The sequence below is a fragment of the Mycobacterium sp. SA01 genome, from assembly GCF_041287105.1.
GTDB lineage: Bacteria > Actinomycetota > Actinomycetes > Mycobacteriales > Mycobacteriaceae > Mycobacterium.
The window spans coordinates 1-57,671 of sequence record NZ_JBGGNO010000011.1 but is presented as its reverse complement, the minus strand read 5'-3'; the positions used below and the strand labels follow the sequence as shown (position 1 = coordinate 57,671).

General features: G+C 66.8%; 50 protein-coding genes (1 of these 50 running past the window's edge). 29 read left to right on the top strand and 21 right to left on the bottom strand.

What is annotated here, in order from left to right; genetic code table 11:
• On the top strand, positions 1–1,284 hold the 3' portion of the coding sequence (locus AB4879_RS02860) for an amidohydrolase family protein (RefSeq protein ID WP_102808367.1). The gene continues 477 nt to the left of window position 1, outside the view; 1,284 of the gene's 1,761 nt are visible here — the last part of the coding sequence; its start codon lies beyond the left edge, outside the window; it ends in the stop codon at positions 1,282–1,284.
• Positions 1,285–1,288: 4 nt separating this feature from the next.
• Here AB4879_RS02860 and AB4879_RS02855 read toward each other — a convergent pair whose 3' ends face one another.
• From AB4879_RS02855 to AB4879_RS02845, 3 genes are read right to left on the bottom strand one after another with little or no spacing between them, the layout of a single operon-like run.
• Positions 1,289–2,428: an epoxide hydrolase family protein gene (locus AB4879_RS02855; RefSeq protein WP_370506340.1), complete on the bottom strand. Its 1,140-nt coding sequence runs from the start codon at positions 2,426–2,428 to the stop codon at positions 1,289–1,291.
• 46 nt (positions 2,429–2,474) lie between these two features.
• Positions 2,475–3,842 carry an FAD-binding oxidoreductase gene (locus AB4879_RS02850; protein ID WP_370506339.1) on the bottom strand — a complete coding sequence of 456 codons (1,368 nt, stop codon included), beginning with the start codon at positions 3,840–3,842 and terminating at the stop codon, positions 2,475–2,477.
• Positions 3,833–5,074: an MFS transporter gene (locus AB4879_RS02845; protein ID WP_370506338.1), complete on the bottom strand. Its 1,242-nt coding sequence runs from the start codon at positions 5,072–5,074 to the stop codon at positions 3,833–3,835. Before AB4879_RS02845 ends, AB4879_RS02850 begins: the two co-directional genes overlap by 10 nt.
• 52 nt (positions 5,075–5,126) lie before the next feature.
• Here AB4879_RS02845 and AB4879_RS02840 point away from each other — a divergent pair, with 52 nt between their 5' ends.
• Together AB4879_RS02840 and AB4879_RS02835 are read left to right on the top strand one after the other, a co-directional pair.
• Positions 5,127–5,954, top strand: coding sequence for a uracil-DNA glycosylase (locus AB4879_RS02840; protein WP_370506337.1), 828 nt, complete (start codon positions 5,127–5,129; stop codon positions 5,952–5,954).
• A 149-nt stretch (positions 5,955–6,103) separates the two neighbouring features.
• The gene (locus AB4879_RS02835) at positions 6,104–7,135 is read left to right on the top strand and encodes an LLM class flavin-dependent oxidoreductase (RefSeq protein ID WP_370506336.1); all 1,032 of its coding nucleotides are present in this window, start codon (positions 6,104–6,106) and stop codon (positions 7,133–7,135) included.
• A 233-nt stretch (positions 7,136–7,368) separates the two neighbouring features.
• Here AB4879_RS02835 and AB4879_RS02830 read toward each other — a convergent pair whose 3' ends face one another.
• Both AB4879_RS02830 and AB4879_RS02825 read right to left on the bottom strand, forming a co-directional pair.
• Positions 7,369–7,797 (bottom strand): nitroreductase family deazaflavin-dependent oxidoreductase, encoded by a 429-nt coding sequence (locus tag AB4879_RS02830; protein WP_370506335.1) that lies wholly within the window; start codon positions 7,795–7,797, stop codon positions 7,369–7,371.
• Between the two features lie 7 nt (positions 7,798–7,804).
• The gene (locus tag AB4879_RS02825) at positions 7,805–8,236 is read right to left on the bottom strand and encodes an HIT family protein (protein WP_102808373.1); all 432 of its coding nucleotides are present in this window, start codon (positions 8,234–8,236) and stop codon (positions 7,805–7,807) included.
• Between the two features lie 36 nt (positions 8,237–8,272).
• Between AB4879_RS02825 and AB4879_RS02820 the strand changes: the two genes are divergently transcribed.
• Complete coding sequence (locus tag AB4879_RS02820) at positions 8,273–9,664, top strand: amidase (protein ID WP_370506334.1); 1,392 nt, start codon at positions 8,273–8,275, stop codon at positions 9,662–9,664.
• On the opposite strand, the gene AB4879_RS02815 is transcribed toward AB4879_RS02820, so the two are convergent.
• On the bottom strand, positions 9,661–10,158 hold the full coding sequence (locus tag AB4879_RS02815) for a DNA-deoxyinosine glycosylase (protein WP_370506333.1): 498 nt from the start codon (positions 10,156–10,158) through the stop codon (positions 9,661–9,663). The genes AB4879_RS02820 and AB4879_RS02815 overlap by 4 nt on opposite strands.
• A 26-nt stretch (positions 10,159–10,184) precedes the next feature.
• Between AB4879_RS02815 and AB4879_RS02810 the strand changes: the two genes are divergently transcribed.
• Together AB4879_RS02810 and AB4879_RS02805 are read left to right on the top strand one after the other, a co-directional pair.
• Entirely contained in the window at positions 10,185–11,309 is a 1,125-nt protein-coding gene (locus AB4879_RS02810) for an adenylate/guanylate cyclase domain-containing protein (protein WP_370506332.1), read from the top strand.
• A gap of 196 nt (positions 11,310–11,505) precedes the next feature.
• Positions 11,506–12,078, top strand: coding sequence for a hypothetical protein (locus tag AB4879_RS02805; protein ID WP_102808377.1), 573 nt, complete (start codon positions 11,506–11,508; stop codon positions 12,076–12,078).
• A 15-nt stretch (positions 12,079–12,093) separates the two neighbouring features.
• Here AB4879_RS02805 and AB4879_RS02800 read toward each other — a convergent pair whose 3' ends face one another.
• From AB4879_RS02800 to AB4879_RS02790, 3 genes are all read right to left on the bottom strand, one after another.
• Positions 12,094–13,260: a hypothetical protein gene (locus tag AB4879_RS02800; RefSeq protein WP_370506331.1), complete on the bottom strand. Its 1,167-nt coding sequence runs from the start codon at positions 13,258–13,260 to the stop codon at positions 12,094–12,096.
• Between the two features lie 115 nt (positions 13,261–13,375).
• Complete coding sequence (locus AB4879_RS02795) at positions 13,376–15,283, bottom strand: ABC transporter ATP-binding protein (RefSeq protein ID WP_370506330.1); 1,908 nt, start codon at positions 15,281–15,283, stop codon at positions 13,376–13,378.
• Positions 15,280–17,034, bottom strand: coding sequence for an ABC transporter ATP-binding protein (locus tag AB4879_RS02790; protein WP_370506329.1), 1,755 nt, complete (start codon positions 17,032–17,034; stop codon positions 15,280–15,282). Before AB4879_RS02790 ends, AB4879_RS02795 begins: the two co-directional genes overlap by 4 nt.
• Before the next feature lie 163 nt (positions 17,035–17,197).
• Between AB4879_RS02790 and AB4879_RS02785 the strand changes: the two genes are divergently transcribed.
• Positions 17,198–17,755 (top strand): DUF3558 domain-containing protein, encoded by a 558-nt coding sequence (locus tag AB4879_RS02785; RefSeq protein WP_102808381.1) that lies wholly within the window; start codon positions 17,198–17,200, stop codon positions 17,753–17,755.
• A 50-nt stretch (positions 17,756–17,805) separates the two neighbouring features.
• Positions 17,806–18,300 (top strand): DUF3558 domain-containing protein, encoded by a 495-nt coding sequence (locus tag AB4879_RS02780; protein ID WP_370506439.1) that lies wholly within the window; start codon positions 17,806–17,808, stop codon positions 18,298–18,300.
• Here AB4879_RS02780 and AB4879_RS02775 read toward each other — a convergent pair.
• Entirely contained in the window at positions 18,297–18,773 is a 477-nt protein-coding gene (locus AB4879_RS02775) for a histidine phosphatase family protein (RefSeq protein ID WP_102808383.1), read from the bottom strand. The genes AB4879_RS02780 and AB4879_RS02775 overlap by 4 nt on opposite strands.
• A 154-nt stretch (positions 18,774–18,927) precedes the next feature.
• Here AB4879_RS02775 and AB4879_RS02770 point away from each other — a divergent pair, with 154 nt between their 5' ends.
• The 3 genes from AB4879_RS02770 (at position 18,928) to AB4879_RS02760 (ending at position 24,676) form a co-directional block, all read left to right on the top strand.
• Positions 18,928–20,079, top strand: coding sequence for an exonuclease SbcCD subunit D (locus tag AB4879_RS02770; RefSeq protein WP_370506328.1), 1,152 nt, complete (start codon positions 18,928–18,930; stop codon positions 20,077–20,079).
• Positions 20,076–22,697, top strand: a complete 2,622-nt coding sequence (locus AB4879_RS02765) for an AAA family ATPase (RefSeq protein ID WP_370506327.1) — start codon at positions 20,076–20,078, stop codon at positions 22,695–22,697. The genes AB4879_RS02770 and AB4879_RS02765 overlap by 4 nt, the downstream gene beginning before the upstream one ends.
• A 131-nt stretch (positions 22,698–22,828) precedes the next feature.
• Positions 22,829–24,676 (top strand): AMP-binding protein, encoded by a 1,848-nt coding sequence (locus AB4879_RS02760; protein WP_370506326.1) that lies wholly within the window; start codon positions 22,829–22,831, stop codon positions 24,674–24,676.
• Between the two features lie 3 nt (positions 24,677–24,679).
• On the opposite strand, the gene AB4879_RS02755 is transcribed toward AB4879_RS02760, so the two are convergent.
• The gene (locus tag AB4879_RS02755) at positions 24,680–26,044 is read right to left on the bottom strand and encodes a wax ester/triacylglycerol synthase domain-containing protein (RefSeq protein WP_370506325.1); all 1,365 of its coding nucleotides are present in this window, start codon (positions 26,042–26,044) and stop codon (positions 24,680–24,682) included.
• A gap of 205 nt (positions 26,045–26,249) precedes the next feature.
• Here AB4879_RS02755 and AB4879_RS02750 point away from each other — a divergent pair, with 205 nt between their 5' ends.
• Complete coding sequence (locus AB4879_RS02750; RefSeq protein ID WP_102808387.1) at positions 26,250–27,521, top strand: alpha/beta hydrolase; 1,272 nt, start codon at positions 26,250–26,252, stop codon at positions 27,519–27,521.
• On the opposite strand, the gene AB4879_RS02745 is transcribed toward AB4879_RS02750, so the two are convergent.
• The 4 genes from AB4879_RS02745 to AB4879_RS02730 all read right to left on the bottom strand — a co-directional run bounded on the left by AB4879_RS02745 (position 27,511) and on the right by AB4879_RS02730 (position 32,957).
• Positions 27,511–29,133 carry an ABC transporter family substrate-binding protein gene (locus AB4879_RS02745; RefSeq protein ID WP_370506438.1) on the bottom strand — a complete coding sequence of 541 codons (1,623 nt, stop codon included), beginning with the start codon at positions 29,131–29,133 and terminating at the stop codon, positions 27,511–27,513. The genes AB4879_RS02750 and AB4879_RS02745 overlap by 11 nt on opposite strands.
• Positions 29,134–29,206: 73 nt before the next feature.
• On the bottom strand, positions 29,207–31,057 hold the full coding sequence (locus tag AB4879_RS02740) for a dipeptide ABC transporter ATP-binding protein (protein WP_370506324.1): 1,851 nt from the start codon (positions 31,055–31,057) through the stop codon (positions 29,207–29,209).
• Entirely contained in the window at positions 31,054–31,983 is a 930-nt protein-coding gene (locus tag AB4879_RS02735; RefSeq protein ID WP_370506323.1) for an ABC transporter permease, read from the bottom strand. The genes AB4879_RS02740 and AB4879_RS02735 overlap by 4 nt, the downstream gene beginning before the upstream one ends.
• Entirely contained in the window at positions 31,980–32,957 is a 978-nt protein-coding gene (locus AB4879_RS02730) for an ABC transporter permease (protein ID WP_370506322.1), read from the bottom strand. The genes AB4879_RS02735 and AB4879_RS02730 overlap by 4 nt, the downstream gene beginning before the upstream one ends.
• Positions 32,958–33,127: 170 nt before the next feature.
• Between AB4879_RS02730 and AB4879_RS02725 the strand changes: the two genes are divergently transcribed.
• The 9 genes from AB4879_RS02725 to AB4879_RS02685 all read left to right on the top strand — a co-directional run bounded on the left by AB4879_RS02725 (position 33,128) and on the right by AB4879_RS02685 (position 41,298).
• A complete protein-coding gene (locus AB4879_RS02725) occupies positions 33,128–33,289 on the top strand; it encodes a hypothetical protein (RefSeq protein ID WP_370506321.1) in 162 nt (53 codons plus the stop codon).
• 118 nt (positions 33,290–33,407) lie between these two features.
• Positions 33,408–33,653: a hypothetical protein gene (locus tag AB4879_RS02720; protein ID WP_142391395.1), complete on the top strand. Its 246-nt coding sequence runs from the start codon at positions 33,408–33,410 to the stop codon at positions 33,651–33,653.
• Positions 33,654–33,842: 189 nt separating this feature from the next.
• Positions 33,843–34,772 (top strand): sulfate adenylyltransferase subunit CysD, encoded by a 930-nt coding sequence (gene cysD / locus AB4879_RS02715; RefSeq protein ID WP_370506320.1) that lies wholly within the window; start codon positions 33,843–33,845, stop codon positions 34,770–34,772.
• Positions 34,772–36,622, top strand: a complete 1,851-nt coding sequence (gene cysC / locus AB4879_RS02710) for an adenylyl-sulfate kinase (protein WP_370506319.1) — start codon at positions 34,772–34,774, stop codon at positions 36,620–36,622. Before cysD ends, cysC begins: the two co-directional genes overlap by 1 nt.
• On the top strand, positions 36,619–37,347 hold the full coding sequence (locus AB4879_RS02705) for a 3'(2'),5'-bisphosphate nucleotidase CysQ (RefSeq protein WP_370506318.1): 729 nt from the start codon (positions 36,619–36,621) through the stop codon (positions 37,345–37,347). Before cysC ends, AB4879_RS02705 begins: the two co-directional genes overlap by 4 nt.
• Before the next feature lie 9 nt (positions 37,348–37,356).
• Positions 37,357–37,956 carry an isochorismatase family protein gene (locus AB4879_RS02700; RefSeq protein WP_370506317.1) on the top strand — a complete coding sequence of 200 codons (600 nt, stop codon included), beginning with the start codon at positions 37,357–37,359 and terminating at the stop codon, positions 37,954–37,956.
• 387 nt (positions 37,957–38,343) lie between these two features.
• Positions 38,344–39,462 carry a hypothetical protein gene (locus AB4879_RS02695; protein WP_370506316.1) on the top strand — a complete coding sequence of 373 codons (1,119 nt, stop codon included), beginning with the start codon at positions 38,344–38,346 and terminating at the stop codon, positions 39,460–39,462.
• A 225-nt stretch (positions 39,463–39,687) separates the two neighbouring features.
• Positions 39,688–40,788, top strand: a complete 1,101-nt coding sequence (locus AB4879_RS02690; RefSeq protein WP_370506315.1) for a hypothetical protein — start codon at positions 39,688–39,690, stop codon at positions 40,786–40,788.
• Positions 40,789–40,824: 36 nt separating this feature from the next.
• The gene (locus tag AB4879_RS02685; RefSeq protein WP_370506314.1) at positions 40,825–41,298 is read left to right on the top strand and encodes an RrF2 family transcriptional regulator; all 474 of its coding nucleotides are present in this window, start codon (positions 40,825–40,827) and stop codon (positions 41,296–41,298) included.
• Here AB4879_RS02685 and AB4879_RS02680 read toward each other — a convergent pair.
• Positions 41,295–41,687, bottom strand: coding sequence for a VOC family protein (locus AB4879_RS02680; protein ID WP_370506313.1), 393 nt, complete (start codon positions 41,685–41,687; stop codon positions 41,295–41,297). The two genes, AB4879_RS02685 and AB4879_RS02680, sit on opposite strands and share 4 nt — an antisense overlap.
• Before the next feature lie 92 nt (positions 41,688–41,779).
• On the opposite strand from AB4879_RS02680, the gene AB4879_RS02675 reads away from it, so the two are divergent.
• Complete coding sequence (locus AB4879_RS02675) at positions 41,780–42,904, top strand: TDT family transporter (RefSeq protein ID WP_233209384.1); 1,125 nt, start codon at positions 41,780–41,782, stop codon at positions 42,902–42,904.
• 84 nt (positions 42,905–42,988) lie between these two features.
• On the opposite strand, the gene AB4879_RS02670 is transcribed toward AB4879_RS02675, so the two are convergent.
• Together AB4879_RS02670 and AB4879_RS02665 are read right to left on the bottom strand one after the other, a co-directional pair.
• The gene (locus tag AB4879_RS02670; RefSeq protein WP_036343933.1) at positions 42,989–44,038 is read right to left on the bottom strand and encodes a cupin domain-containing protein; all 1,050 of its coding nucleotides are present in this window, start codon (positions 44,036–44,038) and stop codon (positions 42,989–42,991) included.
• 73 nt (positions 44,039–44,111) lie between these two features.
• On the bottom strand, positions 44,112–44,525 hold the full coding sequence (locus tag AB4879_RS02665) for a VOC family protein (protein ID WP_370506311.1): 414 nt from the start codon (positions 44,523–44,525) through the stop codon (positions 44,112–44,114).
• 97 nt (positions 44,526–44,622) lie between these two features.
• On the opposite strand from AB4879_RS02665, the gene AB4879_RS02660 reads away from it, so the two are divergent.
• The 3 genes from AB4879_RS02660 to AB4879_RS02650 are packed head-to-tail and all read left to right on the top strand — an operon-like array spanning position 44,623 to position 47,426.
• A complete protein-coding gene (locus AB4879_RS02660) occupies positions 44,623–45,525 on the top strand; it encodes an LLM class flavin-dependent oxidoreductase (protein ID WP_370506437.1) in 903 nt (300 codons plus the stop codon).
• Between the two features lie 52 nt (positions 45,526–45,577).
• Positions 45,578–46,747, top strand: a complete 1,170-nt coding sequence (locus tag AB4879_RS02655) for a lactate 2-monooxygenase (protein WP_370506310.1) — start codon at positions 45,578–45,580, stop codon at positions 46,745–46,747.
• Between the two features lie 4 nt (positions 46,748–46,751).
• Positions 46,752–47,426, top strand: a complete 675-nt coding sequence (locus AB4879_RS02650; RefSeq protein ID WP_370506309.1) for a pyridoxamine 5'-phosphate oxidase family protein — start codon at positions 46,752–46,754, stop codon at positions 47,424–47,426.
• Here AB4879_RS02650 and AB4879_RS02645 read toward each other — a convergent pair.
• From AB4879_RS02645 to AB4879_RS02635, 3 genes are all read right to left on the bottom strand, one after another.
• Complete coding sequence (locus tag AB4879_RS02645) at positions 47,374–48,804, bottom strand: MFS transporter (protein ID WP_370506308.1); 1,431 nt, start codon at positions 48,802–48,804, stop codon at positions 47,374–47,376. The genes AB4879_RS02650 and AB4879_RS02645 overlap by 53 nt on opposite strands.
• Before the next feature lie 216 nt (positions 48,805–49,020).
• Positions 49,021–49,248: a hypothetical protein gene (locus AB4879_RS02640; RefSeq protein WP_370506307.1), complete on the bottom strand. Its 228-nt coding sequence runs from the start codon at positions 49,246–49,248 to the stop codon at positions 49,021–49,023.
• Positions 49,249–49,370: 122 nt separating this feature from the next.
• Positions 49,371–50,693: a flavin monoamine oxidase family protein gene (locus AB4879_RS02635; RefSeq protein ID WP_370506306.1), complete on the bottom strand. Its 1,323-nt coding sequence runs from the start codon at positions 50,691–50,693 to the stop codon at positions 49,371–49,373.
• Between the two features lie 102 nt (positions 50,694–50,795).
• Here AB4879_RS02635 and AB4879_RS02630 point away from each other — a divergent pair, with 102 nt between their 5' ends.
• From AB4879_RS02630 to AB4879_RS02615, 4 genes are all read left to right on the top strand, one after another.
• Positions 50,796–51,659 carry an ion transporter gene (locus tag AB4879_RS02630; protein ID WP_370506305.1) on the top strand — a complete coding sequence of 288 codons (864 nt, stop codon included), beginning with the start codon at positions 50,796–50,798 and terminating at the stop codon, positions 51,657–51,659.
• Between the two features lie 146 nt (positions 51,660–51,805).
• Complete coding sequence (locus AB4879_RS02625; RefSeq protein WP_370506304.1) at positions 51,806–52,129, top strand: hemophore-related protein; 324 nt, start codon at positions 51,806–51,808, stop codon at positions 52,127–52,129.
• A gap of 339 nt (positions 52,130–52,468) precedes the next feature.
• Positions 52,469–54,079 (top strand): PfaD family polyunsaturated fatty acid/polyketide biosynthesis protein, encoded by a 1,611-nt coding sequence (locus AB4879_RS02620; protein ID WP_370506303.1) that lies wholly within the window; start codon positions 52,469–52,471, stop codon positions 54,077–54,079.
• A gap of 59 nt (positions 54,080–54,138) precedes the next feature.
• A partial coding sequence (locus AB4879_RS02615; protein WP_370506302.1) for a beta-ketoacyl synthase N-terminal-like domain-containing protein occupies positions 54,139–57,671 on the top strand: 3,533 nt, incomplete at its 3' end.

Below are 57,671 nucleotides of genomic sequence, written 5' to 3'. Positions count from 1 at the left end.
GGCTCGGTGCGGGCCTACGCGATGGGTGAGCGCGGCGCCAAGAACGAGCCCGCGACCCCCGACGACATCGAGGCGATGGGTCGGTTGGTCCGCGAGGCGATCGAAGCCGGAGCGCTCGGGTTCTCGACGTCCCGCACGCTCGGCCACCGCGCCATGGACGGTGAACCCGTGCCGGGCACCTTCGCCGCCGAGGATGAACTGTTCGGCCTGGGCCGGGCGATGGCGGCCGGCGGTCAAGCGGTCTTCGAACTGGCGCCGCAGGGTGTGGCCGGCGAGGACATCATCGCGCCGAAGAAGGAATTGGAATGGATGCAGCGCCTGGGCGCCGAGATCGACCGGCCGATCTCCTTCGGGCTGATCCAGGTGGATGCCGCGCCCGACCTGTGGCGCGAACAGATGGACATTTCGGCGGCCGCACACGCCGCGGGCGCCCGGCTGTATCCGCAGATCGCGGCGCGCCCGTTCGGCATGCTGTTCGGCTTCCCGGGCCACCACGCCTTCACTCATCGCCCGACCTTCCGAAAGCTGAAGGGGGAGTTGGGTCGTGAGGAGCTCGCCCACCGGCTCGCCGACCCGGCGGTGAAGGCCGCGATCCTCGGTGAGGACGACCTCCCGCCCGACCCCAACAAGCTGTTCGACAACATGAACATCCTGGTCCAGTACGCCCTGGGTCGGATCTACCACCTGGGCGACCCGCCGGACTACGAGCCCACCGACGAGCGGACGGTGGAGAAGATCGCCGCTGACCGTGGCGAGGACCCGCTGGCCACCCTGTACGACCTCATGCTGGAGGCCGACGCCACCAACATGTTGATGCTGCCATTCTTCAACTACTCCTATGGAAACTGCGACGCCATCCATGAGATGCTGACCCATCCGGCCGGTGTCGTCGGGTTGTCCGACGGTGGTGCGCACTGCGGAATGATCTGCGACGCTTCCTATCCCACGTTCCTGCTGACCCACTGGGCCCGCGACCGGCATCGTGGTGCGAAGCTGCCGCTGGAACATCTGATCCGCAAGCAGACCCACGACACGGCGCAGCTGTTCGGCCTCAGTGACCGCGGCGTCATTCAGGTCGGCAAGAAGGCGGACCTCAACGTCATCGACATGGACGCTCTGCGGTTGCATCCACCGAAGATGGCCTACGACCTGCCGGCCGGCGGAAATCGTTTGGTGCAAGGCGCGTCCGGCTACGCCGCGACGATCGTCAGCGGCACCGTCACGCGCCGCGACGGGGTCGACACCGGCGCACGTCCGGGCCGGTTGGTCCGCGGGGCCCGCTGAACGGCTAGTTGAACACGTCCAACTCGTCGAGCACATCGGCGTAGGCCAGCACGTCCGCGGCGAACCGTTGCGGCTGCTCGAACGCCGCGAAGTGGCCACCACGGTCCTGGATCGAGTAGTGCACCAGGTGATAGTGCTTGTGCGCCCACACTTTCGGGATCCGCACCAGCTCTGCCGGGTAGACCGCGTAACCCGTCGGGACGTCGACGCGGCCTGACCACGGGCTGAGCGCACCGGTGCCGGCGTGGGCCGCCTCGTAGTACAGTCGCGCGGCCGAGGTCGCGGTACCGGTCAGCCAGTACATCATCAGATTGTCGATGAGCCGGTCGGTGCGGATCGGCATGCCGTCGCGGACGTCGCTCCAGGCGTGGAACTTCTCCAGGATCCAGCCGGCCAGACCCACCGGCGAGTCGTCGAGCCCGTAGCCGAGTGAATGTGGCCGGGTGCCTTGGATTTCCATGTAGGCGGTGCCTTCCGCCATCCGCTCGGCGGAGGCGATGAATGCGGCCAGCTCCTCCTCGGTGACACCGTCCATGGCGTCGGGGCCCTCGGCGGACGCGAAGAGCATGTTGGTGTGGATGGCGACCGCGCGATCCGGGTAGTGCTCACCGAGGTATCGCACCACCAGAGCGCCCCAGTCGCCGCCCTGAGCCACAAAGCGTTGGTAACCCAGTTGCGTCATCACCTCGGCGACCGCCGCCGCGACGACCGAGGTGTCGACGCCGCGTTGGGTTGTCGGGCCGGAGAATCCGTATCCGGGCATCGAGATCACCACAACGTGGTACCGCTCGTGCAGCAGCGGGAGGGCATCGAGGAATTCGATGATCGAACCCGGCCAGCCGTGCACGAGCACCAACGGGATTGCGGTGCTGTTGGGCGATTTGCGGTGCAAGAAGTGGACGCGCTGGCCGGCAGCCGTGGTGACAAAGGAGCCCACCGCGTTGAGCTCCGCTTCGGTTGCACGCCAGTCGTACTCGTCACGCCACCGGTCGACGAACGCCGTCAAGAACGACTGATCGGTGCCGTAATCCCAGCCACTGCCGGGCAGCTCGGCGGGAAACCGGGCGGATTCAAGGCGGCGGCGCAGGTCGTCGAGATCGGCTTGCGGAACGGCGATCTCGAGCCGCGTGGGGGAGTGAGTCATCGCCGTCCACCCTAGCCAGGCGGCCCTTGCCGCGCGGCGGCTTGCGTCAAATGACCGCGCCGGGATTCAAAATTCCGGCCGGATCCAGCGCCGCCTTGATCCGGCGATTGAGTTCCATCGCCTCGGGGCCCAATTGACCTGCCAGCCATGGCTTCTTGAGCCGGCCGACGCCGTGTTCGCCGGTGATCGTGCCACCCAGTGACACCGCCAGGTCCATGATCTCACCGAACGCCTTCTCGGCCCGCTCGGTCATCGCGGCGTCGGTGGGATCGAAGACGATCAGCGGATGGGTGTTGCCGTCGCCGGCGTGGGCGATGACCGAGATCGTCAGGTCGCGGTCGGCTGCGATCTTGGCCACCCCGCCCACCAGTTCGGCGAGCGCGGGCAGCGGTACCCCGACATCCTCCAGGAGAAGCGAACCCTTGGCTTCCACCGCGGGGATGGCGAACCTGCGGGCCGCGACGAACGCCTCACCCTCGGCCGGATCGGAGGTCGAAAAGCATTCTTTGGCACCGGCTTCGGTGAAGACGCGGGCCATGTACTCGGCGTCCTCGGCGCCGGCTGGGCCTCGGTCGTCGGAGGCGGCCACCATCATCGCTGCCGCCGAGCGGTCCAGGCCCATCCGCAGCTTGTCTTCGACGGCGTTGATCGACACCGAGTCCATGAACTCCAGCATCGAGGGCCGGATGCGTCCGGTGATCGTCACCACCGCGCCGGCCGCAGCCTCCACCGAATCGAAGGTCGCCACCACCGTGCACGCCGACGGCTGGGGAGGCAGCAGCCGCAGCGTCACCTCGGTGACCACTCCGAGGGTGCCCTCACTGCCGACGAACAGCTTGGTCAGCGACAGCCCGGCAACATCTTTCAGGCGCGGGCCGCCGAGGCGCACCGCGGTGCCGTCGGCCAGCACCACCTGCATGCCCAACACGTAATCGGTTGTCACGCCGTACTTCACGCAGCACAGACCGCCCGCGTTGGTGGCGATGTTGCCGCCGATGCTGCAGATCTCGTACGAGGACGGGTCGGGCGGATACCACAGGCCGCGCTCCGCGACCGCCTTCTTGACCTCGGCGTTGAGCAGGCCGGGCTGGACGACGGCGGTGCGCGTCACCGGGTCGACGGTGATGTCGCGCATCTTCTCCGTCGACAGCACGATGCCGCCGTCCACGGCGGTCGCGCCACCCGAGAGTCCGGTGCCTGCTCCGCGCGGCACCACCGCGACGCGGTTCGCCGAAGCCCAGCGCAACACCGTCTGCACCTCTTCGGTGCGGGTGGGCCGCACCACGGCCAACGGCATCCCGGCCGCAGGGTCGGCGGCTCGGTCGTGGCGATAGGACGCCAGGATGTCGGGGTCGGTGACGACGACCCCGTCGGGAAGCTCGGCGGCCAGGTCGGCCAGAGCGCTCACGGCCATTGCGCCATCCTAGGCGCGTCGTCGTCCAGCTCCTTGAGGGCGGGCAGCCAGGGACACACGATGCCGATCACCAGGATCGGCACCGCCAGAACCAGGAACGTGACCGTGAGGCCGAACGCGTCGACCAGCGGGCCGGCCAGCGTGAACCCGATCGGGCCCGCGGCGTAGGTCATCGACGTCATCACCCCGACCACCCGTCCGCGCAGCTGTTCTGGGGTGCGGGTCTGCATGATCGAGTTGTAGATGGGCCCGATCGGCCCGTACACCAGACCGACCAGGGCGGCCAAGGACAAGATGACCGGCAGCGGCGGCAGGAATGCGATGACCGCCACGGCGATACCGAACGTCAGCACCGCCGTCAGTACCGTCGCCCGCTTGCTGGCCACCTTCGACAGCACGGTCCAGCTCAGCGCTCCGACCAGCCCGCCGATCGACAACGCCATCAGCACCCAGCCCAGCTGGGCCGGCTCATTGCGGTCGGTGAAGTACTTGGGGAACAGCACGCTTTCCATCGGCAGGTACAGCCCGGTGACGGCGAGGTCGACCAAGCCCAAGGTGCGAAGAACCCGGTTGCGCCAGACGAACTTCAACCCTTCGACAACCCCGGAAACCACGCTCTCCGGCAGCTTTTCGCGCGCCGGACGTCCGGTGCCCTCGAGCCGCAGCACCGCCATCGCCAGGATCGCCAACCCGAACAGCGCGGCGGTCACCCACATCGCGTTGACACCGCCGAGCGTTGCGATGAGCAGGCCGCCGACACCCGGGCCGGTGATGTAGGCCAGGTTGAACACGGCCTCATAGACGCTGTTGGTGTGATCGAGGGTCCAGCCCGCGCGGACCGCCGCCTCGGGCAGCATCGACTGCCGTGCGGTCATACCGGCCGGATCGAAGAACGCGCCGAGGGCGGCCAGTGCGGCCAGAACGAGGGTGGTGAGCACGTCGGTGCCGAACCCGATCGCCAAGACCGGGATCGCGGCCACCGCGATGGCCGACAGCGCGTCGGAGAGCATCGCCACCCGGCGTCGGCCGACGAAGTCGACGGCGGCGCCGGCGATGAGGGTGGCGAACAGCAGCGGCAGGGTCGCCGCGCCCGCGACGATCGAGGCGTCCACCGCACTGCCGGTGCGCTGGAGCACCAGCCACGGGAAGGCGACCATGGAGATGCCGTTGGCGCCCGCGGCCAGGAAGGTCGAGGACAGGATCAGCAGCGCGGGGACGCGCGTGATGGTCACCGGCAGAGCTTAAGTTCTCGCGCGCCGCGCAGGACCCGGGCACAGTGGACCGGTGACCCTCCTTCCACATCCGCGGACCCGGGTGCTGTTCTCCTCGCCCGTCCCGCCGGGTACGGGCTGGCCGGGGGACCCCGCCGTGCCAGAGACCCCGGTGGCTTCCGACGCCGCGCAGGTGGTGGCTCTGGCGGCGGGGGCCCGCGACATCGGAGAAGTCGATGCCCAGGTCAGCGTGTGCCGGGCATGTCCCAGGCTGGTCGCCTGGCGCGAAGAGGTGGCGGTCACCAAACGTCGCTCGTTCGCGGGTGAGCCGTATTGGGGCAGGCCGATCACCGGGTGGGGTTCGGCGCAGCCGAAGATCCTGGTGCTGGGCCTGGCCCCGGCCGCGCAAGGAGGCAACCGGACGGGGCGGGTCTTCACCGGAGATCGCTCGGGGGATCAGCTGTTCGCCGCGTTGCACCGGACCGGCCTGGTGAACCAGCCGACCAGTGTGGACGCGGCAGACGGTTTGTCCACCAACGACATTCGGGTGGTCGCCGCCGTCCGGTGCGCGCCGCCGGCCAACAAACCGGAGCCCGTCGAGCGGTCGACGTGTGAGCCGTGGCTGACCGCCGAGTGGCGGCTGATCGCGCCGTCGGTTCGGGTGATCGTCACCCTGGGCGGGTTCGGTTGGCAGGCCGCGCTGCGGTTGCTCGCCGACGACCTGCCTGCGCACGGCAAACCCAAGTTCGGCCACGGGGTGGTCGTTGAGTTGCCGTCAGGCCGGCAGCTGTTGGGCTGCTATCACCCGAGCCAGCAGAACATGTTCACCGGGCGGCTCACGCCGGCGATGCTCGACGACGTGTTCACCGACGCTGCCGCACGGGCGGGCCTGCGGCGGTGACCCAATTCCCGGGTCGCTTCGCTCCTGCCCTCCGGTGTCAATTCCCGGGTCGCTTCGCTCCTGCCCTCCGGTGACCCAATTCCCGGGTCGCTTCGCTCCTGCCCTCCGGGGAGGGGAAGCATGCGCGCACTCGTATCGTTGAGGTGACTATGCGGCTTTCTGTCCTCGACCTCGTTCCGGTACGTACCGACCAGACCAGCGCCGACGCGCTGGCGGCCACCGTACGGCTGGCTCAGACCGCCGACCGCTTGGGATTCACCCGGTATTGGGTGGCTGAACACCACAACATGCCCGCGGTCGCGGCGACCAGCCCGCCGGTGATCCTCGCCTACCTGGCTGCCCAGACCACCCAGCTGCGCCTGGGTTCGGGCGGGGTGATGCTGCCCAACCATGCGCCGCTGGCGGTTGCAGAGCAGTTCGCGTTGTTGGAGGCTGCCGCTCCGGGGCGTATCGATCTCGGCATCGGCCGTGCGCCCGGCTCCGACCCGGTGACGTCGTACATGTTGCGGGGCACTCGCGATGATTCTGATATCGAGAACTTCCCGCAGTACCTCGACGACGTCGCGGCGCTGATGAGCGCGCACGGAGTGCGGATCCCGATCCGCAACCAGGACTACATCCTCAAAGCCACGCCGGCGGCGGTCGAGGAGCCGCGGCTGTGGCTGCTCGGCTCGTCGTTGTACTCGGCGCACCTGGCCGCCGCCAAAGGCCTGCCGTATGTGTTCGCGCATCACTTCGCCGGGCAGGGCACCGTCGAGGCGCTGGCCACCTACCGGTCGGAATTCCGGCCCAGTGCGGTGGCCGCCGAGCCGGTGACGTTCATGACGGTCAACGCGGTGGTCGCGCCGACGCGTTCGGAGGCCGAGGCGTTGCTGCTACCCAACCTGCAGATGATGGCCCGGCTGCGCACCGGTCAGCCGCTCGGGCCGCTCGACCTGGTCGAGGACGCGGCGGCGCTGACCATGCACCCGCAGGCCGAGGCGATCATCGCGTCCGGGCGCAGCAAGGCCGTGGTCGGTTCACCGTCCGAGGCGGCCGACCAGGTTCGTGCGGTGGCCGCAGAGTTCGACGTCGACGAGGTGATGGTCAACCCCGTCGCATCCGCACATCGCGGGACCGACCCGGCGACCGCCCCGGACCGGGAGACCACCTTGGAGCTGCTGGCGAAAGAGCTGTTCTAGGGCAGACCCACTCGCGGACTCAGGAACGATGTGCAGGGTTGCTGTCCGCCTCTGAGCGACAAATCTGGAGTCTGAAATGTTGTCGGTCATCGAGATCGACGTTAGCGTGACACCTACTCGGACTTCCCAGCGCCAGCGTCGATTTCGGCGTGACCGGCCGAATGATTGTCGCTCGGAGGCGGACAGCAACCCTATGTCTTGCGGGCGGGGACGCGTGTGGCGAGGACAAGCGCTCAGGGTGTCAGGCGCACGACCGGGATGGGCCGCGTGGTGCCACGCTGATACGAGCTGTAGCGGCCGCCGTTGTTCGAGTCGCAGATATGCCACAACCGTCCGTAGTCCGGGTCGTCCGGCATCACGATGTGTGCCGTCACCGCCAAACGCTTTCTGCCCAGGTTGATTTCGATCTTCGGATGTGCGCGCAGGTTGTGATACCAGGCCGGGTTGCGGTCCGCTCCGCCGTTGGACGCGACGATCAGATAGTCGTCCCCATCGCGGAAGTAGGCGAGCAGATTCGACCGGGGCTGGCCGGTCTTCGCCCCGATCGTGTGCAGCATCAGGGAGGACGGAGCCCCGGGCATCCGGTGCCCGATCCAGCCGTTGGTGCGCCGGTACACCCAGTCGTGCACCTTCACGAACGTCATCAGTGCGGAATCGGGCATGGCTCTCTCATCCGGTTGTGTCGAGCTGGGACAGGGCGGCGCGCAGGATTCGTCCGGTGCCCTCGCGGTCGGGGTCGCGGCGCAGCAGCATCCCCTTGGCGAACGACAGCTTGTCGCCGTCACGCCGTGGGATCACATGCAGGTGAATGTGAAACACCGTCTGCATGGCCGACTTGCCGTCGTTGATGGCAATGTTGTTGCCGGTCGCGCCCAGATCAGACGCACGAGTCGCCTGCGCGATCCGCTGCCCGACGGCGAGCATCCCGGCCAGCGTCTCGGCCGGGGTGTCGGTGAGATCGACCGTGTGCCGCTTGGGCACCACCAGGGTGTGGCCCCGGGTGAACGGGCGGATGTCCAGGATGCCGAGGAAATCGTCGTCCTCGTGAATGCGGATGGCGGGTGCCGTACCGGCGACGATCTCGCAGAACACGCATGCCATCTGGCCACCGTAGCGGGCAGCGTTAGGCTGCGGGAGATGGACTCCACCGACATTGCCTTCGCCGGCGCTGCCGAGCAGGCGCGCATGCTCGTCAACGGCACCATCACCGCGCCCGCCCTGCTGGAGTTGTACCTCGACCGGATAGCGCGCGTCGACCGGGAGCTGCGGGCCTATCGCGTGGTGCTCACCGACAGCGCGCGTCGGGAGGCCGCCGCCGCGCAGGAGTTGCTCGACGCCGGCGAACGCAGGCCGCTGCTGGGCGTCCCGATCGCGATCAAGGATGACGTCGACGTCGCCGACGAATTCACCTGCTACGGAAGCAGCGCCTACGGCCAGCCACCGACGAGTGACGCACTGGTGGTGCGCCGCCTGCGAGAGGCCGGCGCGGTGATCCTGGGCAAGACGTCGGTGCCGGAGATGATGCTGTGGCCGTTCACCGAGACGATCTCCTTCGGCGCCACCCACAATCCGTGGGATCTGGAGCGCGCACCGGGTGGCAGCAGCGGTGGCAGTGGTGCCGCCGTGGCCGCGGGGCTGGCACCCATGGCGTTGGGCTCCGACGGCGCCGGGTCCATCCGTATTCCGTCGACCTGGTGCGGGCTGTTCGGACTCAAGCCGCAGCGCGACCGGGTGCCGATGACTCCGCATGACGACGCGTGGTGCGGCTTGTCCGTCAACGGCCCGATGACGCGCACAGTGGAGGACGCCGCGCTGTTCCTCGACGCGACCTCGGCGCTGCCCGGTCCATCGGGCGGGTTCGTCACTGCCGCGAACCGTGAGCCTGGCAGACTCCGAATTGCTCTGAGCGCCAAGCTTCCTCCCACCATGCTCGGTCGAGTCGGGAAGGCGCAGCAGAAGGCACTCGACGGTGCCGAGATGCTGCTGCGCGATCTCGGCCACGAGGTGATCTGGCGCGACCCCGACTATCCGGCGTGGGCGGTGTACGGCCATGTGCTGCCGCGGATGTGGCGCGGCGCGTTCCAGGACGCCACCGCCCTGCCGCACCGGGAACGGCTCGAGCCGAGGACCAAAGGCATTGCCCGCCTGGGCCGGATGATCTCCGACGCGCAGATCGCCAAGGTGCGCGCGGCCGAGCCGGCACTCGCGGCGCGGGTTCAGTCGATCTTCGACCACGTCGACGTGTTGATCACCCCCGGCACCGCGACCGGTCCGTCGCGCATCGGGCAGTACCAGCACCGCGGCGGGATCGCGACGCTGGCCATGGTGTCGGCTCGGGTGCCGTTCAACGCCATGTTCAACGCGACGGGCCAGCCCGCCGCCGTCGTCCCGTGGGGCCTCGACGACGCCGGGGTGCCGATGTCGATCCAGCTGGTCGGCCGGCCCTCCGACGAGGCGACGCTGCTGTCGTTGAGCCACCAGATCGAGACCGCACGGCCATGGGCGAACCGGAGACCGCCGGTCTCCTAGCCGGTCAGCGCCGCGCTCCAGGCCGCCAGCTTGTCGGCATAGCACATGGTCTGCGCGGGGCTGGTCGACGGTAGCCGCACGAACGTCGCAGGTACGTCGAGGTGGACGAGCCGGATGAAGTTGCGTTCGGCGGCCGCGCCGTTGAAGAACACCCGCTCGATGCCTGGCCGGGCGGCGAAGTACGTCTCGAAGTCGTTGGGCACCATGCTGTCCGGCTCGACCGCCGAATCGAGGCTGCCCACTCGCCGGCAGTGCCTGAGGACGTCCCAGACGGCGACCCCGTGGCGGGCCAGGACCTCGGTCCGATGCTGGTACGGCGCGTCCGGCTCGCATCCGAACACCTCACCGATGATGCGCCAGAACGCATTTCGTGGGTTTCCGTAGTATTGCCCACTCGCCAGCGAGAGCACGCTGGGCATGTTGCCGAGGATCAGCAGCCGGGCATCGGGCGAGCCGATGGGCGGCAGCCCCTCCAGGAGCGGGGATCGTGACATCGGGGTCGACGGTATACGTTGGGTCGGTGACCGAAACCGTCGACCCGGAGGCCGCCGGGCTGCTCGACGGGCTTACGGGCGATGCCCGCGCCCAACGGGCCGAACTGATTCCCTGGCTGGTGGAGCAGGGCATCACCGTGGACGAGATCCGGGGGGCGTTCGCGCCGATGCTGCTACCCGGCCGCCGGATCCTCGGCGATGACGGAACGCGGCTCTCGGCTCGGCAGATCAGCGAGCAGACCGGGCTGGAACTGGATCTGCTCCGGCGCTTCCAGCGCGCCAGCGGGCTCGCGACGGTCGACGACCCGGATGCGGCAATGTTCCTCAAACCCGATGCCGAGACAGCCGTGCACGTCAAGCGACTTCTCGATCTGGGGTTCGACCCCGACCGGCTGCTGACCGTGTACCGCACTCTGGCAGAAGGCCTTTCGCGTGCAGCCGAGGCGATGCGATACATCGCTGTCGCCACGACGATGCAACATCCCGACACCACCGAACTCCAGATGGCCCAGGACGCAAAGGTGTTGGTCAGCGCTGTGGCCCCGCTGCTGGGCCCGATGGTGCAGGACATGCTGATGCTGCAGCTGCGCCACGCCATGGAGACCGAGGCGATCAACGCCAACGAAAGGGCCGTCGGCGCATCGATTCCCGGCGCCCGGGACATCGCGGTTGCTTTCGCCGACCTCGTCGGATTCACCAGACTGGGCGAGACGGTTCCGCCTGAGGAACTCGAACAGCTCGCCAACCGCCTCGCTGACGCCGCCCGCGACGTGGCTGTGCCACCGGTGCGGTTCATCAAGACGATCGGCGATGCGGTGATGATGGTGTCCACGGACACCTCGGCGTTGCTCGACGCCATGTTGACTCTGGTGGACGCCACCGAAGCCGACGACGCCCTGCCGCAACTGCGGGTGGGTCTGTCTCATGGGCAGGCCGTCAGCCGCGCGGGGGACTGGTTCGGCAGTCCGGTCAACCTGGCCAGCCGGGTGACCTCGGTGGCCCGACCCGGTGCGGTCCTGTTGTCCGAAGCTGCCCGCGAACAGATCGGGGACGACCCATCCTTCAGTTGGTCGTTCGCGCGGGCTCGGCACCTCAAGGGCATCCAGGACGAGGTGAAACTCTTCCGAGCCCGCCGAGCCGAAAAGCCTTGATTCCTAACGGGTCTTAGTACTACAGGGCTTGCGCAGCAACGACCAGCCGCCGAGGGTAACCGCCGCGCTAGTCATCAGCACGGCCGTGCCGGGTCCCCTGTCATACGGCCATCATCCGATACGGCCCTCAGGTTGTGTCCGTTCGCCTGGAGAGAATCCCTGGCGCATAGTTTGTAACGATGTAATCATGTAATTCATGAAGCATCAGCACACACATCGTCGGCCCGGCCGCCCCGGCGGCTGGCAACAGGCCGACCAGCCCGACGCCACCGATGCCGGCGAGTGGTTCGCCGGTCGTCTGCCCGACGGATGGTTCGCCGGAGACCCGACGGTCATCGTCGATCGTGAGGAGATCACCGTCATCGGGCGGCTGCCCGCGACGGACACACCCGACAGTGACGCGCGCGCAGCGGGCCGGGCGTCCCGGTTCCGGGAGGACACCCGCTCCGAGCGCATCCGGATCGCCGAGGAGGCTCAGGACAAGTACGGCCGCAAGGTGTCGTGGGGTTTGGACATCGCAGCAGAAGGCTCCGCCGAGCCGGAGCGAATCCTGTTCACGCACATCGCCGTTCCGGTGATGACCCGCCTCAAGCAACCCGAACGCCAGGTGCTCGACACCCTGGTCGACGCGGGCGTTGCCCGGTCGCGCTCGGATGCGCTGGCCTGGAGCGTGCGACTCGTCGGTGAGCATGCCGAGGAATGGCTGGCCAAACTGCGCTCGGCGATGGCCGAGGTCGACGACCTGCGTGCCGAGGGTCCCGGGCTGTAGCTGTAGCGGGGAGTGTCAGCCCCGACCCGATCGGCCGGTCTTGGCGCCCTGCTTGGTGCCGGCCTTGGGGCTCTTGGTCGACGCGGTTCCCGTGCCGGTCGAAGACTTCCGTGACGTCGCGTTCGACGAGGCAGCCACCGACTTCACCTTGTCCTGCGCGGCGGCAATCTGGGACTTGGGCGCCGTGCTGGTTGCGCTGGCTGCTGCTGCCGGCGGGACCTTGATGTTGATCGGGATGACGCCGCCCAGCTTCGTCGTTCCGATCGTGACGGTGCCGCCGATATTGCCGGTCACCGCAAGAGAGCCGGCTTTCAGTTCGACCGTCAGCGAGTCGGGGAAGTCGAAGCTGAGAACGTCTTTGCTGTTGATCGACAGTAGAGCCCCGCCCAGCATGGCTGAGATCGACACCCCGGCAATCACACCGCCGCACGACGCGGCGGCCGAACCCAGGCACAGTTTGGTCTCGGCCTTGAACTGCCCGCTGGGCAGTGTCGTGCCAATCTTGGTCGTCCCCAACTGAATCGACCCACCGCCGCCGCCGAAATAGGGCGCGAAGCTCAGAGCCGCTTTCAGGCCGCCGGTGGGCAGCACCGACAGTTGGGCCTTGTATTCGCCGAGGGTGACGCTGCCCCCGAGCATCGTCACCGGTGACGTGGCGCCGCCCTGTAATCCGGCCTGGAGAAGCGTGCCGCTGACGCCGAAGCCGTATCCCTCGACTCCGCCTCGATATTCGATGAGGTGAATCTTCGAGGCGAGGTCGGGAGCAAAGTCGATCGTGGGACCGGCCGCGCCGAGCGGCGAGAACACGACCGAACTCGTCCACTCCGGTTCGAATCCGAGATCCACGAGCGGAGCGGTCTGGGCCACGGTGACAGGCAGAGTGAAGCTGCTCTTGACCTCGCCGGTTGGGCCGACGGCGGCATCCCACCACGTGTCGGCGGCACCGTCGAGGCTCACCAGCCCGGTCGGCGAAACACCGGAACCGATGGTGAGCTTGCGGGCGACCCGCAGCGGACCGAGTATCCAGTCGAAATCGATGATCGGGATCGTGGTCGCGGCCAACTCGACACCAGGCTGTGCCGAAGCGCTCTGCTCTCGTGCCGCATCAGAATTTGCGGTGATCAGTCCTGCCGCCAGCACGCTCGTGGCCATCCCCGCCAGGAAGGTCTGCACTATCGGCATTATTGAGTACCTCTCGCGCGATCAGCGCCGTTCGCGAAGTTGCGACCAGCGAGATCGCAGCGTATAGCAGGTTTGCTGACATTGCGGGTTTACGGGAAATTCCGCCGTCGGCTCCTTAAACTTGCGTCATCGCGTAATAGGCGCCCCGGCGGGCGAGAAGCTCGGCATGGCTGCCGGTCTCGACGATCCGGCCGGCTTCCATGACCAGGATGCTGTCGGCGTCGCGGATGGTCGACAGCCGGTGGGCGATGATGAAACTGGTTCGGTCCCGGCGCAATTTCGTCATCGCATGCTGGATCAGCAGCTCGGTGCGGGTGTCCACCGAACTGGTCGCCTCGTCGAGGATCAGCAGCTGGGGGCGGGCCAGGAACGCCCGCGCGATGGTGATCAATTGCTTTTCGCCGGCACTGATGTTGCCGCCGTCATCGCTGACCCGGGTCTCGTAACCGTTGGGCAGCGTGTGGACGAACCGGTCGACGTACGCTGCCTGCGCCGCCTCGATGACCTCGTCCTCACCTGCGCCGGGCTTCCCGTAGGCGATGTTCTCGGCGATCGTGCCGCCGAACAGCCAGGTGTCCTGCAGAACCATCCCGATGCGCGAGCGCAACGACTCTCGGCTGACCTCTCTGATGTCGGTGCCGTCGAGCAGGATCCTGCCGGCGTCGACGTCGTAGAACCGCATCAGCAGGTTGACCAGAGTGGTCTTGCCGGCCCCGGTCGGACCGACGATCGCCACCGTGCTGCCCGGCTCGGCGACCAGCGACAGATCCTCGATCACCGGAGTGCCAGGTCGATAGCTGAACGACACGTTCTGGAATTCGACGCGCCCGCCGCCGTTGCCGGCCAACGCGATTGGCACGTCCGGTGCTTCCTCGGGCTCGTCGAGGAAGTCGAAGACCCGTTCGGCGCTGGCCACCCCGGACTGCAGTGTGTTGTACATGCCCGCGACCTGGGTCAGTGGCTGGTTGAACTGTCGGACGTACTGGATGAAGGCCTGGATGCTGCCCAACGTGATCTGGCCGGTGGCGACCTGATAACCGCCCACCACGGCAACCGCGACATAACTGAGGTTCCCGATGAACGTCGTTGCCGGGGACACCAGGCCGGAAAAGAACTGTGCGCCGAAACTTGCGTGGTAGACGTCCGCGTTGAATTCACGGAACTTCTCCTGCGCGGCGGCCCGGTGCCCGAAGGTCTTCACCACGGTGAAGCCGCTGTAGGTCTCCTCGATGTGAGCGTTCAGCCTGCCGGTGTTGGTCCACTGGGCGATGAACATCCGCTGCGAGCGTCGCGCGATCACCCGGGTCACCCACAGCGACAACGGAACCGTCACCACGGTGAGCAATGCCAGCAGCGGGGAGATGCTCAGCATCATCGCCAGCACCGCGAGCACGGTCAGCACCGACGTCAACAACTGACTGATCGTCATCGACACCGAGGTCTGGATGTTGTCCACATCGTTGGTGACCCGGCTCAGCAACTCGCCGCGCTGCCGGGAGTCGAAGTAGGACAACGGTAACCGGTGGATCTTGTCCTCGACGTCGGCGCGCAGCGCGGTGATGGTGCGCTGAACGATCACGTTGAGCAGTCGGGCCTGCGCCCAGATCAACAGTGCGGCAACCACGTACAGCGCCAGCGCCAGTAGCAGGGTGCGGCCCACAGCGGTGAAATCGACTCCGCGGCCGGGCACCACATTGGTTCCGGACAGCAGGTCGGCGAACGTGGTGTCACCGCGCGCCCGGGCCGCGGCGACGGCCTGGTCCTTGGTGATGCCGGCCGGCAGCTGTCGGCCGATGACTCCGTTGAACAGCAGGTCGGTGGCATGCCCGAGGATGCGGGGACCGATCACGCCGAGCGCTATCCCGACGATGGACAACGCGATGACCGCCGCGGCCGGCCACCTATGTGGTGTCAGCCGCCGGATCAGCCGCAGCGCGGAACCGGTGAAGTCGCGCGATCGGGCCTGGCGAGGGTCTTGGCTCATCGCGCGCATGCCGCCGCCGCGGAACGCGGGCCCGGTCATCGGCCGCCCCCGACGCCTACGTCGAGCGACTGGGAGTCGGCGAACTGAGCATAGGTCTGGCAACCGGCCAGCAGCGTGTCGTGGGTTCCCGTCCCGACCACCCGGCCGCCATCCATCACGACGATCGTGTCGGCGTGCATGACGGTCGAAATGCGCTGGGAGACAATGATCACCGTGGCATTGGCGGATTCTTCCCGGAGCGCGGCCCGCACCCGGGCATCGGTGTGGACGTCGAGCGCGGAGAACGCGTCGTCGAACAGGTAGATCGCCGGACGCCGGATCACCGCGCGCGCGATCGCCAGTCGCTGGCGTTGTCCGCCGGAGAAGTTGATGCCCCCCTGCGCGACCCTCATCTCGAGAGCGTCTGGATGGGCACGGACGAAGTCGTCGGCCGCGGCAACCCGCAGCGCCCGCCACATCTCCTCCTCGGTGGCTACCTGTCCCGGGGCCGCACCGAGCGCCAAGTTGTCGGCGACGGTGCCGGAGAACAGATACCCCCGCTGCGGAACCAGACCCAGGGTCGCCCACAGGTGCTCGGGGTCGTAGTCGCGTACGTCGACGCCGTCGACCCGGATCGCGCCGTCGGTGACGTCGTAGAGCCGGCAGATCAGGGAGATCAGCGTCGACTTGCCGGACCCGGTGCTGCCGACGATCGCCGTCGTCGTCCCCGGCCGGGCGGTCAGCGAAACATCCTCGAGCACAGGGCGCTCCGCACCCGGGTAGCAGAACGTCGCGTTGTCGAGTGTGACCGCACCGCGGATGCCGCCGTCCGGCAGTTGTGGCGATGCGGGGCTGCTGATCGCCGGCTCGGTGTCCAGCACCTCGGTGATCCGTTCCGCGCAGACCGAGGCCCGGGGCAGCATCACCAGAATCAGGGTCGCCATCAGAACGGCCATCAGGATCTGCATGAAATACGACAGGAACGCGATCAGCGAGCCCACCTGCATGTGGCCGGAGTCGATGCGCAGGCCGCCGAACCAGATCAAGGCGACGCTGGAGATGTTGATGGTCAAGGTGGTCACCGGCAGCATCAGGGCCTGCCACCGCCCGGCGGCCAGCGCCGTGTTGGATACGGCCGCATTGGCGACCGCGAACCGGTCGCGTTCGAACGGTTCCCGGGCGAACGCGCGGATCACCCGGATGCCCGAGAGTTGTTCGCGCATCACCCGGTTGATGCCGTCGATCAGCCGCTGCATGCTGCGGAAGATCGGCAGCATCCGCGACACGATCCAGAAGTTGGACAGCGCCAGCACCGGAACGCTGACGAGTAGGAGCCAGGACAGCCCGGCATCCTGATGGATCGCCATGATGATGCCGCCGACACACATGATCGGGGCCGTCACCAGGGTCGTCGTGGTCATCTGGATGAGGACCTGAATCTGCTGGACGTCATTGGTCGTCCGGGTCAGCAGCGACGGCGCCCCGAACCGCGCGGTCTCCCGTTCGGAGAACGTGGTGACGTGGTGAAACATCGCCGAGCGCAGGTCGCGGCCGAACCCCATGCCGGTGCGGGAACCGAAGTAGACCGCGACCACCGCGCACACCACCTGCAGCCCGGTGACGGCCAGCATGACCAGCCCGAGCTCGGTGATCAGTCCGGTGTCGCCCTTGGCCACGCCGTCGTCGATGATCGCGGCGTTGACGGTCGGCAGATACAAGGAGGCCAGGGTGCTGACGGTCTGCAGCGCCATCACCGCCGCGACCAGCCACCGGTACGGCCGGACATACTGTCTCAGCAGTTCCAGGAGCATTTCGCTACTGTTGCACACCGCTGCCGCAGCTTCGCCGACGTTGTCGGGCCGCGCCGTTTTTTGACGCCATGAATCGCGACAAAGCGGCAGGTCAAGCCGCCTGTCGGTGGTTGTGCCGAGGGGCTGCCGCTACAGTGCATGCTGTGACTTGCAGCAGGTGCGCATGACAGCGACGCGCAAACTCGCGTTGGCTGCCGGGGTTCTAGCCGTCGCGGCCTCTATCGCCGCATGCTCGGACTCGGGCAGCGGCCCCGGTCAGCCGCAGAGTTCGCAGGCGCCCGCGCCGCAGTCGGCCAACGCCAAACACGGTCCGATGTTCCCCGAATGCGGTGGCATCACCGACCAGACGATGGCCGAGCAGACGCGGGTGACCGGCTTGGTGAACACGGCGAAGAACTCCGTCGGCTGTCAGTGGCTGGCCGGCGGCGGCATCCTGGGCCCGCACTTCTCCTTCACCTGGTACCGGGGCAGCCCGATCGGGCGTGAACGCAAGACCGAAGAGCTGTCGCGCACCAGCGTCGAGGACATCAACATCGAGGGCCACAGCGGTTTCATCGCCGTTGGCACCGATCCGACTCTGGGGGACAACCTGTGCGAGGTCGGCATCCAGTTCAACGACGACTTCATCGAATGGTCGGTCAGCTTCAACGAGAAGCCGTTCCCGCCGGCCTGCGATGTGGCCAAGGAATTGACCCGCCAATCGATCGTGAATTCCAAATGAGCCCGCGTCGGGTAGCGACTGCTGTGGGTGCGGCGGCGTGCGCCCTGGTGATGGTCAGCGGCTGCGCCAAGACCGTGGACGGCACCGCGGCGAAGTCGGGCTCGGGCAGCGTGCCGCGCAACGACAACTCTGCCCAGCAGTACCCGAACCTGCTCAAGGAATGCGACGTCCTCACCACCGACATCTTGGCCAAGACCGTCGGCGCAGACCCGCTGGACATCCAGAGCACCTTCGTCGGTGCCGTCTGCCGCTGGCAGGCCGCCAACCCGGCAGGCCTGGTCGACATCACCCGCTTCTGGTACGAACAGGGCAGCCTCGACAACGAGCGGTCGGTCGGTCAGTTCCTCAAGTACCAGATCGAGAACCGGTCGATCGCCGGTGTGCCGTCAATCGTCATGCGGACCACCGATCCCAACGGTGGCTGTGGCGTGGCCAGCGACGCCGCCGGTGTCGTCGGGTGGTGGATCAACCCGCAGGCCCCCGGCATCGACGCGTGCGGTCAGGCCATCAAGCTGATGGAACTGACGCTGGCCACCAACTCCTAGCGCGGCACGTGGAATGAGGTCAGTTCGGCGCCGTTGAGTTCCAGGGCCGCCCAGCCGACGCGCACCCGCAGCACGGCGATGGCCGACGTCGGGTACTTCATCGAGATGCCGTCGGCCGCGGCGCGATCCGAGCGGCCGGGGTCGGCGAGGCCGAGGGACAGCTGGCTCATCGTCGGTTCGTGGCCGACCACCATCAAGGTCGCGACATCGTCGGGCACCTGGTTGATCTCGACGAGCATCGTTCCCGGGGTGGCGCCGTAGAGACGTTGGGAGTAGGTGACCGGCGCGGTGATACCGGTGCGCTCGAGGGTCTGGCGGGTGCGGGTCGCCGAGGAGCACAGCACCAGATCGATCGCCGGGATGTTGGCCCGCAGCCAGTCACCGGCCAGGCCGCCTTCGCGGATACCGCGGGACGCCAGCGGCCGGTCGTGGTCGGGCACGCCGTTCGGATAGTCCGACTTGGCGTGGCGCATCAGGACGAGCGTGCGTTCTCCAGCAGTCACCGGCCCAGGCTAAACCCCGATCGGTACATGCCGGACGAGGTCCACGGACTTGTCGGCGCCGCGCCCTACACTCGCCGCAGCACCCACCGAGAACAGGCACCGAGAACAGGAAGGACGCCCGCCAATGCGATTTCTGCACACCGCCGACTGGCAACTCGGCATGACGCGGCACTTCCTGGAAGGTGAAGCCCAGCCGCGGTACTCGGCGGCCCGGCGTGATGCGGTCGCCGTCCTCGGTGCGCTGGCGCGGCGGACCTCCGCGGAGTTCGTCGTCGTGGCCGGTGACGTGTTCGAACACAACCAGCTCGCGCCCAAGGTGGTCAGCCAGTCCTTGGAAGCGATGCGCGCCATCGGCGTTCCGGTGTACCTGCTGCCGGGCAACCACGATCCACTCGACGCGTCATCGGTGTACACCAGTGCTCTCTTCCGGGCCGAATGCCCGGACAACGTCACCGTGCTGGACCGCGACGGGGTGTGGGAGGTGCGTCCCGGGGTTCAGCTGGTCGCGGCGCCGTGGCGCACCAAGGCACCGACCGCCGACCTGGCCGCCGCGGTGCTGGGGGACCTGCCGGCCGACGGCATCGCGCGCGTTCTGGTCGCCCACGGCGGGGTCGACGTGCTCGACCCCGATCCCGGCAAACCGTCGTTGATCCGGATGGCCGCCATAACCGATGCTGTCGAGCGTGGCGCGGTCCACTATGTCGCGTTGGGGGACAAGCACTCCCGCACCAGCGTCGGTGAGAGTGGCAGGGTGTGGTACTCCGGCTCGCCGGAAGTGACGAACTTCGATGACGTCGAGGCCGATCCGGGTCATGTCCTGCTGGTCGACATCGACGAGTCGGACCCCGCGCATCCGGTTACCGTCGAATCCCACCAGGTCGGACGGTGGCGGTTCGTCACGCTGCACCGCCAGGTCGACGACACCCGCGACATCGCCGATCTCGACCTCAACCTGGATCTGCTGGCAGATAAGGACCGCACGGTGGTGCGGTTGGGGTTGACCGGCTCGCTGACCGTCACCGACCGTGCGGCGCTGGATGCCTGCCTGGACAAGTACGCCCGGCTGTTCGCCTGGCTGGGCACCTGGGAACGACACACCACCATCGCGGTGATGCCTGCTGACGGCGAGTTCGATGACCTCGGCATCGGTGGGTTCGCCGCCGCCGCCCTCGACGAGCTGGTGACCACCGCCCGCTCGGGCGACGACGAAGCCGCCCAGGACGCCCAGAGCGCACTGGGGCTGCTGCTGCGGCTGGCCGGGGGGAGTGCGGCGTGAAACTGCACCGGCTGGCCCTGACCAATTATCGCGGAATCACTCACCGCGACATCCAATTTCCCGACCACGGTGTGGTCGTCGTGTGTGGTGCGAATGAAATCGGCAAGACCTCGATGATCGAGGCGCTCGACCTGCTACTGGAATCGAAGGACCGCTCGACGAAGAAAGACGTCAAGCAGGTCAAGCCGACACACGCCGATGTCGGATCCGAGGTGCTCGCCGAAATCAGCACCGGTCCATACCGTTTCGTCTACCGGAAACGCTTCCACAAGAAGTGCGAGACCGAACTCACGATCTCGGCGCCCCGACGCGAACAGCTCACCGGGGACGAGGCGCACGAGCGGGTGCTGGCCATGCTCGGTGAGACGGTCGACACCGAGTTGTGGCATGCGCAGCGGGTTTTGCAGGCCGGCTCGACATCGGCGGTGGACCTGTCCGACTGCGACGCCCTCTCGCGGGCACTGGATTTGGCGGCAGGTGACGACGCGGCTCTCTCGGGCACCGAACCCCTGCTGATCGAACGGATCGACGCCGAATACGGCAAGTACTTCACGGCGACCGGCCGGCCGACCGGTGAGTGGGCGGCGGCGATCGCGCAGCTGCGTGCGGCCGACGAGGACGTGGCCCGGTGTGCGGCCGCGGTCGCCGAAGTCGACGAACGGGTGCGCAGGCATGCCGACCTCGCCGCGCGGCAAGCCGCGTTGGCCGATCGCGGCCCGAGCGTCGCCGAGCGGCTGACCGCCGCCCAGACGGCGGCCACCGCACTCGCCGCGCTCGGCGACCAGCTACGCCAAGCCGAGCTCATCGCGACCGCGGCGCAGGGTACCTGCGCCGCGTCGAGCGCCGCGCAGGCTGAACGGGCTCGCCTGCGCGACGAGGTGGCAGCGCGCACCGCCGCCGTTGCCGAGGTCCAATCGCGGCTGGCAGCTGCCATCGAGGCCGAACACACCGCCCGTGAAGTTGTCGAAATGGCTTGTGCCGCAGCGGCGGAGTCGACAGCTGCCCTCGCCGCCGCCCAAGAGACGGTCGACGAGGCCCGTCGGGTGGTGGATGCGCTGGCCGCCGACGAGCAGGCCCAACGACTTGCCGCGCGGCTGGAGCGGATCGAGACGATCGAGCAGCAGCTGGCCACCCTGACCATGGACCTCTCCGTGATCACGCTGACCAGTGATGTGATGGCCGACATCGAGTCGGCCGCAGCACTCGTCGAGCGGATCGAAGCACAGCTCACCGCCACCGCGACGACGGTGGAGTTCACGGCGGCCGCCGACCTGCAGCTGACGGTCGGAGAGCAGACCATCCGGCTGGCTGCGGGGCAGAGCTGGGCGCCACCCACCTCATCGCCGACATCCGTCGAGCTGCCCGGACTGCTCGGTGTGCGGATCGATCCGGGTGCCACCACCTCCAGCGTCCAGGCCAAACTGGATGCGGCCCAGCTGGTTCTGGCCGAGGCGCTACGGCAGGGCGGTGTCGCTGATATCGAGGGTGCGCGGGATCTCGACCGGCGCCGCCGGGAACTCGTCAGCAATCGCGATCAGTTGGCCGCGACACTGGCCGGGTTGTGCGAAGAAGAAGGGGTGGTGGAGATGCGCGCGCGGCTGGCATCTCTACGTGAGGCGATCACGCCTGTCCTGCTGGCCGCGGGTGTCGACGGCGCCGCCGCGCGCGCGGCGTTCGTGAGTGCCATCGAGGCGCGTGAAACCGCACGTGCCGACGCCGATCTGCATCAACGCGCGATGGCCGGTGCCAACGTCCGGTTAACCGAAAGCAGCACAGCGGCAACGGTTCTGCGTGCGAAGGTGACCGACGCAAGCGCCGAGCTCGACGCGGCCCGGGAGCGGCTGGCAGTGTTGCGGGCCGGCAGTGACGACGAGCAGCTGGCCGTTCAGGCGGCTGCCGACATCGAGGCTCAACGGCAGGCCGACGCCGCGGTGGCAGAGCTGGCCGGCGCCTATGCCGCCTGCGACCCCGCTGCCGTGCAAGCGGAACTCGCCGAGGCCAGCACCGCAGCTGCCGCGCTGGAGGGCGAGCACGCGCAGGTGGGCCAGGCGCTCAACGACATCACCGTCGAGCTCGGAATCATCGGCAACGAGGGGCGCCAGGGCAGCCTCGACACCGCCCAGATCGCGCGCGAACATGCCTTCGCCGAGCATTCGCGGGTGTCTCGCCGGGCTCGGGCCGCGCAGTTGTTGCGGTCGGTGATGGCCCGCCACCGGGACAACACCCGGCAGCGATATGTTGCACCGTTCCGCAGCGAAATCGAGCGGCTGGGCCGTCCGGTGTTCGGGCCGAGCTTCGAAGTCGAGATCGACAGCGATCTCCGAATCTGCAACCGCACCTTGGACGGTCGGACTGTTCCCTACGACTCGCTGTCCGGCGGGGCCAAAGAACAACTCGGCATTCTGGCCCGGCTGGCCGGTGCTGCGCTGGTCGCGAAGGAAGATTCCGTACCGGTGGTCATCGACGACGCACTGGGCTTCACCGACCCTGATCGGCTGACGAAGATGGGCGCGGTGTTCGACACCGTCGGAGACAACGGGCAGGTCATCGTGCTGACCTGCACACCGGCCCGCTACCTGGGCGTGCAGGACGCCCACGTCATCGAATTGATCGCCTGAGCCGGTGCCGAGCCCGCCACACGGTGGCTGGCATGTTGCTGTGTGATCTGGGTCATCACACCGGCATCAGGTAACGCGAATTACAGGAGTTCGCCATGCCGATTATCTAGAAGATCTAATAGTCTTTGTCGATGCGTCGGGATAGCGTGTGCGGCAATACTACTGATGATCTGCTGGCGCGCTACGTGTCACCGGCCGGAACGATCTCGGTCCCGGACGATCTCACGCTGACATCGTTTCTGGCCGGCCATGCCGAGGCCGAAGACCACCACGCCGCATACCGATTCATCGACTATTCGCGCGACCGCGATGGCAGCGTCGAAGAGCTCAGCTGGCAGTCGCTGGAGGCGGCCACCAATGCTGTCGCGGCGAGGTTGCGGCAGGTCACCGAGCCCGGCGACCGGGTGGCGATAATGGCCCCTCATGGATTGCATTACGTTATCGGCTTTTTCGCCGCCATCCACGCCGGTGCCATCGCCGTGCCGCTCTTCGTGCCAGCCCTCACCGGGCACGCTGAGCGGCTGAGAGCGATCCTCTCCGATGCGGATCCCCGGGTCATCCTCACTACCGAGAGCGCCGCCGAGTCGCTACGTGAGATGCTGCGGACCATGGCCCCGGTCGAGCGGCCACGCGTCATCGCGGTTGACGCCGTGCCGGTTTCCCTCGGTGAAGACCTGACACGGCCCGAGCGGGGTGCCGACGATATCGCATACTTGCAGTACACCTCTGGATCGACTCGTACACCCGTCGGTGTCGAGATCACGCACCGGGCCGCCTGCACCAACGTCGCACAGATGATCCTGGCCGGGCGGTTGGACATGGGAGTTCGCAGCGTGAGCTGGCTTCCGCTCTACCACGACATGGGCCTGGTGATGATCATGTTCCCGATGCTGTGCGGAGGACAGATCACTCTGATGGATCCGATGGCATTCGTTCGACGGCCGTATCGATGGATCCGGCAGCTTTCGGAGGAAGCCGTTCATGGCCGAACATTCGCTGCCGCACCCAATTTCGCCTTTGCGCTATGCGCCGAACGTGGTCTACCGCCAACTGGCGAGCGGCCAGATCTCAGCAACGTGGCCGGGTTGCTGAACGGTTCCGAACCCGTCACCATGGGCGCAATCGAGAAGTTCACCGCTGCCTTCACTGCGTATGGATTGCCTGCCACTGCGGTCAAACCCTCGTACGGAATGGCGGAGGCGACGTTGTCGGTGGCCAGCATCGCCGCCGACTGCGCCCCCTCCGCTGTTCATCTGGATCGGAACGCGTTGGCTCGTGGCCACGCCGTCCGGGTCGAAGCGGAGGCGCCGGGCGGCGTGTCCCTCGTATCCTGTGGGCAGCCGATAGCCAACCAATGGCTGGTCATCGTCGACTCCGTTGCCGGTGCCGAGTTGCCCGACGGGTCGGTGGGCGAAATCTGGTTGCACGGCAACAATATCGGGCGAGGATATTGGAGACGCCCCGACGAGACACAACGGGTGTTCGCCAACAAGCTTCAAACCCGACTGTCGTACTCGAGCCATGCCGACGGTGTTGCCGACAACGAAACCTGGCTTTCGACTGGAGATCTCGGCGTTTATCTTGATGGCGAACTCTATGTGACCGGCCGTATCAAGGATCTGATCATCATCGACGGCCGCAACCACTACCCGGTCGACGTCGAAGCCACTGTCAGCAAGTCGACGCCGGCTATTCGGGACGGCTTCGTTGCGGCCTTCGCCGTCAGCCCATCAGAGCGTGTCGAGGGCAGCGGGATGGCCGGCGAGCATCTCGTCGTCGTCGCCGAGCGCGCGGTCGGCTCGAATCGGATGGAACCCACGCTCATCGCGGAAGCGGTACGGGCGGCGGTTGCCCGGACCCATCACATTTCGGTCAGCGACTTCCGCCTGGTGCCCGCTGGGGCGATACCTCGAACTACCAGTGGGAAGCTGGCCCGCAATGCTTGTCGGACGGCCTATCTGGCCGGGGAATTCGACTAGAGGTCAGTCAGCCAGCGCGAGAACCTCGTCGAAGCTGTCGGCGAGGCAATCGCGGAACAGGTCGAAATCCGGGATCGCGCCCGCGTCGACGTCGATGCCCAGCGCGCAGGAGTCGACGTAGGTCAGCAAGGTCACGTTGACTGCCGAACCGATGGTCGGACCGAAGGCGTACTGCTTGAGCACCGCCGCGCCACCCAAATAGACCGGCACGGGAACCCCCGGCACGTCACTGCAGAGGAAGTCGACGTGCCGCAGGATCGAGCCGATGTACCAGCGCGGCATCGCGTTGAGTGCACCTGCGATCAGCTGCGTATACGGAATCGACTTTTCGTTGCGCACCCTGCCGGTGCGCTCGTGAATGCTCCTGATCCGTCGCGCCGGATCGGTGATCCCGGCGTGAACATCGAAGCGCATCAACGTGATCCGGTTGCCACCGGACTGGTCGTCTTCGGTACGCAGGTTGATCGGCATCGTCAGATGCAGATCGAACACGCCGACGCCGTGTTTGTCGTGGTAGCGGCGCAGGCCGCCGGCCACCCCCGCCACGAACGCGTCGTTGAGCGCGCCACCGCTGCGGTGGGCGGCTTCACGCAGTCGCGGCATCGGAACATCGAGCACGCCGAGTTTGCGAACCAGCGTGCGGTTCGTCATCAGCGGAGAGCCCGGCTTGTTGACCGGCCGGACGGTCCGGTACACCGACGCGGCCAGCTCGCCCGCGGATTCGACGGTCTGCCGGGGCCGTCGAATGATGTTGAACAACAACCGCGGAGCGATCTTGAGCGACTCACCGACCAGCGTGCCGACCAAGCCGGCGTCGTAGCGCAGGGCATCACCGTAGCTCGCCAAGGGCTGGCGCTCCGCGACGGCGGGCGCCGCCGGCATCGCGTCGACGGCCTGAGTATCCGCACTCAGATCGAAGAGCCGCATCGCGATCTGAACACCACCGACACCATCGGTCAGAGAGTGGTGGAATTTGCACAGCACAGCGGCCGCACCGTCGTCGAGTCCCTCGACCAGGGTGACCTCCCACATCGGCCGGGCGCGATCGAAGTCGGCCATCGCGGCCAGTCGGGCCATCTCGAGCACGCCATCGAGGTCTCCCGGCTCCGGCGCCGCCACCCGGCGCATGTGATAGTCCAGATCGAAGTCGGGGGCATACTCCCAGCGCGGCGGAGTCGGCGGCGGCGAGTTCACCACCCGCTGCCGGAACATCGGCAGCTCGCGACTGACCAGATCGAACCGCTCCCGCACCAGATCCCAATCCGGGGACCGGTCGAGAAGCAGCACCGCCACCACCGTGGATCTCAGCCGCGGATCGGCTTCCATCGACCAGGTGAACGCATCTGTGTTACGCATGAATTCGGTCATGATCTGCTCCCACCATGAACGTACGACGCCGCGGCAGCGGGCAATACGTCACCGGGTCAGCTGGTGACTTTGTTCCCTAATACCGAGGCCCTCAGGCGAAATCGCGAGCCGGAAGTGGACGCTTGCCGGGATCGGCGCCGCGCGACGGCGCATTCCATTCCCGCCCCCGGCGAGGCAGAATCGACGGCATGACAGGCCGGCGGCGATGACTCTGAACGCGAAGCGCCGCCGCGCCCACGACAAACTCGCCGCGCTACCCGGGGTTCGGCCGATCCGCCGCCCGGTCACCGCGACCGGATCCGACGAGTTCGACCTGTACTACGTGCGCACCGGCCGCAAGACCAGGCATCCGCTGGTCATCATCCCCGGCGGGCCGGGTGCGGCGTCGATCGCGCTCTACCGGGGCCTGCGCCGCCGGGCCGCAGCCGAGGGCCTCGACGTGATCATGATCGAACACCGGGGCGTCGGGATGTCGCGTCACGACGACAACGGTGCAGACCTACCGCCCGAGGCGTTGACCATCGAGCAGGTGGTGGACGACGTCGCCGCGGTGCTCGACGACGCCCAGGTGGACAGCGCCATCATCTACGGGACGTCCTACGGCACCTATGTCGCCGCGGGGGTCGGGGTGCGTCACCCGTCGCGGGTGTTCGCGATGATCTTGGATTCGCCGCTGTTGGCCGGTGACGATATCGAGGTGGTCCGCCAGACCGTGCGCAGCGTGCTGTGGCACGGCCGGGAGCCCGACACCGAGGAACTGGCGGACAAGGTTCGACGGCTGGCCGACGAGGGCGTGATGACGCCGGCCGGGGCTCAGCTCGCCGCCACCGTGTACGGGTTCGGCGGTGCCCGGCTGCTGGACCGCCAGCTGGACCTCCTGCTCGGCGGCCGCAATCTGGTCTGGACCGCCATGGGGCACTTCGGGGAGTTGGTGGTGGGCCGAAAAGCGCCGTACCGCAACGAGGCTGACCTGGTCGGACGGATCGGCTACCGCGAGCTCAACTACGCGGCCGACCCGGACGGTCTGCCGTTGGACCCGGCCGTTGCCATGCACGAGTTCGCAGCCGGCGAGGCCACGCGGTTCGAGGCTGAGCCGTTCGACCTGGTTGCGGAGATGCCGAAGTTCACCTGGCCCACGGTGGTCGTCTCCGGCGGACGCGACCTGATCACGCCGCCCGCGGTCGCCGATCGGATCGCCGAGCTGATTCCCGGCTCGGTTCTGGTGCGACTACCGACCACCGGTCACAGCGTGCTCGACACCAAGGAGCGGGCGGCGCTGCGGATCGCCGAGGCGGCAGCCATCGGCCGGATCGACACTCTGCGGCCACAGGAGGCGGCGCTCGACGCGATGCCGAGCGTGCCCGCGGTGCGGCTGATGGTGTCGGCGTTGGCGGTCGCCGCGCGGGTCGAGGCGGTACTGCCAGCATCGCTCCCGCGCGTGGTGACCCGAACTCTTCCCAAGCCCGTTACTTCATGAACCCGATTGCGGTGTAATTCAAGTCGCCCAAGCCGGCCGGTCCGTAGTTGGCCAGGTTGCTGCGCACCGCGACGTTGCCCGCGGACTGGAACAGCGGCAGGCTGAACCCCTCGCCGAAGATCAGTTTGTCGACATCGTTGGCCAGGCCGCGCGCCTTGTCCGGGTCGAGTTCGTTGAGCACCAACTCGACCTTGGCGTCGATATCGGGGCTGCTGATCTTGCCGAAGTTGCTCTCGGCCCCGGTGGTGTAGATCTGGTTGAGGCAGCACAACGCGAAAGCGTCACCCACCCAAGAGAATTGAGCGATATCGAAGTCACCGGGGATGATGTGGTTGGTGAAGAACCCGTTGCCGGGCTTGGCGTCGATCTGCAGATTCACCCCGATCTGGGCAAGGCTGTTCTGCGCGACGAGCGCTACCTGCCTCGTGGTCTGCGCGTCGTAGAGAACGTCGCGAATGACCAGCTGTTTGCCGTCCTTCTCCCGGAACTGCCCGGTCTGCTTCCAGCCCAGGGCATCGAGTTCTTGTTTGGCCTTCTCCGGGTTGAAGGCGACGACTTCGCTGTTGTCCTGGTAGCCCTTCTGGCCCGCCACGAAGATGTGGTTGTTCAACGGAACAGGCTTGTCGACCAAACCGCGTTGGGTCACATCGGCGATTGCCTGCCGGTCGATGCCCTTGGAGATGGCCAGCCGCAGCGCCTTGTCCGACAGGATGGAGCCGGGTGCACCGTTGAAGGTGAAGTGATACCAGCTCAGGCCGGGCGACCGCCGGATCGAGATGCCCGCGGTACGCCGGGCGATCGTCAGTTCGTCCAGAGAGCCCAGACCGGTGGCATCGATCGTGTTGTTCTGCAGCGCAGGGAGTCTCGCCGCGTCATCGAGTACCAGGAAGGTGAACGAGTCGAGCAGCGGGGGGGTGCCCCACCACTTTGGATTGCGGCTCAGCACGATGCGCTGGGCGGTGCGATCCAGTGAGGAGATCAGGAACGGGCCCGCCGAGGGTCCGGGCCCGTTGAGTTGTCCCTTGTTGAACACGTCGGGGTTGGCGGTCATGGCCTTGGGCAGCAGCATGGTGTTGCCGGCGAACATCCCGCGCCATTCGGCGTAGTGCTTGGCGAAGGTGATGACGGCCTGGCGGTCATCGACACCCTTCGTGACCGATGCGACCCGGTCGCTGCCGTTGGGCGAGGCGATCGCGAAAGCCTTGTCCTTGCCGCTGGTGGCGTTGATCTGAGAGGCGATGTCCTCCCAGGTGATCGGTGTTCCGTCGGACCAGACGGCCTTGGGGTTGATCGTGTAGGTGACCACCTGTGGGTCGGTGCTGGTCAATTCGACGCTGGTGAAGTAGTCGGTGTTGACCTTCATCGAACCGTCGGCGGCGATCACGAAGGCCCGCGGCATGGTGGGTCGCAGTATCGCGCCGGTGTCGGCCTCGTTGCCGTCGATGTTCAGGGTGTTCCAGTTCGACGGGAACGATGACAACGCCAGCCGCAGGTTGCCGCCCTTTTGCAAGGTGGCCGGGTCCTGCGGGTTGATATCACTGGTGGACCCGAGCTCGGCGTTGCCGCCCGCGGACGGGACGTCGCGTTTGCTGCCTGAACAGCCCGCCACCATCAGACTTGCCACGACTGCCAGCACTGCAATTCGGCCGGCGCTCCGGCGGATCGATCGGGTCACGCCACTGATGCTAACGGCGAGTGGGATCCGGTTGCGGGATAGCGGCCAGCAACTTTCTGGTGTAGTCGTGCTGCGGGTTGGCGAATATGTCGTCGGCATCGCCGTACTCCACCATCGCCCCGCGATACATCACGACGACGCGATGGGCGAGGTGCTTGACCACCGACAGGTCGTGCGAGACGAACAGATAGGACAGGTCGAACTCGCGCTGCAGGTCCAGGAGCAGATTGATGATGCCGGCCTGGATGGACACGTCCAGTGCCGACACCGGCTCGTCGAGCGCCAGAATCTTGGGTTGTAGCGCCAGTGCCCGGGCGATGCCGATCCGCTGCTTCTGGCCGCCGGAGAACTCTTGCGGGTAACGGCTGGCGTCGGCGCGGCGCAGGCCGACGATCTCGAGCAGTTCGGCGACCCGCGTGTCACTGCTCGCCTTGTCGAAACCGTTGGCGCGCAACGGTTCAGCCAGCAGTTCGAATACCGGAAGCCGTGGGTCCAGAGATGCCACCGGATCCTGGAACACCACCTGCAGATCGCGGCGCAGTTCCCGCCGCCGGGCTGTTGTCAGGGTGCCGACATCGTTGCCCAGCACCTCGATGGAACCGGACTCCGGTGCCGCCAGGTCGAGGATCTGATGCAGTGTGGTGGATTTGCCGGAGCCGGATTCGCCGACGATGCCCAGGGTCTGCCCCCGCAGTAGATCGAAGCTGAGGCCGTCAACGGCGCGAACCTCACCGATCTGGCGGCGGAACACCACGCCCTTGGTCAGCCGGTAGGTCTTCACCAGGTCCCGCACGGTGATGACCGGCGCCGGTTCCGCGGGGTCGTCGACGGTCACCGGCTGGGTGGACACGCCATAGATCTGCGCGGCGGTGCGGCCCGTGACCTCTTCGGTGCGGATGCACGCCGCCAAGTGGCCTGCGGAGGTGGGGTCGACGGGCACCAGTGCGGGTTCTTCTGTTCGGCACTCGTCGACGGCCAGCGGGCAGCGAGGGGTGAACGGGCAGCCGGGCGGCACATCCACCAGCGAAGGCGGTGCACCGGGAATCGGCACCAGTCGCGTGCCCTGGGGCGAATCCAGGCGTGGAACGGAGCCCAATAATCCTGCGGTGTAAGGCATTCGACGGTCGCGGTACAGCTCATCCACCGAGGCGACCTCGACGGGCCGCCCGGCGTACATCACGAGAGCCCGATCGGCGAACTCCGCGACCACGCCCAGGTCGTGGGTGATGATCAGCACGCCCGCACCGGTGACGTCGCGGGCGGTCTTGAGCACTTCCAGGATCTGGGCCTGAACGGTCACATCCAGTGCCGTCGTCGGCTCGTCGCAGATCAGCAGGTCCGGATCGTTGGCGATCGCGATCGCGATGACCACCCGCTGGCGCTCACCGCCGGACAACTCGTGCGGAAACGCGCGGGCCCGCCGCTCGGGCTGGGCGATGCCCACCAACTCGAGCAGTTCGACGGCGCGCTTGCGTGCCGCCTGCTTGCCGACGTCGGTGTGGTGCACGGTGATGGCCTCGGCGATCTGGTCGCCGACGGTGTAAACCGGGGTCAGCGCGGACATCGGGTCCTGGAACACCGTCCCGATGCGCCGACCCCGGATCTTCGACATCTCGCCGTCGGACAGCCCGAGCAGCTCCCGGCCGGACAGCCGCACCGAGCCTGACACGGCGGCGTACTCCGGGAGCAGGCCGATGACGGCCATGGCCGCGGCCGACTTGCCCGACCCGGATTCGCCGACCATCGCGACCACCTCGCCGGCACGCACCTGATAGGTCAGGCCGCGCACCGCGGTCAGGTCGTCGCCGTCGGTGGGGAAGCTGACGGCGAGGTCGGTGACCTCCAGCAGGGTCTCGCTCATCGCTGCGTCTTCTTCCTGCGGCCGCGGCGCAGTGTGGCGCTGCCGGGGTCGAGTGCGTCGCGCAGCCCGTCGCCGGTGAGGTTGGCGCACACCAGGATCAGCACCAGAACGCCGGCGGGGAACAGGAACACCCACGGGAAGGTAGTTGCCGATTTGGTGCCGTCGGCGATGAGCGTACCGAGCGAGATGTCGGGTGGCTGGATTCCGAAACCGAGGAAGCTGAGCCCGGTTTCGGCGAGGATCGCCACCGCCACGTTGAGTGCGGCGTCGATGATCAGGATGGAGGCGACATTCGGGATGATGTGGCGGATGATGATGCGCCGGCTCGAGACGCCCATATACCGTGCGGCTTGGACGAATTCCCGCTCCCGCAGGCTCATCGTGAGGCCCCGCACCATACGTGAGCTCACCATCCAGCTGAACCCGGCCAGCAGCACGATCAGCAAGATGACGTTGGCCGAGCTCTTGGTTATCGGCGTGAGGATCGCGATCAGGATGAACGACGGCACCACCAGCAGCAGGTCCACCAACCACATCAGCGTCCGGTCGCGCCAACCGCCGAAGTAACCCGCGATGGAGCCGACCGTCGCGGCGATGCCGGTCGAGATCACCGCCACACACAAGCCGATGAGCATCGACTTCTGCATACCGCGCAGGATCTGAGCGAACAGATCTTGGCCCAACGCGTTGGTCCCGAACCAGTGGTCGGTGCTGGGCGGGGCTTGAAGCGCATAGAAGTCGAGATCGGTGTAGGACCAGGGCAATAACGGTGGAAGGGCGTAGCAGCCGATAAACAGCACGGCCAGGATCACCAATGACGCCATCGCGCCCCGGTTGCGGGCAAAGCGGCGCAGCACCAGGGTGCGCCGCGAGGCGAACTCCTCGGGCGCCGCCCCCGAGCGGGAGTTATCCGTCGTCTCGGTCACGTCACCCTCACCCGGGGATCGAGTATCGCGTAGATGACGTCGGACAGCAGCCCGGCCAGGAGCACGACGGCACCGGAGAACACCGTGATCGCCGCGACGATGTTGGTGTCCTGAGTCGCGATGCCCTGAACGACCCACTCACCCATGCCGTGCCAGCCGAAGATCTTCTCCACGAACACCGCTCCGGTGACCAAACCCGCGACGCCATAGGCGAACAGCGTTGCCATCGGGATCAGTGCGGTCCGCAGCCCGTGTTTGAACAACGCTCGGCGCCGGGTGAGTCCCTTGGCTCGCGCGGTGCGGATGAAGTCCTGACCCAGAACGTCGAGCATCGCATTGCGTTGGTAGCGGCTGTAACCCGCGATCGCACCCAGCGCCAGCGTGACCGAGGGCAGGATCAAGTGCTGCATCCGGTCGACGAACTGGTTCCAGGGACCCCCGACGGCGTCCGGGGAAGTCTCGCCGATGTATTCGAAAATATGCACTCCGAGAATCGAATTCACCCGCAAGGCTGCCAGGATCGCCAGGTTGGCGATGACGAACGTCGGCGTGCTGATCACCAACAGCGACAGCAGAGTGATCACCCGATCCGATAATCGGTATTGCCGAATCGCGCCCCAGGCGCCGACGACGACGCCGATCACGGTGCCCAGCACCGAACCGATCACCAGTAGTCGCAGGCTGACACCGATGCGGCGGCCCAGCTCGTCGGAGACCGGCTGTCCGGTGACGGTCGTGCCGAAATCGCCGTGCACCGCGCCGGCCACCCAGTGGGCGTAGCGCAGCGGGATCGGTTTGTCGAGATCGAGTTCGGCGGCTTTGGCATCGATCACCGCCTGTGGCGGACGTGGATTGCGTTGCATCAGACTGTTCAATGGCGCGAACGTCAACGAGGTCAGCGTGAACGTGAGGAACGACGCCAAGGCCAGCAGCACCACATAGTTGAGCAGCCGACGCGCCAGAAAACGCGTCATGGGCCGCTGCCCGGCGCAGGGTGCATGCAGCACAGGGTAGGAGATCGCCGGTCGAAACGACGCCAAGACCCTGCGGGTGTGCTCGGTTTAGCAACGCGGGGCACGGGAAGACTGCGTGCGTGCACGTGAAGCAGCTCACACATCGACTGGTTCCAGCCCTGCTTGTGGCGGTGGCGCTCCCGACTCTGGCGGCATGTCAGGACAAGGGCACCAGCGTCGACCCGACGACCACCGTTCCCAGCCCGACGACAGTGCAGACGTCGAAACCGATGCTGCCGAGTTCGTCGGTGGCGTCGGCCAGTCCGCAACCTCCGACGCCAGGCGCCGGCTGACGCGGTACGGCAGGCGGCTCGCAGGTTTGGGCTCACAGCTTCGGGTTAACCAACTGTCAGCGATTTGGCAGGAGATCCGGTCCCGAAGAACTGGTCCGAGTCGATTGGAAGTGTCGAGATGACCAACATCAAAACCTTGTCCGCCGTGGTCGGTGGTAGTGCGCTTGTCGCGATGGGCGCATTGGGCATCGCGGTGACCGAGCCTGATAGCGGCACGATCGTGTCCGACCCCGGTACCTTCACCTCGCCCGTGACGTCGTCGATGACGACGGGGGAGACCACGAAGGAGACCGCCGTGGAGCCGACGAAGACACCAGAGGTCGCGGCGCCCCCGGTCACTGCGACAACTCCCGAAGCGCCCTAGGCGCACGCCCGGCCGGGTGTGCATCGGATCCCGGACCCGGGCGATCTGGAAGCGAACGACGTCTGAGGGCTCGCCGTAGTTGCTGTGCAAGTCTGCTTGCGCGCAATCCTTGACTGAATCCGTCGTGACGGTTAGATTCCGGGTTAGCTTTGTAATTATGGTCAAATCTACCAACTTTACGAGGAAATCATGGCGAGTCCGGTGGTCGAACGCCCCAAGCCGGGGCAGTACGAGCTGAGCCACCTTCGGTCCCTCGAGGCCGAGGCAATTCACATCATTCGCGAGGTCGCGGCCGAGTTCGAACGGCCGGTTCTGCTGTTCTCCGGCGGTAAGGACTCGATCGTGATGTTGCACCTTGCGATCAAGGCGTTCGCGCCCGGCCGGCTGCCGTTCCCGGTGATGCATGTCGACACCGGCCACAACTTCGAGGAAGTGATCGCCACCCGCGACGAGTTGGTCGAGCGGTACGGCCTGCGCCTGGTGGTGGCCAGTGTCGAAGAGGACATCGCCGCAGGCCGAGTGATCGACAACGGGCCGTCGCGCAATCCGCTGCAGACGGTCACGCTGCTGCGGGGCATCCGGGAGAACAAGTTCGACGCCGCCTTCGGCGGTGCCCGCCGGGACGAGGAGAAGGCCCGGGCCAAGGAGCGGGTGTTCAGCTTCCGCGACGAGTTCGGCCAGTGGGATCCCAAGGCGCAGCGTCCCGAGCTGTGGAACCTCTACAACGGGCGCCACCGCAAAGGTGAGCACATCCGCGTCTTCCCGTTGTCGAACTGGACCGAATACGACATCTGGGCCTACATCGGTGCCGAAGAGATCACGCTGCCAGGCATCTACTACGCCCACCCCCGGCAGGTCTTTCAGCGCGACGGGATGCTGCTGGCCGTCCACGAGTTCCTGCAGCCCACCCCCGACGAACCGGTCTTCGAGACCTCGGTGCGCTTCCGCACGGTCGGCGACGTGACCTGCACCGGCTGTGTGGAGTCCACCGCCTCCACCGTCGAGGAAGTGATCGCCGAGACCGCGGTGTCACGTTTGACCGAACGTGGCGCCACTCGCGCCGACGACCGTATTTCCGAAGCCGGCATGGAAGACCGCAAGCGCGAGGGGTATTTCTGATGAGCACGCTGTTGAGGATTGCCACCGCCGGCTCCGTCGATGACGGCAAGTCGACCCTGATCGGCCGCTTGCTCTACGACTCCAAAGCCGTGATGGAAGACCAGCTCGCCGCCGTCGAGCGGACGTCGCGGGAACGTGGCAACGACTACACCGATCTCGCACTGGTGACTGATGGCCTGCGGTCCGAGCGTGAGCAAGGCATCACCATCGACGTCGCCTACCGCTACTTCGCCACGGCCAAGCGGAAATTCATCATCGCCGACACTCCTGGCCACATTCAGTACACCCGCAACATGGTGACCGGAACCTCGACCGCGCAACTGGTGATCGTGCTCGTCGACGCCCGGCACGGTCTGCTCGAGCAGTCTCGCAGGCACGCATTCCTGGCCTCCTTGCTGGGCGTTCAGCATGTCGTGCTGGCGGTCAACAAGATGGACCTCATCGACTGGGACCGTGAGCGTTTCGAATGGATCCGCGAGGAGTTCCACGCCTTCGCCGCCCGCCTCGACATCCACGACGTCACGACCATCCCGATGTCGGCGCTCAAGGGTGACAACGTGGTGACGAAGTCGGACAAAGCGCCCTGGTATGACGGGCCGCCGCTGCTGAGTCATCTCGAAGAGGTCTACATCGCCGGCGACCGCAACCTGGTCGACGTGCGGTTCCCGGTGCAGTACGTGATCCGGCCACAGACCGTCGAGCATGCGGACCATCGCAGCTACGCGGGCACCATCGCCGGCGGCGTGATGCGCCCTGGCGACGAGGTCGTCGTACTACCCAGCGGAAAAAGCAGTCGTATCACCGCAATCGACGGACCGACCGGACCTGTCGAGGAGGCGTTCCCGCCGATGGCGGTGTCGATCAGCCTCGCCGACGACATCGACATCTCCCGCGGAGACCTGCTGGCCCGCCCGCAGAACCAGCCGGTGGCCACCCGGGAATTCGACGCCACGGTCTGCTGGATGGCCGACGAGTCGTCCCTGGAGCCCGGACGTGACTACATCATCAAGCACACCACCCGCACCACGCGGGCTCGTGTCGGTGCGCTGGACTATCGCCTGGATGTCAACACCCTGCACCGGGACAAGAGCGCGACGGCGTTGAAGCTCAACGAACTCGGCCGAGTCACCCTGCGCACCCAGGTGCCGCTGTTACTGGACGAATACTCCCGCAACGCCGCGACGGGATCGTTCATCCTGATCGACCCCGACACCAACGTGACGGTGGCTGCGGGCATGGTCCGCGACACGGCGCCGACGGCGGCTCGCAGCGCGTCGCCGAATACCGTGCGCCACCAGTCGCTGGTGGACTCCGCTGACCGGCTGACGAAGGGGCGCACCCTGTGGTTCACCGGGCTTTCCGGTTCGGGGAAGTCTTCAGTGGCGGTGCTGGTGGAGCAGAAGCTGCTCGAACATGGTTGCCCCGCTTACATTCTCGACGGTGACAACCTGCGCCACGGGCTCAACGCGGATCTCGGCTTCTCGATGGCGGATCGCGCCGAGAACCTGCGCCGGTTGGCCCATATCGCCACGCTGATGGCCGATGCCGGCCTGACGGTCCTGGTTCCCGCGATCAGCCCGCTCGAGGAACACCGGGAACTGGCCCGCAAGGTGCACACCGACCAGGGGGTCGAGTTCTACGAGATCTTCGTCGACACTCCGCTCGAAGACTGTGAGCGACGGGATCCCAAGGGGCTCTACGCCAAAGCAAGGGCGGGGGAAATCACTCACTTCACCGGGATCGACAGCCCCTATCAGCGGCCGAAGAACCCCGATCTGCGGCTGACACCCGACCATGAATGCGACGAGCTGGCCCAGCAGGTCGTCGATCTGTTGGAGGGCCAGGCGTGAACGATCACGACCTGGCGGCCGAGCTGGCCACGCAGGCGGGCAAGCTTCTACTCGACGTCCGTGTCGAGCTGTCCGATGCCTCCGGCGCGGAGCGAAAGGCTGCGGGCGACAAGCGTTCTCACGATCATCTGATGGAGGCGCTGGCCGCGGCGCGGCCCGAGGATGCGGTGCTGTCAGAGGAGGGTGCCGACGATCCGATTCGGCTGCGCAGCCGACGGGTGTGGATCGTCGATCCGCTCGACGGCACCCGCGAGTTCTCCGAGCTCGACCGCGACGACTGGGCTGTGCACGTGGCGCTGTGGGAGGACGGGGAGCTGATCGCCGGCGCGGTCGCACTTCCCGCCCAGGGCGTCACGCTGGCAACCCCCGCGGTGTCGCCGCCCCCGGCGGCGCCGACTGCGCCGCGCATCGTGGTGTCGCGAACCCGGCCCCCGGCGGTGGCGCTGCAGGTTCGCGACGCGTTGGGCGGCGTTCTGGTCGAAATGGGTTCTGCCGGAGCCAAGGTCGCGGCCGTCATCCAGGGTCGTGCCGATGTGTATGTGCACGCGGGTGGTCAATACGAATGGGATTCGGCCGCCCCGGTGGCTGTCGCCCGCGCCGCCGGGTTGCACACCTCACGCATCGACGGCTCACCGCTTCAGTACAACCGGCCCGACCCGTTGCTGCCCGACGTCGTGGTGTGCCGGCCGGAATTGGCCGAGGCGGTGCTGGCCGCTACGCAGTAACGTTGCGCCATGACTGAACTCAACACCCTGCGGGCGCTCGCGGGCCTTCCGCTCGATCCGCCGAGTCTGGCCACGTCGACGTTGATCCTGATCGACTGCCAGAACACGTACACGCAGGGTGTGATGGAACTCGAGGGTGTTCAGGCCGCACTGGACGAGGCGGCCGCGCTGTTGGATCGCGCGCGGACTGCGGGCATCCCGGTCATTCACATCCAGCACGACGACGGCCCGGGCTCGCTGTACGACATCAGCGGGGAGAGCGGTGCGATCGTGGCCCAGGTCGCCCCTCGCGACGGCGAACCGGTGGTGGTCAAGAGCTACCCCAATTCGTTCGTGCACACCGATCTCGACGATCGGCTCAAATCGGTGGGCGCCGAGAACCTGATCATCGGCGGATTCATGACACATATGTGTGTGAATTCGACCGCGCGAGGCGCGTTCAACCTCGGCTACGCGCCCACGGTGGTCGCGGCGGCGACCGCCACGAGGTCGTTGCCAGGAGTGGACGGTGCGGCCATCACCGCGGCATCGCTGCACGCCGCGAGTCTTGCCGCTCTCAAGGATTTGTTCGCTGTCGTCGTCGCCGATTCGGCCGCGATCTCAGACTGAGACGGCCCCGCGTCCTTTCCTGAGAGGTTTGGGCCATAAACCTGAGAGTCGGCTCGGCAGATTTCACTCTTCGACATGCCTGGCTCGGGACTTCCTGCTCGGTGTATTGCCGTAACGGAAATTTGCTGAACCGGGGCTGTAACGGCATATCAGCAGGTCAAATCAGCTAATAAGCTTCGCTGTGTCGCACTCCTGTCGGGGTCTGACGTTCTCGTCAGAAAATATTTTCGACAAAATCGTCAATTTCTGTTTTCCCTCAGGTTTTTCTCAGGTACCTTCAGCTTTGTCAGTGTTGACCCCAGCCCGGGAGGGATTGAAATGCAAATCTCCATACGCTCTCAGCTCATTGCGGGAACCGCTGCCGTTGTCGGCGCCAGCGCGATTGCAATGACGCCAGTAACGCAGGCCAATCTCGCGTTGCCCGACCTCCACATCCCGTCGGTGAATCAGGTGGCGCTGGCGGGCTTCGACAGCCCGCTGTCCGAGCTCCTCGGCACGGTCAGTTCTCTCAATCAGTGGGTGCTGAGCGCCGATAACACGACTGCTGGCTATACCGATCTCGGCGGCCTGGTCACCGCCGGCGGCGTCGCCATCGCGAAGGGCGGCTACCAGTTCAATGCGGTCGGTCTGCTTCCGCAGATCATCAACGACCACCTGCCGATCATCAGCCAGATGGGGTACAACGGGGCGGCATCGCTGGGGAGCGCCGCCAACGCCGCAACAACGATCGGATTGATCGCCAGCGAAGGCTTGTGGAACCTGCCCGGCGCATTCGTGACGGCCACTCAGCAGGCGCTCTCCGGCGACATTCCCGGCGCCATCTCGACGTTGCAGTCCGCGCTCGTGGGACCGTTCGTGGCCGCCGGCCAGGTCGCCCTCGCCAGCGCCAACTACATGCTGGACAACGCAGTCGCACGGGGCACCGCCCTGCTCGGCGCCGTTCCGGACCTGGTCAACCTGGTCGTTCAGAGCTCCATCGGCCAAGCTCAGGTGCTCGCCGGCGCGTTCAGCGCCGTCGTGCAGAACGTCATCACCGGCATCACCAACGGCAATGCCGAGGAGGCGTGGAACGCTGCGGTCGACGGGTTCTTCGGACCGCGGGGCATCCCGGGCACGGTCCTCAACCTGACGGTCGGTGCCGGCGTGCAGATCGACGCTGCCACGGTGGTGCCGAGCGCTCGCGGCGTGATCCAAGCCGCGGTCCACGGTATCGCCGACGCGCTGTCGCAGACCGGATCGGCGCCGCCGGTTCCGCCGCCGGCCGCCGCGAAGAGCGCATCCCCGTCGGCATCGGCACTGCGTGTCGCCGCGGTGGAGGAGTCGTCGCCCGCTGTTGACAGCGGTGCCGGCAACGCCAAATCGGGTAGCGGCAGCGATGCCTCCGCGTCCGATCACTCCAACACCAGCAACGCGAAGAGTGGAAGTTCAGGCAAGTCCAGCGCCAAGAAGGGCGTCGCCGGCTCGAAGCGGCCCGCCAAGGCCTCGGCCAGCAAGTCCGCGGGGTAATCCGCAGCATCGACAGGGTGCCCCTCCTTTTCGAAGTCCTCGAAAGGGAGGGGCGCTCTGTTTTCCCATTCGTCAAATTGAGTGAATTACTCGAATAGCAATTGGGTCTTTCTCTCTAAGTTTCCTCTCAGGTATTCTTAAGGCCGCAATTGGCCTGAGTGCCGGGGAGGTGAGCACGCGGTGCGGCGCGGCATTGGTGCGATTTTCACGACTGGAGTAGCCCTCGTGGGCGCGACAGTTGTCGTCGCCAACCCGGTATCGGCACCCCAGTCGGACGTTCGGGTTCCCCCGGTGAAACTGTCGGCCGACAGCACGGCATCGACCACGGCTCTCGACCGGGCTCTGCTCGAGATCCTGACGCGAGACGCCAGTGACACGAGCCCGGCGGACCCGCTGAAGAAAGTGGTCGCCGGCGTCGTCACCAATGTCACGATGCTCAGCGGCCGGGCGGTGGACGAAGCGTTCTGGAGCGACGTCTCCGGGACACCGACGCCGATGCGCGTCCCGTCCCCGGTGCCGCCCAAGGCGGTCGCCGATCTGCTCAGCGGTCCGCCGACTGCCGTACCGTCAGCCAACGCGTCCGCCGCGATCAGCGAGGATCGCCTGCAGCATGCCGTGACATCGGTCGCCGACTACGTCGGCTATGTGAGCGTGCAGGTCGTCGAGGCGACCGTCGCGGCCGCCCGGATCGCCGTAGCCAAACCGCGGCTGATCGCGGACACGCTGGCCGCGCTCACCGACGGTGACGTCGACGCCGCCATCACCACCGCTCTGCGGGTCGTCGCGGTGCCCATCGGGCCGCCGTCGAAAATCGTGAAGGCGATCCGCAGTGAGGTCCGCCAGCGCCTGACCGAGCTGACCGACATCTTGCGCCGGCCCGCGCCGTCCCGGCCGAAAGCGACCTCGGCGGTCAGCCTCTCGGCAGTGGCCGACAGCGTGGCATCGCTGCGCCGCACGCTGGGTCATCGCCGCAGCCTGACCGTCGCGGCCCGACCGGGGGCATCCTCGAAGCCGGCTACGTCCACCACGACTGAGACGTCCACCAAGCCCGAGACATCGGCCGACCCGACCGACACCGGCACTGTCACCGCTTCCGACACCAAACCGACCGCCGCCAACGGTGCGACGGATTTGAGCGACGGCAACAAGGCGGTGCCGCACACCAAGGCTCCGCAATCCCCAGGCCAGCAGCGCGTCGAGACCTCGGTCGCCAAGGTCCGCACCTCGCTCGACCGATTCGCCGACACCCTCCGCAGGGCGCTCACGCCGCACCGGGCGCCGCAGCGCACCGGGGGCACACCAGCACCGGCATCAGACGCCTCGTAAGCCTGCTGTCGACCTGGCAGTGGCACAATTCGCGGAATGCGGATGTCAGCGAAGGCGGAATACGCCGTCCGCGCCATGATCCAGCTCGCATCACTCGACTCGGGCGCGCTGGTCAAGACAGAGGACCTGGCCAAGGCGCAGGGCATCCCCGCGCAGTTCCTGGTCGACATCCTGTCCGGTCTGCGCACCGACCGGCTGGTGCGCAGCCACCGCGGCCGCGACGGCGGCTACGAGCTGGGCCGGCCGGCCGCCGACATCAGCATCGCCGACGTGTTGCGCTGCATCGACGGGCCGTTGGCGAGCGTGCGTGACATCGGCCTGGGCGACCTGCCCTACAGCGGGCCTACCGCGGCGCTGACCGATGTGTGGCGGGCGCTGCGCGCCAGCATGCGCTCTGTGCTCGAGGAGACCAGCCTGGCCGATGTGGCCGGTGGGCAGCTACCGGCCCACGTCGCCGAGCTGGCGCACGACTACCTGAGGCAGGAGAACCGGCGCGGGCACAATGGCTAGTCGGCGCCCGACCCGTACGGCCGGGTGATGATCTCCAGGTAGTGGCCCGCCGGGTCCCGGAAGTACACGCCGCGGCCGCCGTCGTTGTGGTTGATCTCGCCAGGCCGGGCGGCGCGGGGATCTGCCCAGTGCGGTAATTCTCGATCAGAGATCTTGCGGTAGATCGTGTCGAAGTCGTCCTCGGACACCAGGAAGGCGTAGTGCTGCGGGTGAATTGGTTCATCGGCAGGCACGTCGGCGAAGTCCAGGCTCAGCCCGTGCTCGAGGGTGACGACGAGGAAATGTCCGAACGGCGCGGCATCCGGTAGCCCGAACAGCTCGGTCAGGAAATCTGCGGACTGCTGCTTATCATGTGCGGCGACGATGGTGTGGTTCAGTTCGATTGCCATTACCCTTGCCAGTCAAGCACTTTGGGTCACCCCGTGCAATGATCACCGGCCTACCCGGTCACGGCCGTCGGATGCCGTACCGTCTGTTGCTTATGGCAACACCGAAGACCCGGGTCGAAGTGCTGGGCAACATCGGGCCCAACTGGTTCGCGTCGGTCATGGGCACCGGAATCGTCGCGACCGCGGGTGCGACGCTGCCGATCCAGCTCCCAGGATTGCGCGGGTTCGCCGAGGTGGTCTGGGTGATCGCCGCGGCGCTGCTGGTCGTGCTGATCGGGATCGTCGGCCTGCATTGGCTGCGCCATCCCACCGTCGCGCGCACCCATGCCCGCAATCCGCAGATGGCGCACTTCTACGGTGCGGCGCCGATGGCGCTACTGACCGTCGGCACCGGTGCGGTGCTGATCGGCCGAGATCTGATCGGCGAGCGGCTCGCCGTCGATCTGGACTGGGTGCTGTGGACCGCCGGCACGGTGGGCGGGCTGTTCACCGCGGTGAGCATCCCGTTCCTGATGTTCACCCAGCACAACGTCGAACCCGACGCCGCGTTCGGCGGCTGGCTGATGCCGGTTGTGCCACCGATGGTCTCGGCGGCCGCCGGCGCGCTGCTCATCCCGCACATGGCGCCGGGCAGCGGGCGCACCACCATGCTGTACGGCTGCTACGCGATGTTCGGACTGTCCCTGGTTGCGGCGTTCATCATCATCACACTGATCTGGAGCAGGCTCGCGCTCTACGGAACGTCGGGAACCGCCAGGGTTCCCACGCTGTGGATCGTGCTCGGGCCACTCGGCCAATCCATCACCGCCGCAGGGCTTCTCGGCCACGTAGCGGCAACGGCCGTCGAGCCCGGGCTGGCCGAGGGACTGAATGCGTTTGCCGTCATCTTCGGAGTTCCGGTGTGGGGCTTCGCGATGCTGTGGATAGCGCTGGCCGCCTCACTGACGATTCGCACCCTGCGCCGCGGTATGCCGTTCGCCCTGACCTGGTGGAGCCTCACCTTTCCGGTGGGCACATTCGTCACCGGCACCACCCAACTGGCGGTGCACACCAACCTGCCGGCGTTCAAGGTCGCGGCGGTGATCGCCTACGCCGGGTTGCTGAGCACCTGGCTGCTGGTCGCGGTGCGTACCGCGCGGGGCAGCCTGCGGGGCAATCTGCTCAATCCGCCGCCCGGCGCCGGGCCGATCCGCGCGCAGAAGGACCCCGCTCGCTAACGTCCCCACGCCCAAACCGACGTCTCGCCGCGAAAGTTCGAGTGCCAGGCAGCAAAACGTCGATCTCGGCGGTGCTTCGACGCCCTAGTCGCGTGGATCAAGCGGGTTGACCCGGTTGACGATCAGCGGATCGGCCTTGGTGAACGGGAAATTGGGCAGGTCGTCGATATGGACATTGAACGTCGCAGCGAGTACTTCGCGCGAGTACGCGCTCGCCGACGCCCGATATCCGATATCGCCAGGGGTGGGCTGGTCGAAGAAGATCGCGAAATGCAGGTCGGGAGCGTCGACCACCTCGATGTGGTGAGGGTACGCACGAGGGATGAAGTACATGTCACCTTGCTCCAGATACCAGGTGTCCAACGTTCCGTCAGGGTCCATGACCGTCATCCGCGAACTTCCCGACGCGACGTAGCCCATCTCCGCTGTGACCGGGTGCCAATGCGGTTCGCGCATTCCGTCCTCACGGATCCGAAGTGAGTACATCGACATGTCCTTGAGGGCGGGCCAGAACTGGACCCGGGCCAGGCGTGCCGATCCGACTGCGCTGCCGACTGGCGGGCTCTGTGCCTCGACCCCGAATTTGTGCGGATCGTCGAAGTGGGCGGTGCTCGGAACCGACGGATCCCCAACGCGTGCAGCGAGCTTCCGGTCGGTGGTGTCGCGGCGGATCTTCGCGAAGTCCGAAGCCGGCAGGTCGTAGGTGTTACCCAACACCGCATCTGTCATCGCGCCGAACGCGGCCCCGAGGCCGAAGTCCTCGGGCCGCTCGTGCCGGAACGAAAGGATGAACTCGGCAGGTTCCTCGCCGATGTTCTCGATGTGATGCAACGAGCCTGAGTCGACATGGAACATCTCGCCGGAGCCGATCGTGAACGACGAGAACTGGCTGCCGCTGTCGAGAATCGAGACCAGACAATTACCGGTGACGCAGTAGGCCAATTCGTTGGCGTTCGCGTGCCAGTGCGGCGTGCGCATCGCACCCGGATTGATCACCAGGCGCTTGATCGAGAGGCCGGACAGGATGGGCAGGTTGTCGGCAGTGACGCGGCGGATCGAACCGAGATCCGATTCTTCAACGATCTCACCGTCGAGCAACGACACCGAATGTTCGCTGCGCTTTAGTCTCGACATCTCTGACTACACCTCTCGTTGGGCGAACGTGACGAAGCGGGAAGCTCACTGCTCAAGGACGGTCGTCGGGGCGTTACTTGCGGGCGGTGAGCTCCAAGGCGATGTTGTCGGGGTCGCGGAACTCGAGGATGTAGGCGATGCCGATGTCCTTGATCGGCTCGTGCGCGATGCCCAGGGAATCAAGGTGGCCGGCGGCCTGCTCGAGGGCGTCCAGACTGGGCAGGACGAACGCCAGGTGGTCGAGGCCGACCCGGTCCTCGTCGAAGGCGCCGGTGCCGGTGGGTCGCAACCCGATCAGGTTGTCGCCGATGTTGTAGATGACGCCGCCGAACAGAAACGAAAGCTGCTCGCGGGTCGCGGCATCGGCGTTCGCCGGCAGCTCGGCGTAGACGGGCCAGCCGAACACGCTGTCGTAGAACCGGCGCGAGGCGTCGATGTCGGTGACGGTCAGCCGCACGTGGGCGACGGCGGAAGTGGCGATCGGCATGAGCTCCATCCTGTCAGCAGGCCGGATCTCTGTCAGTAGGTCGGATCGGCGCGGGTGGCCGCCGCGCCGTGCCAGAATCGCGAGCGTGCAGATTGGCATGACATTGCCGGTGATGGAACCGGACGTTGACGCAGACATCCTCAAGCGCTGGGCGCAGACGATCGACGAGGGACCGTTCTCCTCGCTGTGTTGGGGGGAGCGGATCGCGTTCGGCAACCCCGATTCCCTGACGCTGTTGGGAGCGCTGTCCGGCTGGACCGAGCGGGTGCCGCTGGTGGCGACCGTCGTCGTGCCCCAGTTACACGATCCGGTGATGCTGGCGAAGGGGCTCGCGACCGGCGACCTGCTGTGCGGCGGACGGCTGACCGTCGGTCTGGGCGTCGGGGGCCGGCACGAGGACTATCGCGCCGTCGGCGCCGATCCGAAGACGCAGACCATGCGGAACATGGCCGAGCGGGTGGCGATCATGCAGCGGGTGTGGGCGGGGGAGAAGATCACCGAATCGGTGCTGCCCGTCGGGCCCCGTCCCGCCCGCGATGGTGGGCCACGGCTGCTGGTCGGTACCACCGGACCCAAGACGGTACGCAGTGCCGCGCCGTGGGCTGAGGGCCTGGCCGGCATCTCGATGGACCTCGACCTCGAGAAGGAGAACGCGCTGTTCGACGTCGCCCGCGACGCATGGGCCGCGGCGGGTAAACCCAAACCCCATCTGGCGACGTCATTTTGGTTCGCACTCGGCGAGGGAGACGCGCCTCGTCAGCAAGTGATCCAGCATCTGCGCCACTACATGAACTGGATCCCGCGGGAGTACGTCGATGCGCTCGCGCCGACCGCGGGCTGGGCCGGCACCGAGGAGGAGCTCGTCGCGGTGCTGCGCGGGTTCGCCGAGATCGGCACCAGCGAGGTACACCTCATCCCCACCAGCAGCGACATCGACCAGGTGCGCCGGGTCGCCGAGCTCGTCGGTGAGGTTTCCACCCACACGGGAGTTTCGGCGTAGAACTGCGAGTGGAACTCGCCATGATGTCGATGTCGCGCCAGGAGGATCACCGATGACCCAGCCGTACGGCAACTACCAGATCGAGATCTACTTCCAGGGTCTGACCGGTACGGTACCCAGCCTCCCGATGTCCTTCGACGAGTTGGAAGCTCGTGCCGCCCAAGCCCTTCCGTCGTCGATATGGTCCTACGTGGCCGGCGGCGCCGGTGACGAGCGCACCCAGCGGGTGAATGTCAGCGCCTTCGAACAGTGGGGTCTGATACCGCGCATGCTGGTCGGCGCCACCGAACGCGACCTGTCGGTCGAACTGTGGGGACGGCGCTGGCCCGCCCCGGTGTTCATGGCGCCGATCGGGGTCATCGGACTGTGCACCCAGGACCACCACGGCGACCTCGCTGCCGCGCGGGCTGCCGCCCGCACCGGGGTGCCGATGTGTGTGTCCACACTGACGATGGACCCGCTGGAGGACGTCGCTGCCGAATTCGGTGACACGCCAGGGCTTTTCCAGCTGTACACCCCAACCGATCGCGAGATGGCGGAGAGCTTTGTACGCCGTGCCGAAGCCGCCGGGTACACCGGAATCGTGGTCACGCTGGACACCTGGGTGCCCGGCTGGCGGCCGCGCGATCTTTCCACCGCCAACTTCCCCCAACTGCGCGGCATGTGCTTGTCCAACTACATCAGCGACCCGGTCTTCCGAGCCAAGGTCGACGCCGACATCGATGCCGACCCCCGCAACGCCGTGCTGTCCTGGGTCAGCAACTTCGGAAACTCGCTGACGTGGGACGACTTGACCTGGCTTCGATCGTTGACGTCATTGCCGCTGATCCTCAAGGGCATCTGCCATCCCGATGACGCCCGGCGCGCGATCGACGCCGGTGTCGACGGCATCTACTGTTCCAATCACGGCGGTCGGCAAGCCAACGGCGGTGTGCCGGCCATCGACTGCCTTCCCGACGTCGTGGCGGCGGCCGGTGACGTGCCGGTGCTCTTCGACTCCGGGATCCGTTCGGGCGCCGACATCGTCAAGGCTCTGGCGTTGGGCGCCAAAGCCGTTGGCATCGGTCGCCCCTACGCCTACGGTGCGGCGCTGGCCGGCACCGACGGGATAGTGCACGTGCTGCGCTCGCTGCTGGCGGAGACCGATCTGATCATGGCCATCGACGGCTACCCGACGCTGGGGGACCTGACCCCCGCCGCGTTGCGGGCCGTGCGACAGTAATCCCATGCCGCAACCGTCGACCAGGGTCAGCCGCCTACCGGAGAAGCAGAACACCGAACGTTCGCGACTTGACGAGCTTCTCGATGCCACTCCGCTGGCGACCGTCGCGTTGATCCGCGACGGACACCCGGTGATATTCCCGATCGGCTTTGCCCGGATCGGCGATGAACTCGTGATCCACGGATCGACGGGCTCGCCCTGGCTGCGGCAGCTCGCCGACGGCGCACCCGCCGCGGTCTCGGTCACCGCTCTCGACGGAGTCCTGGTGGCACGCAGCGGTTTTGAGTCGTCCTTCCAGTTCCGCAGCGCCACCCTGTTCGGAACCTTCGACGCAATCGAGGAATCCGACAAGATTCGCTACCTCGAGACGCTGACCGACACTTTCATCCCGGGCCGGGTGGCGGAGCTTCGCGCGAGTTCGCGCAAGGAACTGGCCGCCACCATGGCGCTGCGGATGGCGATCACCGATGACAACTGGTCGCTGAAGATCGGCGACGGGTGGCCCGAGGACGGCGAGGAGGACGTGGCCGCCGGGGCATGGGCCGGCGTGGTCCCGCTGACGACTGTCTACGGCGAACCCCGCCGTGCGCCGGACTGTGATCCCACAACGCCGGTGCCACCGTCGGTCAGGGCGATGTCTGGTGAGCTGTCGAACCGGCGGGGGCGGCAGTTCCGGTAGTGAACGGTTTCGGCCGGAGGATCAGGCTGAACACCAGTGCCACGACGCCGATTCCGACGGCAAACCACAATGCGTGCTGGAACGTGGAATCCGTGCCCGAGCCGACGATCGGGCCGGCCCATGCGAAGCCCAGTGTGAAGCCGATGCCGTAGCTGGCATTGGCGATGCCGGGCAGCGCCCCGGGCGCCTCGTCGGATGCCTGCAGCACGCCCAGTGAGCTCAGCGGTGTGAGTATGACTGCGGTGCAGGTGAATCCGAAGATCACCATCAGCGCCGCGACTACGTATTTGTGGTCGGCGAACGCCGCTATCAGTGCGACCACGACGATCGTGGCCACGATCCCGGCCCGCAGAACGGTGACGAATCCGATGCGAACCGCCAACCGTCCGATGAACGGTGCGGTGATGACCTGAACGACCGCACCGGGGGTCAGAAACAGTAGGGCGGTCGTCGTCGCGTTGAGGCCGAAGCCGGAGTCCGGGTCTTCGGCCATCGCGGGCACGATGAAGCCGAGCACCACCATGAACGATCCCATCACCAGAATGGTGACGACAAGCAGCGGCCAGGCCTCGCGGGAACGCATGTGCTTGAGCGCGATGAGGGGATGTGCCACCCGCCTGTCGACAACGACCAAGGCGAGGAAACCCACAACGGCGGCCGTCAGCCAGATCAGCGCGGGCGCCGACACCCACCCTTGGTGCCCGCCGTTGGACAAGAACATGGTGATCCCGCCGACAGTCAGGCCGATGAAAACGGCGCCGACCCAGTCCATCCGGCCCTCCGTGCGGGCGACCTCGTCGGCGGGAACCCATTTCCAGACGAAGGCGACGGCGATCAGGCCGACCACGAGGATCAGGGCGAAGATCGAACGGTAACCGAACGCGTCGGTCATGATGCCGGCCAGGAACGCGTCGCCGCCGGCCACCCCGCCGTTGATCGATGCCATCACCCCGCAGCACACGCCAAATGTCGCGCCGGACAAGCGTGCTCGCAGAATCAGGAAGGCAAGACCGTAGGTGATGTTGGAGGCGCCCTGCAGGAATCTGCCGACCACCACGATGGGGAGTGAGGTGCTCAGGCACAGCACGGTGCCGATGCACATCACGACCACGATGCCGATCAGGACCCGCTTGCGTCCGATGTAGTCACTCCAGCGGATCAGCACGACGTTGGCGAGCGCGCCGGCCAGATAGAACGGCGTCGACATCGCCACGAACGCACCGGGACCCAAGGTGTCGTTGATGTCGCGGACGGCCGGCGCCAGCATGGTGGCGTTCAGCGAGAACGACATCAGCGAGAAGACCAGAGCCGCCACCAAGAGGACGATCTGCCTGCGAGAGAGGGAATCCGTCTCGGCGGAAGTGGGTGGCTGGCTCACGATGGATGCATCGTAAGTGACGGCGTGCCGGCGTGCCGCCCTTCAGCTGGGGTTTTTGGGTCCCAACAGAGTGCGCCAGAATTTCCGGAACCACTCGGGAAAGGCGACGTCCTCGCCGCGGTGTTCCGGCCGCGGCGGTGTCGCCGGCTGGTCGGGCCGATCGGGCTCGGGCGGGTGAGGTTCGGTCACGGTGTAGCCCACCGTATCGGAACGGATCTACGCGGACAGCTCATCGGTGGACTGGGAGGCGATGGCGGCCAACCACTCGGCGCTGACAGTCAGATCGTCGAGTTGACGGTCGATGCTCTCCACCCGATGGGATAGCTCGCGAAGCTGGCGTGCCAGTCCGGCTCGCTCTCGGACCAGCTTGGCCCGCAATCGCTCGACCATCACCAACAGCGACTGAGCCTCCGAGCTCGTCGGCGTTTCGGCGGTCGCGGTCATCGGCGTCTCCTCGGAAGAAAGGAGATATGGCTATACCCCCGGTTCGGGCTTCCTGAACATCGAATTTTGCCGACAGTGACTCTGTGCGGCCGGTGTCGGGTCCGGTGTCGCGCGTGCGCGGGTTATGCCAGGACGCGCTCGGCTTCCCGCTGACCGCTCAGGTAGGCGCCGTGGACCGTGCCGAACCACTCGGGATTGGTGGCTTCGCCGGCGAACATCAGCCGCTCGCCCACGGGCTCGCCGAGAGCGCGCATGTCATCCGGGCTCGACCCGACGGCGATGAAACTATACGAACCGCGGGCATATCGATCGGTTCCCCACTTCGTGACGATGGACCCGGTGGGCGTGGGGGCGTCGATCGCGGCGATCAGTTCGTTCACCGCGTCGGAGTCCGACATCGACTCGCGCGACCAGGCGGCCTGCCCGCCGCGCAATCCCACCAGCACGGGTCTGCCGGCGAAGACGAGTCCGTTGACCAGATCGGTGACGGGCTGGTTGTCACCCACGAGGCCGATCATCGGTGTGGATTCCGGCCAGAACGGTGCGTCGAATGCGACGACCACCTTGTTCAACAAGCCGAACCCGAGTCGCTCGATGGCATTGCGCTTGGCGTCGGGCAGCGGCGGGTCGAACACGATGGTCTCGGCCTTGAGCACCCCGAGCGGAACGGTCACGATTACCCGGTCCGCGGTGACGGTGCCCTGTGAAGTGTCGATGCGAACCTGATCGCCGCCATGCGCGACGCGGGTGACCTCGGTGCCCAGGCGAACGTCGAGACCCTTCGCGACGTACTGGGACAACTGGGTGTAGCCGCCGGGGAGGATGACGTCGGGACCCTTGAACTGTTCCTCGCTGCCGAGCCAACGCAGGGACATCTGAGCCGGGTCGGCCGCGTACTCGCCCGCGATGCCCGAGGTGACGTTCCACGCGACCAACGGATCGTCGAGGTTCGCGATACCGATCAGTCCGTCGGCGACCGACTCTTCGGCCGAGGCGTCACCGCTGAGGTCGTCGAGTTCGCGGGCGATCCGGTGCCAGTCCTCTGCGGACGCCGCGGCGGCCTTCTTGTCGACGAGCCGGTGATCGTCGAGCAGGACGAAGTCCTCGAAATCGGTCGGCACCGTCTTGGCGCCGACGTCATGGGCCAGCGTGGTGAGGGGATTGCTCTCGGTGCCGTGGATCCACGAGGCGCCGACGTCGATCGGCACCCCGAGCGAGGTGTCGGTCCGCGTGCGGCCGCCGATCCGGTCCCGCGCTTCGAGCACGGTCACCCGCAGACCGGCGTCGGCCAGCTTCCGCGCCGCGGCGAGTCCGGAGAATCCGGCACCGACGACTACGACATGTTCGCGGTCTTCTCCGTTCGTCCCGCCGCACCCCGGCAACAGGGGAGCGGCGGCCAGCGCGCCGAAACCCAATAGGAACCCGCGGCGCCCGACCCCACGCATGGCGGTGACGCTAGACGCTCGCCGCGAGCGGTCACGCCGGATTGGCCGATGTCGCCAGCGGATCGGCCAGTGGTCGGTGCCGACCTTTGCTATGCACTAATCGTGCAACCCACCACAGCGCCCGAACCGCTGACACCCAAGCCTGTGCCCAGCGTCGTGGCAGTGTGCCGGAGGCTGGTCGGTAATCCATTCTTTGAAACCCTGATCGTGATCGTGATCATGATCAACGCCGCCATGCTCGGGGCGGAAACTTTCCCGACGGTGTCGGGCGGACTCGATCACGCCTTCGACGTGGGCTACAACGTGATCCTGGCGATCTACGTCGCCGAACTGGTGATCCGGTTCACGGCGGCGGGCTGGAGCCCCCGTGTGTTCGTCAAGACCCCGTGGAACATCTTCGACTTCATCGTGATCGCAGCGTCCTTCGTGCCCGGCCTTCGATCGACCGCGATGCTGCTGCGCCTGGTTCGGCTGGCGCGGATCGTGCGCATCATCCGGTTCCTGCCCGACCTGCAGATCGCCATGGGCGCGATCGCGCGAAGCATCCCCGGGGTGGCATCACTCGCGGCGGCCACCGCGCTGCTCATCTACATCTACGGAATGCTCGGCTGGCTGTTCTTCGGCACTTACGCTCCCGAGCACTTCGGAAACATCGGTCGCGGGATGATGACGATGTACGTGATGCTGACGCTGGAGAACCTGCCCGAGAACGTGGACATGGGACTGAAGGTGTCGCCCTGGTCGGTGCTGTTCTTCATCAGCTACACCGTCATCCTCAGCTTCCTGGTGTTCAACCTGTTCATCGGCATTGTGCTGAACTCCATGGAGGAGGCGCGGGCGGCGGACCGGAAAAAGCACGAGAGGGACGACCTGCTCGAGCGGCTGCGCCTGGCCCGCCAGGCGCTCGAGGACGCCGAGCGGGAACTGCAGCGGGCTCACCGGGATGACGGGAAACCGGGTTTGTGAACCCTCGGCGCCTGTGAGTTGAGGCGTTTTCCGCACCGCGCAAGAGCACCGTGATTAACTGGCGGCTTCTCAAGATGCGGCAGTTGTGGCAAATAGAAGGGCACTCGTCCATGAACTCATCACGGTGCTTACGACGAGTCGTCGTTGTGGGAAGTCTGATCGCACTATTTCCCCTCGCGCCGGCCGCGCCCGCCTCGGCGGATCCGATCATGGACGCGCTGGCTAACACGTCTTGCACTTACGCGCAGGTGACGGCGGCCTTGAATGTCGAGGCGCCGGCCCTGGGTAAACAGCTCAACGCGCGGCCCGATATGCAGGCCAATATTCAGCAGTTCCTCGCCATGTCGACCGACCAGCGTCAGCAGGCGCTCGCGCAGCAGCAAGCAGGGAACCCACAGTTGAATGCGTTGATCTTCGCGCAGATCGGCCCACAGATTACGCAGGTCGCGAACACCTGCATGAATTACTGACTCCGCGTTCGGCCGGATTCCGGGTCGGCTGTGACGGTTCCGCCGGGGAGCCTAACCTCACACCGTAAACGTGGTTATGCCGTTTGCGTGTTGTCCTGACGGCCCCGAGCGTGGCGGGCTTGATTCCTGCGAAATCGCTCACCGTCTGTTTTGCTGCACACCCAACAACGGAATTCGTAGAACTGGCAATAAAAGCACCAGCGACATGTCATTTCGGCAACCGTGTCGGCGGGGGGCAGCGTAGGGTCGTCTCAGAGTTACCGCCGGGTAGTCCGCCGGGCGCATGAACGTGTTCTAAAACCAAGATTTGTCGCGCGCGTAAAGCTAGAGTCGCACCTCATGCAGGCGACGTTGGCTAACTCTCATCCGACCAATGGCGCCTCTCCGGCGTTGCTCGATGGGTCTGACGTCAACGAGGCACTCGCCGCAATCCGCAGGCCGGTCGCAGTCGTGGCTTCGGCGTATGGGCCCCGCCCCGTGGTCCTCGACGGCGCCGGAGTGCTGACGCCGGAGCTCATGCGCCACGACGTCCTCGCGGTTCTGCCACCCATCTATCCCGAATGGCTCGGCGACCGTAGTTTCACCGCGACACACGGTGTGCGTTTCCCCTATGTCGTCGGCGAGATGGCCCGCGGCATCGCGACACCCCAGATGACCGTCGAGGGTGTGCGCGCCGGGGTGATGGCGTTCTACGGAAGCGCCGGCCTGGATCTGGCCACCGTGGAAGCGGGCCTGCGGGAAATTCAGGCCGCGTTGGGTCCGAGCGCCAGCGGCTGGGGCGCCAACCTGATCCACAACGTCCAGAGTGACGGCGTCGAACTGGCCACGGTGGATCTGTTCCATCGGTTGGGTGTCCGTTACGTCTCCGCGTCGGCGTTCATGCGTCTGACACCCGCCGTCGTCCTGTATGCGGCGAAGGGTCTGCACCGCGACGCACACGGACAGATCGTGCGGTCCGGGCACATCTTCGCCAAGGTGTCCCGCGACGAGGTCGCCCGGCAGTTCCTGTCGCCCGCTCCGGAAGCGATGTTGACCGCACTGGTCGCCGAGGGCCGGCTCACGGCGGAGGAGGCCGCGCTCGCCGGCGGCATCCCGATCGCGGAAGACATCACCGCCGAGGCGGACTCGGGTGGCCACACCGACAACCGCGCGCTGACTGTGCTTCTCCCGCGGTTGATCAGCCTGCGTGACGAGATCGCGGCCACCTATCGCTACTCGGTTCTGCCGCGGGTCGGTGCCGCGGGCGGACTGGGAACACCTGCCGCGGTCGCCGCTGCGTTCGCCGCCGGAGCCGCCTACGTGCTGACCGGCTCGGTCAACCAGTCTGCGGTGGAAAGCGGTCTCTCGCCGGACGCGCGGGCGTTGTTGGCGATGGCCGAATCGACCGATGTGGCGATGGCGCCGGCCGCGGACATGTTCGAGATGGGCGTGACGGTGCAGGTTCTCAAGCGCGGCACGATGTTCGCTCAGCGCGGGCACCGGCTGGCCGACTTCTACCGTCGCTACTCCTCGCTCGAGGAGGCCCCGGCCGAGGAACTCGCGAATCTGGAAAAGACGGTCCTCGGCCGCAGCGTCGCCGATATCTGGGCGGACACCGAGGCGTTCTTCGCCAACAGTGACCCGCGGCAGGTGGAACGCGCGGCGGCGGATCCGAAACATCGCATGGCGCTGGTGTTTCGGTGGTACCTCTTCACGGGTTCGCAGTGGGCGCGCGACGGCAACACCGCCCGCCGCGGTGACTACCAGATCTGGTGTGGGCCCGCCATGGGGGCCTTCAACCAATGGGTTCGGGGGAGTTTCCTCGAGCCAGTGGAAGCGCGGACGGTTCGCCAGATCGCGCTCAACCTGCTCGAGGGAGCTGCGACTGTGACCCGTGCCGGGCAGTTACGTGCAGCGGGCGTCGCAATGCCCGCTGCCTCCTTCGATTTCCGTCCACGTCCTCTCGGATAAGGGTTATCTTGACTGACAACACGCACCAGCCCACTGCAACTCCTATCGCGGTGGTCGCCATGTCGGCGATCTACCCGGGTGAGTCTGGGCTCGACGGCTTCTGGCGCACCATCACCACCGGCCGCGATGCGATCGCCGATGTTCCTCCGTCGCACTGGCTGATCGAGGACTACTTCGACGCCGACCCGAAGACGCCGGACCGGACGTACTGCAAGCGGGGCGGTTTCATCGACCCCGTGGACTTCGATCCGGTGAAGTTCGGGTTGCCGCCCAACGCATTACCGTCGACGGACACCGGGCAGATCCTCGCGCTGGTGGCGGCCAGGCAGTTGCTCGACGAGGTGCAGCGTGGCGGCGCCGAGGTCGACCTGGATCGGGTGGACGTGGTACTCGGGGTCGCCTCGACGACCGAACTGGTGGTTCAGATGGGCTCGCGGATGCAGCGACCGATCTGGCGTAAAGCTCTGCTGGAAAACGGTTTGTCCGAAACCGAAGCCGACGAGATCTGTCAGGACATCGCCGATCACTACGTGCCATGGCAGGAGAGCACCTTTCCGGGCCTGCTCGGCAACGTGATCGCCGGTCGCGTCGCCAACCGCCTCAACCTCGGCGGCGCCAACTTCGTCACCGATGCCGCCTGCGCGAGTTCACTTTCCGCGCTGCAGTCGGCTCTGCACCGGTTGTATCTGCACGAGTCGGATGTGGTGCTGACGGGCGGCGTCGACGCACTCAACGACGTGATGATGTTCATGTGCTTCTCGAAGACGCCGGCCTTCTCCGCGACCGGTGACTGCCGGCCGTTCTCCGCCGGCGCGGACGGCACGATCATCGGTGAGGGCGTCGGCATGGTCGCCCTCAAGCGTCTCGCCGACGCCGAGCGCGACGGAGACCAGATCCACGCGGTGATCCGCGGCCTGGGCTCGTCGTCCGACGGGCGCGCGTCCAGCGTCTATGCCCCGCGTTCCGAAGGACAGGCCAAGGCGCTGCGCCGTGCCTACGAGCGTGCCGGCTACGACCCCTCGACGGTCGAGCTGGTCGAGGCGCACGGCACGGCGACCAAGGCGGGCGACGTCGCCGAGTTCGCCGGATTGAAGTCGGTGTTCACCGACAATTCGGCACGGATCGCGCTGGGATCGGTCAAGTCCCAGATCGGCCACACCAAGGCGGCGGCAGGCGCCGCAGGTCTGATCAAAGCTGTTCTGGCGCTACAGCATTCGACACTGCCGGGCACGCTGAAGGTCGAACGTCCCAACCCCGCGATGGGGATCGAGGATTCGCCGTTCTACGTCAACGCGCAGACCCGGCCCTGGGTGCGGAAGGGCGATCAGCCCCGCCGCGCGGCGGTCAGCTCCTTCGGCTTCGGTGGCAGCAACTTCCACGTGACGCTGGAGGAATATCAGGGCGAGCACCGCGCCAAGCGGCTGCGGACCCTGCCCAGCGAACTGGTGGTGCTCAGTGCGTCGTCGGAGGCCGAGCTGCAGAAGCGGGCGTCCGATATCGCCGCGGCGGCCCGCTCCGGCGAAAGCCTCGCCCGCATCGCTTTCGATGCCGCCGAGGGATTCGACGCATCGCAGCACGCGCGTGCCGGGCTGGTGGCGACCGACGCCGAATCGCTTGCCGCGGTTGCTGAGCGGCTGAGCGCCGCGCTGGCCGGCGGCACCGTCGCGACCCTCAAAGATGCCAACATCGCCGTCGGCATCGGGCCGGCACGTGAAGGCAAGACGGCCTTCCTGTTCCCGGGTCAGGGCAGCCAGTACGTCGGGATGGGTGGTGACCTCGCACTCGCGTTCCCCGAAGCGCTCGCGATCTGGGACGGGCTGCAGGGCGATCTGGCCGACCTCCCCGGTGTCGTGTTCCCGGAGCCGGTGTTCGACGCCGCCGCGGCCGACGCACAGAAGAAGGAACTCACCGCGATGGCCAACGCGCAACCGGCCATCGCCGCAACCAGTCTCGCGCAACTGGCGCTGCTCGACCTCCTCGGTGTGAGCGCCGATGCCGCCGCCGGCCACAGCTTCGGTGAGGTCACCGCGCTGGCGGCCGCCGGTGTCCTGCCGATGGAAAGCCTCGTCGAGACGGCGCGCACCCGCGGCACGCTGATGAACGAAGCGGGCCAGGGCAAGGATGGCGCGATGCTGGCGGTATCGGCGACAGCCGATGACGTACGTGCGCTGGTGGCATCGCAGCCAGACAACGGATCGCTGGTCGTCGCCAACGACAATGCGCCGACCCAGGTGGTGCTGGCCGGTCATGAGACCGATATCGCGTGGGCCGAGAATGCGGCGAAAGCCAAGGGCTGGACGGCGGTTCGCCTACCGGTCGCCTCGGCTTTCCACTCACCGATCGTGGCTTCGAGCTGCGCACCCCTGACCGCATATCTGAAGACCCTGAAGATCGGCCAGCCGAACTTCCCGGTGTATGCCAACGCCACTGCGCAGCAGTACGGCGAGGAGGTCGCCACCCAGCTCGGTGATCAGGTACAGCAGCTGGTGCGTTTCCGCGAGATGATCGAGGCGATGGCGCGCGACGGGGTCACGCGATTCGTCGAGGTCGGCCCGGGACGGGTGCTGACCGGACTGGTCTCCAAGATCCTCGGATCGACTCCGCACGCGGCGATCTCCCTGGACGACCAGAAGGCCGACGGGCTGCGCGGTTGGCATCGCGGGCTCGCGGCATTGGCCGCCGACGGCGTGGCCCTGGATCTCGGCGCCCTCTTCGACCACTACGAGGAGCCCCTGCAGTACGTTCCGGCCCCCAAGCATGCGGTGAAGGTGGGCGGGGCCAACCTCGGCAAGCCGTATCCGCCTGCCGACGGCAAGGTGTCGATCACCCCCAAGCGGACTCGGGTGAGCACGCCCAGCCCGGCACCGGCGGCCGTCACGGCGCCCGCGCCCGCGGTTCAGCAGCCCGCGCCGGCCGTGCAGCGCATGGAGTCGCCCGCGGCTGCCGCGCCGGCGGCTGTGGCTGCCGCGCCGGCGCCCGTGGCGCAGGCACAAGCGCCCGTGATTCACCAGCAGGCACCCGTGGTGCAGCAGCAGGTGGAGGTACAGGCCGAGGTGATCGAAGCACCGCTGTCCGGCGATGTGTGGAGCGTCATCGACAGCATCCAGAAGGAAACCGCCGAACAGCACCAGCGCTACATGGATGTCGTCACGCGTAGCCACCAGGCGTTCCTGGACATGTCCACCCAGATGATGGCCCACGTCGTGGGTGATCCGAAGGCCACGGCGCAGACACCGATGGTGATGGCGAGCGTCGCGCCGCAGCAGGTTGTGGCGCCTGCGCCGGCTCCCGTCGCGGTTGCACCTGCGCCTGCCCCGGTTGCGGTTGCGGCCGCGCCGGTGATCGCACCGCCGGTCGCGCCCGTCGCCGTCGCTCCGGTCGCTGCGGCTCCGGTGGCTGCTGCGGTTGCGGTGGCTGCGCCGGCTGTGGCTGCGGGTCCGGCTGCGGGTGATGTTGTGTTGTCGATTGTTTCGGAGAAGACGGGTTATCCGGTGGACATGCTCGGGTTGGGCATGGAGATGGAGGCTGAGCTCGGGATCGATTCGATCAAGCAGGTCGAGATTTTGGCGGCGTTGCAGGCGAAGTTCCCGGG

Excerpts from the sequence above, each read along its gene's own strand:
- AB4879_RS02620 (WP_370506303.1), top strand. The coding sequence starts at position 52,469 with ATGCAGGCGACGTTGGCTAACTCTCATCCGACCAATGGCGCCTCTCCG.
- cysC (WP_370506319.1), top strand. The coding sequence starts at position 34,772 with ATGAGCACGCTGTTGAGGATTGCCACCGCCGGCTCCGTCGATGACGGC.
- AB4879_RS02800 (WP_370506331.1), bottom strand. The coding sequence starts at position 13,260 with ATGCCGATAGTGCAGACCTTCCTGGCGGGGATGGCCACGAGCGTGCTG.
- AB4879_RS02815 (WP_370506333.1), bottom strand. The coding sequence starts at position 10,158 with ATGTCACGATCCCCGCTCCTGGAGGGGCTGCCGCCCATCGGCTCGCCC.
- AB4879_RS02700 (WP_370506317.1), top strand. The coding sequence starts at position 37,357 with ATGACTGAACTCAACACCCTGCGGGCGCTCGCGGGCCTTCCGCTCGAT.
- AB4879_RS02745 (WP_370506438.1), bottom strand. The coding sequence starts at position 29,133 with ATGGTGGCGGGCTGTTCAGGCAGCAAACGCGACGTCCCGTCCGCGGGC.
- AB4879_RS02770 (WP_370506328.1), top strand. The coding sequence starts at position 18,928 with ATGCGATTTCTGCACACCGCCGACTGGCAACTCGGCATGACGCGGCAC.
- AB4879_RS02640 (WP_370506307.1), bottom strand. The coding sequence starts at position 49,248 with ATGACCGCGACCGCCGAAACGCCGACGAGCTCGGAGGCTCAGTCGCTG.
- AB4879_RS02750 (WP_102808387.1), top strand. The coding sequence starts at position 26,250 with ATGACTCTGAACGCGAAGCGCCGCCGCGCCCACGACAAACTCGCCGCG.
- AB4879_RS02805 (WP_102808377.1), top strand. The coding sequence starts at position 11,506 with ATGAAGCATCAGCACACACATCGTCGGCCCGGCCGCCCCGGCGGCTGG.
- cysD (WP_370506320.1), top strand. The coding sequence starts at position 33,843 with ATGGCGAGTCCGGTGGTCGAACGCCCCAAGCCGGGGCAGTACGAGCTG.
- AB4879_RS02675 (WP_233209384.1), top strand. The coding sequence starts at position 41,780 with ATGGCAACACCGAAGACCCGGGTCGAAGTGCTGGGCAACATCGGGCCC.
- AB4879_RS02695 (WP_370506316.1), top strand. The coding sequence starts at position 38,344 with ATGACGCCAGTAACGCAGGCCAATCTCGCGTTGCCCGACCTCCACATC.
- AB4879_RS02665 (WP_370506311.1), bottom strand. The coding sequence starts at position 44,525 with ATGCCGATCGCCACTTCCGCCGTCGCCCACGTGCGGCTGACCGTCACC.
- AB4879_RS02820 (WP_370506334.1), top strand. The coding sequence starts at position 8,273 with ATGGACTCCACCGACATTGCCTTCGCCGGCGCTGCCGAGCAGGCGCGC.
- AB4879_RS02775 (WP_102808383.1), bottom strand. The coding sequence starts at position 18,773 with ATGCGCCACGCCAAGTCGGACTATCCGAACGGCGTGCCCGACCACGAC.
- AB4879_RS02650 (WP_370506309.1), top strand. The coding sequence starts at position 46,752 with ATGCCGCAACCGTCGACCAGGGTCAGCCGCCTACCGGAGAAGCAGAAC.
- AB4879_RS02660 (WP_370506437.1), top strand. The coding sequence starts at position 44,623 with ATGACATTGCCGGTGATGGAACCGGACGTTGACGCAGACATCCTCAAG.
- AB4879_RS02655 (WP_370506310.1), top strand. The coding sequence starts at position 45,578 with ATGACCCAGCCGTACGGCAACTACCAGATCGAGATCTACTTCCAGGGT.
- AB4879_RS02760 (WP_370506326.1), top strand. The coding sequence starts at position 22,829 with ATGCGTCGGGATAGCGTGTGCGGCAATACTACTGATGATCTGCTGGCG.
- AB4879_RS02785 (WP_102808381.1), top strand. The coding sequence starts at position 17,198 with ATGACAGCGACGCGCAAACTCGCGTTGGCTGCCGGGGTTCTAGCCGTC.
- AB4879_RS02680 (WP_370506313.1), bottom strand. The coding sequence starts at position 41,687 with ATGGCAATCGAACTGAACCACACCATCGTCGCCGCACATGATAAGCAG.
- AB4879_RS02635 (WP_370506306.1), bottom strand. The coding sequence starts at position 50,693 with ATGCGTGGGGTCGGGCGCCGCGGGTTCCTATTGGGTTTCGGCGCGCTG.
- AB4879_RS02755 (WP_370506325.1), bottom strand. The coding sequence starts at position 26,044 with ATGACCGAATTCATGCGTAACACAGATGCGTTCACCTGGTCGATGGAA.
- AB4879_RS02795 (WP_370506330.1), bottom strand. The coding sequence starts at position 15,283 with ATGACCGGGCCCGCGTTCCGCGGCGGCGGCATGCGCGCGATGAGCCAA.
- AB4879_RS02730 (WP_370506322.1), bottom strand. The coding sequence starts at position 32,957 with ATGACGCGTTTTCTGGCGCGTCGGCTGCTCAACTATGTGGTGCTGCTG.
- AB4879_RS02740 (WP_370506324.1), bottom strand. The coding sequence starts at position 31,057 with ATGAGCGAGACCCTGCTGGAGGTCACCGACCTCGCCGTCAGCTTCCCC.
- AB4879_RS02835 (WP_370506336.1), top strand. The coding sequence starts at position 6,104 with ATGCGGCTTTCTGTCCTCGACCTCGTTCCGGTACGTACCGACCAGACC.
- AB4879_RS02780 (WP_370506439.1), top strand. The coding sequence starts at position 17,806 with ATGGTCAGCGGCTGCGCCAAGACCGTGGACGGCACCGCGGCGAAGTCG.
- AB4879_RS02850 (WP_370506339.1), bottom strand. The coding sequence starts at position 3,842 with ATGGCCGTGAGCGCTCTGGCCGACCTGGCCGCCGAGCTTCCCGACGGG.
- AB4879_RS02685 (WP_370506314.1), top strand. The coding sequence starts at position 40,825 with ATGCGGATGTCAGCGAAGGCGGAATACGCCGTCCGCGCCATGATCCAG.
- AB4879_RS02855 (WP_370506340.1), bottom strand. The coding sequence starts at position 2,428 with ATGACTCACTCCCCCACGCGGCTCGAGATCGCCGTTCCGCAAGCCGAT.
- AB4879_RS02720 (WP_142391395.1), top strand. The coding sequence starts at position 33,408 with ATGACCAACATCAAAACCTTGTCCGCCGTGGTCGGTGGTAGTGCGCTT.
- AB4879_RS02790 (WP_370506329.1), bottom strand. The coding sequence starts at position 17,034 with ATGCTCCTGGAACTGCTGAGACAGTATGTCCGGCCGTACCGGTGGCTG.
- AB4879_RS02670 (WP_036343933.1), bottom strand. The coding sequence starts at position 44,038 with ATGTCGAGACTAAAGCGCAGCGAACATTCGGTGTCGTTGCTCGACGGT.
- AB4879_RS02825 (WP_102808373.1), bottom strand. The coding sequence starts at position 8,236 with ATGGCATGCGTGTTCTGCGAGATCGTCGCCGGTACGGCACCCGCCATC.
- AB4879_RS02830 (WP_370506335.1), bottom strand. The coding sequence starts at position 7,797 with ATGCCCGATTCCGCACTGATGACGTTCGTGAAGGTGCACGACTGGGTG.